Raw genomic sequence first — 57,671 nt, 5'->3', positions numbered from 1 at the left:
GGACAGAACGCCCTTTAACCACATCTTCCTCCCGGATTCCTAGGAGTTCCATGGCACAATCATTAGTGGCAATCATGCGACCTTCTTTATCGGTAGAAATCACCCCATTACTGAGCGATCGCAGAATATCTTTTTGCCGTTGTTCCTGTTCTTTGACTTTTTGGAACAATTTGGCATTTTGTAGGGCAACCCCCGCTTGAATATTAAAAGCCTGCATGAATTCTAAATCATTCGTATTAAAGCTGGCTTTCCATTGTTCCGGTGCTTCTGGCCAATTTTCTGGATCATAGGGAGGGTGTTCTCCTTGTTTTTTCTTATTAATTAATTGAGTCACCCCAATCAGTTGATTATCGGCATTATAGACGGGCGTACATAACATACTGCACGTCCGATATTTGGTTTTTTGATCCGTTTGTTTAGAGGTTTCCGAACGAGGATCGTTATACAGATCAAAAGGAATTAATAAAGGTTCGCCACTTTGGGCCACAACTCCCGCAAATCCTGCCTGTCGAGGAATCCGAATTTCTACTAACTTTTCATTAATCGGAATTTTTGTCCAAAGTTCTCCTTTTTCTTCATCTAATAACCAGAGGGTACTGCGATCGGCATTCATTAATTCTTTTGCCTGATCCATAACATTTTTTAGGGTTTCCTCTAAGTCCAAACTACTCTTACTGAGGGCATTAACCGCATTCATTAACGCGGCCGCCGCCCGTTGTCTGACCGTGGCGGCATAGAAGGAACGAGAGGACTCTAAAATCAGGCGAATTGAAGGAACAAATTCTTCAAATAGTTTTTCATCATTTGCAGTAAATCCGTCAAAATCTATCTTTTCATCTAAGGGTTCATGGGGAGCGGCATTCAGTTTTAATTTATTCAGTAACTGTACCACCGCCACCAAGCCATCTTCATCATTTAAAAGAGGCATAACGACCATCGTATAAGTCCGATAGCCATTTTTCTGATCCATTTTCTTGGCGGCGGCCGAACGCGGATCGTTATAAAAATCGTAGGGAATATTAACCACCGTTCGAGTCGTCGCCACTTCTCCGGCGATTCCGGCGGTGGATGGGATTCTCAATTCTAGGGGTTTACCATCCTGTCCACCCGCGACAATTGACCAAAGTTCGTGTTTTTCTTCATCTACTAGCCAGATCGTTGTCCGATCAGCATTCAAAAGTTCCCCTATTTTAATCGTAATCGACCGCAACATTTCATTGAGGATTTCCTCAAACCCCTGGGCATCGAGCAGATTATTCAGCATCGATAGGGTTTGATTCACGGTTTTTAGTTTTTCCTCAACTTCTTTAACCACAATCACGAAATTGTCTTTGGTTAAAGGAGCTAGAAAAGAGGAGAAATTACCTCCACCTCCACCAGTAGGAACTAAACTCCCATTCATCGAACCAGATGATTTTTGCTGTGGGGTCTCACCCCCCACTTTGCTGATATTCTTTCGATTAGCTGTAGACTCCTCAACGGGCGTTACATCAATTACTTGGGATGAAACCACCGTTGATTCTCCTGATATAGAATTGGTCGGGGATGCAGATTTCATAGGGGTTTAAGACATAGATTGGGGTTCAAACCGTCTTTTAGGGAAAGATTAATATTTTTTTAAGTTTTGAACTATCAAAAGAAAATAGCCCATAGACAATTACTGTTTACCAGTTTACGTTGAATATTGACAAGTTGCTAGATTTAATCCCATTTGGGGTAAGCCCGGTTTGTCAAACCATTGTTCCACTTAGTATAGATTCTCGTCTGTGTTTTGTTCTACCAATTTTGAAAAAATAGGGCAAGAGGTAATGGCGATCACAGATTTAAGAGGATTTCACGAATTTTAATCGGTCAGGACTTAGGTAAGTACGCTATATATGGTGTACTTGCCTAAGTCCTGTGATAGTATAAAAATTGCCTAAAATCATGCCTTAACATTTGCCGATATGCCTCTAAGTTGGAATGAAATTAAGCAAAGGGCGATCGCCTTTTCTAAGGAATGGGAAACTGAAACTTCAGAGAAATCAGAGTCACAATCATTCTGGAATGATTTTTTTAATGTGTTTGGCATTTCACGGCGGCGGGTGGGAAGTTTTGAGCTACCGATTAAAAAGGCAGATAATAAACAAGGCTTTATCGATCTTTTGTGGAAAGGGATGATTTTGGTGGAACATAAGTCTAGGGGCAAAGACTTAGATAAGGCTACACAACAGGCAAAAGATTATTTTCCCAATTTAAAGGAGCATGAATTACCCAAATATATTTTAGTTTCGGATTTCCAAAAATTCCGGCTTTATGATTTAGATACGAACGAAACTACAGAGTTTGATCTAAAGGATTTTGTTAACCATGTGCATCTATTCGGCTTTATGGCGGGATATGAAAAACGGGTTTATAAGGATGAAGATCCGGTTAATATTGCGGCGGCGGAATTGATGGGAGAACTGCACGATCGCCTCAAAGAAATTGGCTATAGTGGGCATGATTTAGAGGTGTATCTGGTGCGGCTATTGTTCTGTATGTTTGCCGATGATACGGGGATTTTTAATAAGGGAATTTTTTGGGAATATATCGATTTGCATACCAAGGAAGATGGCAGTGATTTGGCGATGCACATTGCTTCAATTTTCCATATTTTAAATACCCCCAATCAGAAGCGGTTAAAAAATTTAGATGAAAATTTAGCGCAGTTTCCCTATGTGAATGGGAAGTTATTTGAGGAGACTGTACAACCTGCGGCCTTTGATCAGCAGATGCGTGAAATGTTGTTAAAGGCTTGTGCATTTGATTGGGGTAAGATTTCCCCTGCAATTTTTGGGTCAATGTTTCAGGCGGTAATGAATCAGACGGAACGGCGTAATTTAGGAGCGCATTACACATCTGAAAAGAATATCCAAAAGTTGATTAAGCCACTTTTTTTGGATGATCTTTATATTGAATTTGAGAAGGCTAAGGGTAGTAAGGGTAAACTAGAAGCATTACATAAAAAGATTGCCAATTTATATTTCCTTGATCCTGCCTGTGGTTGTGGTAATTTCTTAATTATTACCTATCGGGAATTGCGAGATTTAGAGATTCTGATTTTATTGGAATTGAATAAAAGTGGGCAGTTAGTGACGGATATTAGCTCAATTATTCAAGTAGATGTGGATCAGTTTGCGGGGATTGAATATGATGAATTTGCGGTGCGGGTGGCTGAGGTGGCGATGTGGTTAATTGATCATCAGATGAATGTGAAGGTGAGTAATGAGTTTGGGCAGTATTTTGTGCGTTTGCCATTGAAGAAATCCGCGAAGATTGTGCATGGTAATTCCTTGCGGATTGATTGGGAGTCGGTCGTTGCAAAAGAGAAGTTAAATTTTATTTTGGGTAATCCTCCATTTGTCGGTAAAAAAGAGCAAAATAAAGAGCAAAAAGTTGATATGGAAAACGTATTAAAAGGCATTAACAGTGCTGGCTTGTTAGATTATGTAACTGCTTGGTATATCAAAGCAGCCCAATTTATTCAAAACACTAATATTTGTTGTGCTTTTGTAAGTACAAATTCAATTTCTCAGGGAGAACAAGTTGGTACTCTTTGGCAAGAGCTTTATAATCGTTACAAAATTAAAATCAATTTTGCTCATCGTACATTTAGTTGGAGTAATGAGGCTAAAGCTAATGCTGCTGTACATTGTGTGATTATTGGTTTTGGATTGCGGGATATTGAAAATAAAAGAATTTTTGATTATATGGATATTAAAGGTGAGCCATCAGAGAAAAAGGTTAAAAATATAAATCCTTATTTAGTGGAGGGAAATAACAACTTTGTTTTATCAAGAAGTAAGCCTATTTGTACTGTTCCTGAAATCATAAAGGGTAGTGAAACGACTGATGATGGTCATTTCCTTTTAACTGAAGATGAAGTTAACGAACTAAAGCAAAACTTTCCAGAATCTAATAGACATCTCCGAAAATCCTCAAATGCCCTCTATCGCTACTTTTTGAGTCTCTAGCACTCCTGTGCCGGTTTCTCCTAAAGTAACGGATTCATAGGCTTTTTCAGTTACATTAATAATAATTAATGAATTTTATTTCTGATATTCAATCATTTTTCAAAAGTATTCTGGGCAATTCTTAGATGATAATACAATCGCTCCTATTCGCCATCTTATTAGTCCACATACTGTCAAGATTACTGCTTCATAATTTTGGCTCTTTAACCGAAATCTTTCTGAAGCAACTCGATAAATTTTTATCAGTCTTATTAAATGTTCGACTACAATCCTTTGTTTGGCTTTTAACCGATTTTCTTCTCGATTTTCAAGGGATATTTCTTGATTCCTCGGTTTCTTATGTGGTGTATTAATTGCTGTTTCCCCTACATAAGCTTTATCCCCCCTGTATTTTTGATGATTCCCCAATTCCTCCCTTCTTTCTCTCCACAATTTCAGATCGCTTGTTGCTCCGGTATAACCCACAGCTACATCCACTATTTCTTTCCCGCTCGGCATGACAATGACTTGATTTTTAAAGGTATGTGTTTTTTTCTTTCCTGAGTAATATTTTTTCTGCTCTTCATTGTCTGTTGGTCTTTGCATGGGCTGTTCATAGCTATCTACTACTAACTCATATTCCAGCAGAATTTTTTCTACCCACTCCCAATCACTCTCGTTTTTTTTTACTTGCTCAAGTAAACTGGCTGGCAGTAATTCTCTCAATATTTTTATCCCGTTATGGAAAATATCATTCGCTGTTGATTCACTCACTTCAAACTGTAACCCTAACATTTGAAATGTGGGCATCTGATGCAGATAAATTAGAGTTAGTAAGATTTGTTCCTCCACAGATAATTTCTGGTGACGACCCCCACCTGCTTTAATCAACCTGATCTTAGCTTTTTCTCGTTCTTGTCGTTTTTCTTGTTCTAATAACTCCGCGGCTTGAATTAGTTCTATCAACTGTTCATATTCCATCCCTAATAGCCTTTTTGTTTGCTGGGGATTCTTGTCCAGATAGCCTCTTAATTTAGTCATCTCTCCTTGGGGTAAAATCAAATTTTACCATCTTGCTATCCCTCCCCATTTTTATTTCGGAGATGTCTAATAGTTTTATTCGGTTATTTGTTGGTGGCGGAGATATTATTCATGGAAAAGTTAGATATGCTCTTTGGTTAAAAAATGTTGAGCCTTCTTTAATCAGAAGAATTCCACTGTTAACTCAAAAAATTGAAAACGTCAAAAAATTTAGAGAAAGTAGTCCTAAACTGCGTACAAGGCAATGGGCAAAATTTCCTACACTTTTTTCTGAAGATAGACAACCGACTACTGATTTTTTAGCACTTCCAAAAGTTTCATCTGAAAGGAGATTTTATATTCCATTTGCATATTTAACATCTGACTACTTAATTAACAACACAGTCTCCTACATACCTAATGCAGATAAGTTTTTGTTTGGAATACTTCAAAGTGAAATGCACATGACTTGGGTAAAATATGTATGTGGAAGGACTAAAAGCGATTATCAATATTCAAACAAGATTGTTTACAACAACTATCCATTCCCTGAAAACGTCAGCGACAAACAAAAGCAAAAAGTAGAAACTGCCGCACAAAAAGTATTAGACACAAGGGCAAAATATCCCGATAGTAGCCTCGCTGATCTTTACGATCCTCTCACCATGCCACCCGACTTAGTAAAAGCCCATCAAGCCCTAGATAAAGCCGTTGATCTTTGCTATCGTCCCCAACCTTTTGTTAGTGAATTAAATCGCATTGAGTATTTATTTAGCCTCTATGAAGCCCTAAGTGCGCCATTGCTGAAAGTTGAGAAGAAAAAGCGAGTTAAGAAAAAAGATAGTTAATAATTTTACCAAATCATCCCCAAATTTAACACAAAACCCTTTAAAATATCTTCCCCTGAAACCGTAGCAGGAGAATCTAAAAACTCAACCTCTTTTCCTGGTCTATAAATCTCTACTTGACGAGATTTACGATTAATTAATATACCCAAACGCACACCATTATCTATATATTCCCTCATCTTTTCCTGTGTAGTCTTCAAACTATCACTAGGAGAAAGTAACTCAATTACAAAATCAGGACAAATAGGAGGAAACTTTTGTTTTTCTTCATCGGTTAAAGCATCCCATCTTTCTAACTTGATCCAAGAAGCATCAGGAGAGCGATCAGCACCATTAGGCAATTTAAAACAAGTCGAAGAATCAAAAACTATACCCTCCTTATTTTGCTCATTCCAAATCCAAACTTGAGCAGTAATACCCGCATTACGATTTCCTGTTTCTCCTCCCGTTGGTGGCATAATTATTAACTCTCCATTGGCATTTCTTTCAAATCTCAATTCCCGGTTGTTTTGACATAGTTGAAAAAACTGCTCATCAGTCATTTCTATTAATGATTTCAAATTGACAGTTAAAGCATTCATAGTCCTATCCTCATTGAATGTTCGGGGAGAAATTTTAACTATCTCATATCCTATTATATATTATATTCCTGTGAGTCGTGATTATTAGGCGATCGCTTTTGCTGTATTTAGATGTACACTTAGATGTACAGATAGATTCAAAAATAATGCTATCCAATATTCCGATTACAGAAGCAAGAAACGAGTTAACCTCATTACCTGAAAAACTTGCCCAGCAAGGCGGTACACTTGCCATTACCCGCAGAGGCAAGCCTGTCCTAGCCGTGATGACCTGGGAACATTACGAAGCAATACTCGAAACCATAGAAATACTTGGTGATGAGAACCTTATGGCTAACTTGCATCAAGGTATTACCGAGGCGAAATCAGCAGAAGGAATAGATTGGGAATTAGCTAAACGAGAATTAGACCTGTAATGTATCGCGTCGTTATTCAACCTACGGCTTTCAAACTATTAAAAGAAATTAGCGATCGCCCTAAAAAGCTATTGAGATTAGGGCTGTTAGACGAGTCAGACGAGGATCAAGATGATGATTAAAATTCAGAATTAAAGCATAGAATTTTGGGTATTCAGAAGTGATAGAAAAAGCGATCGCACTCGGCATCCTGTTACATTCCCACACTTTCTAAATAATCTGCAATAACACCCACTGCTTTATTCGTGTTTCCCTGTTGTGAGCCTTCTAGCGTATGACCAATAACAACAGCCGATTTGGATTTTTGTATCGTTATCGCGCCAAAACCTTTCTTTTTTGCGAAGGCTACCTTACCATCCTCTCTCAAGAATTGATATTTCACACCTTCTAACACGATACCATTGGCCTGCGCTGACGAGAAATCACCTGATTTCATCATTTGAGCAATTTTCTGTCCCTCCGCAGGTGTAAGTTGAATACCATATGGATGATTTGGGCTAGTCCATGATGCTCCACCATCTAGAGAAATAATAGCTGCTTTCCCACAGTGAGCTTTCCCTGTGGAATCATTTGATTGTGCACACAAATTGTCAAGATAACTGTCCCAAGACATATAAACACCTCTTTAATTTAATTAGTTTTTAGTTTAGTTTTTAGTTTACCATATACGTTGAAAATACATGGGGGAATTTTCAAAATTCGCACACAGATTTTTACCCTTGTCAGAAACCAACAAGATCATTCTCATACTAGCATACTGTTGGTAATTGGTAGATGAGCCAATTCTGGTGACAGAATTGTTCTGTGCTTCCCAGCCGTTTGAAGCATAAAACGATTCAAGCCGAGGTTCGCAAAAAAGTAACCCAAGATCAACATCGTTGCATAGGATATAATCCGTCGCTACTTTAACGATTTGTTTGCCATATCCTTTGCCCCGAAATCACGGCAATGTTAATAAATTGGATATCCCACAAACCTTGTACATCTGTTCTAAATACTCTAGATCGACTTGAATAACTTCTGCCCGGCTAATTAGTTCGTCATTTTCCATGATCGAAAAGTGAATTGAAGCCCAACAGCAGACCGCATTCGGTTCAATTTTTACTAGGCGGATTGTTTGTTGACCAATATTTAGTCGAGCATTAGAAACATTTTCTATGAATAATAGTTGGTCCAGATTCGTCATATTCCTGTTTACTAACCCACATTTGTTCAAAAGTAGATGAAGACGCAAAAATTGAGCCACCAAGCCATGTTAAGATTCCACGCTCTGGAACAGCGATAATTTTAATTTTCATGGTGGGCGGAGCTAGGGCAGAAATTTTGTTTTGCATTGTGTTATCGATGCCTGGAACCATGGTACCTTCGCCGGAAAAAATGATATTGGCATACAAATCCTTATGAATATCTACATCACATTTCATTATAGAATTATAAACATCTTCAAAAATACCATTAGATTCTGTATTGCCGTCTGCCCAAACAACAGCAGCATAAGGTAGCGCATGTCCTTCATAGACAGGAACTACATAACTTACGTCGCCTTCGGAATCAAATACTATTCCCGTACTGCGCCCACTGCCACACACAGCCAAAACAGGTCGCATCGCTAAATACATAGCAGGAACATTAAATGTTTCAAATAAAATCTGTGTTAGTTTTTCTCGATTTGTCTTTGGATTCAAAGGCGCTTCCGTTATCAATACGGGATGTTCCTCTGGTGCTACTCTGAGTTCATGATAAAAAGTTTGGTGAAGATTTTTCTCGATGTCATTCCAATTTGTAACCATACCATGTTTCATGGGGGTGTTTGAATATGGACGAACAACAAGCGGACTGCCATCGCCTGCCAAACCAGCTTTAATCATATTCGCCCCTAAGTCAACTACAATTGGCGCATAATCCATATAATCCATATTGTTCTCCTGATTTTTAGTTGTGGTTAACTATCAATTATCTTGTAGGTTACATGATAACCAAGATTCAGCACTTCTCAATATATCTTTTTATTTCTTAACCCACCCAAAGGCATTTTTACGAAAAACCTTCATTTGAGAACTTCATCATAAATGACAAATGGCGTATTTGTTTTGAGTGGACAGAAACAGAAAATCGCCCATTTAATATCGAAATTGTCGATTATCACTAAAGGAGAAAACAACTATGGCAAGACCTGCAATTCACCCTGGCGAAATCTTATCTGATGAACTAAAAGAGCTTGGGATTAGTGCATCAGAATTAGCGCGATCGCTCCATATACCGACAAATCGGATTACGCAAATTCTCAAAGGGCAAAGAGGTATTACTGCTGACACGGCATTACGTCTAGGACGATGGTTTGGCACGGGTGCAGAACTATGGCTTAATTTGCAAAAAGCTTATGAGTTACGCCTAGCCGAAGAGTTAGCTGGAGAAGAAATTCAAAAGACGATTCAACCTCGTTCATCTTTTACACAGTCTTTATCTAAATTATATCGCCATCAAGTTTTCTAAACAATAAGCGATCGCACTAATTTTATTTTCTTAGCCAATTGATTAAAAGATTTTTAATGCGTATTAGTCTTTCTGGTGAGATATTTCCTAAACGTGCATTGATTACAGATGATTCGACACTTGTTAATCGTCCTAGCCGAATTAAAGAAGCCACTTTAAGTCCAGTAGTAATATAGTCAGAATCTGAGGTATTAATAATTTCGTCAAATCCTAGAGTAGCTTGATGGAGACGAGAAGAAATTAAAGCAAGTAATAAATCACGATGGCGACTTGGTGAAATAGCAATAATTAAAGCTGGACGTAGTTTTCCTGATTTCAAGTCTGCTTGAGGAAAACGAATTAGAACAATATCACCTGGTTTCATGGTTGATAAATTTCTTGAGCATCTGCTAGGGAATATTCAATTTCATCTTCTTCTTTGAAAAATTCCTCTAATGAAAATTTTTGCCAGTCTTCATCTTGCCAATTAGTATATTCTAAAATGTTGTTTGGCTCAGTGGCAATTAATCGGGTAAAGTTGGCAATTTTTTCAACAATGTGATCAGGTAATCGGTCAATCTGTTGGTGAAGTTCTTCACGAATTGTAGTAGACATAAGTTAAATTATTTGATTAAGGTGTAAAAATAAATACCTATATAATTTTACCAAATCATCCCCAAATTTAACACAAAACCCTTTAAAACATCTTCCCCTGAAACCGTAGCAGGAGAATCTAAAACCTCAACCTCTTTTCCTGGTCTATAAATCTCTACTTGACGAGATTTCCGATTAATTAATATACCCAAACGCAGACCATTATCTATATATTCCCTCATCTTTTCCTGTGTAGTCTTCAAACTATCACTAGGAGAAAGTAACTCAATTACAAAATCAGGACAAATAGGGGGAAACTTTTGTTTTTCCTCATCCGTTAAAGCATCCCATCTTTCTAACTTGATCCAAGAAGCATCAGGAGAACGATCTGCACCATTAGGCAATTTAAAACAAGTCGAAGAATCAAAAGCAATGCCAGTACCATCAGCATCAGTCCAATTCATGACCTGTTGAGTAATTCTCGCATTTTTGTTTCCGGTTTCTCCTCCCGTTGGTGGCATAATTATTAACTCTCCATTTGCATTTCTTTCAAATCTCAATTCCCGGTTGTTTTGACATAGCTGAAAAAACTGCTCATCAGTCATTTCTATTAAGGATTTTAAATTGACAGTTAAAGCATTCATAGTCCTATCCTCATTCAATGTTCAGGAAGAAATTTTAACTATCTCATATCCCATTATATATTATATTCCCTGCCTCCCCTGCTCCCCCTGCCCCCTACTCCCTAATTCTTCATCAACGCAGCTTGGGTCAAGAGGGACTCAGCAAAAGCGATCGCTTCTTGGGCCGATTCTCCACTGGCCAATTGAGCCAATTCTTCCCGACGTTGGGGGGAAGTTAACTGAGTCACCCGGACGACGGTGCGGGTTTCTGGAGCCTGGGAATTAAGCTCTGAGTCGGTTTGGATGGTTTCCTTGAGCACCCGAAAATGATGATCTCCCATGGCTGCAACTAGGGGCTGGTGGGTGACACAGAGGACTTGATGGCGCTGACTGAGTTGGTGGAGTTTCTGGGCAATGGCGGTGGCCACTCGTCCCGATACCCCGACGTCAATTTCATCAAATACCAAAGTTCCTGACCCGGCAATTTGGGAAAAACAGGCTTTCAAGGCCAAGAGAAACCGACTCATTTCTCCTCCCGATGCGATCGCCCCCAAGGGTTGCAGGGGTTCTCCGGGGTTGGGACTAAAGCAAAATTGGATCTGATCCGCCCCCATAGCGGTTGGGGAAATCGGATGAATTTCTGCTTTAAATTTAACATTATTCATTGCTAAAGGTTTGAGTTCTTTTAGCAAATGGGTTTCCAATTGATGGGCGGCTTTTTGGCGCAGGTCAGTTAGATGTTGACAGGTTTCTTTTAGGGCTTGAAGCGCCTGTTGATAGGTCTGTTCTAAAGATTCAATCGATTGATCTTCATCTTCTAATTCTTTTAATTCGTCTTGAATGCGTTGATAATATTCGATCACTTCTTCTAAAGTTTGTCCATATTTGCGACAAATTTGTTTTAAGTCTCGAATGCGATCTTCTACTTCTTCTAACCGTTGGGGATCGGATTCTAATTGTTCACCATAACTGCCAATTTGTCTTCCGGCTTCGGTAATTTGGGCGACTGCCTCACTGACAATTTCTAAAATCGGTTGGAGTTGGGGATCATATTCCACTAAATCACTGAGTTTATTTTCCGCTTGGCTTAATAAATCCGCCGCAGCTAACCCGGTTTCACTTTGATATAGGGCTTGATAAATTTGATAACTTTGTTGTTGAAGTTCTACAATATGATTCAGTCGTTGATGTTCAATTTGTAATTGTTCTAATTCGTCGGCTGTGGTTAAAGTAGCTGCATCTAATTCTCGAATTTGATATGTTAATAAATCTAATCGCTGTAGGCGTTGCTGTTCAAATTGACGGCGTTTTTCTAAGGCCTGACTACAGGTTTGGGCTTGGGTATAGGTCGATGCTACGGCTTTTCTGGCTTTAATTAAGGGTTGACCTCCATAGAGATCTAACCATTCCTGTTGGAGTTCGGGTTGACCGAGTTGTAAGGTTTGTCCTTGGGCGGTAATTTCAATTAAGCGATCGCGCAGTTGTTCAATTAATTTGCGATTAACTAATACCCCATTAACCCGAGAGCGACTGCGCAGTTTATCCCCGGTAATGACCACTTCTCGACTACAAACAATTAAACTGCCATCGACTAAATCAATTTCTTGTTCTATTAACCAGTTAAACCATTTTTTGTCCATCTCAAATGTGGCTTCTAATAGGGATCGGGTGGCTCCGGTTCTAATGGAACGGCGGTCTACTTTTCCCCCTAAAATCGCATCAACCGCATCTAAAATAATCGATTTTCCGGCTCCGGTTTCTCCGGTAAATACATTTAAACCCGTACCCAAATCTAAATCTAAATGATCAATTAAAGCAAAGTTTTCTATTCTCAGGGAAAGCAACATAATAAACAGTTATCAGTGATCAGTCATCAGTTATCAGTTTTAGGAGCAAGTTCTATATTTATTACCTTAATCTTGAGCAACTTGCCCTTAAAAGTTATTAGTAAATCATTGATCTAGCTTGCCGGAGATAAGGTTAAAATAATCCGAGTTATAATTTGTTGATTTTCTCCTGATTCTATTAGGAATTTTCCTGCCATTTTTTCTAACATTTGTTGACAAATTAAAAGCTGTTGACCTGGGGGAGAAGATAGGGGAGAGGGAGCGAGTAAATCGGGAGAATGACCGATTTTTAACTCAAGAATCAGTTGAGGATTGATTATACCATAATCTGTAATCATCAGTTCTAATTGATGATCATTTAAAGGTTGAGTGATTATCTCAATGATGCCACCCGGTTCCGCCCGGTGACAGGTAGTTAAGAGGATTTCATAAAAAACAAGTTCTAGTTTAATATGATCGCCAATAACATTAAAGTTTTCCTGTTGTTTAACAACTAATTGGATTTGTTTGTTTCTAATAATAGCATTAATTCGTTCTCGCACCCTGCGCAATAAATTCGTAATCGGAATAATATCATTTTGATGATGAAGTCGCCATTGTTCCTGTTTAATTAAGGAACTGGTGGAAGCTAAAGCACTGCCCATTTGACGCAATAATTGTTGATAGCGTAAATGGGAAAGTTGTGTTTTTTGGGGATCGGTTGATTGAAACGGAGATTGATTTAATTCGTTTAATTGTTTCAATCCTCCGCCTACGGTTCGATAGAATTCTTCTAAGCGCCTTTGTTTATACCAATTCAGCCATTGTAATTCTTCATGTTGAGTTTTTAAAACATCTTGAATCCTTAAATACCGACGTGACCAGGAAAATTGGGTGACCAAGGAATTGAGCATCGTTAAAGATAGTCCTGATTCGGTTTGAATTTTTTCGGGATCAGCAATAATTAAAAGACCTGTAGGATTGTGTTCAGAAGCTGTTTTAAGGGTCATAACTAAAATTTTATCGACAGCGCTAGTAAACCATTGTCTAGTGTACGCAGACAACTCATTTACAGGCCAGAAAAACAATTCTTTTGTTAATAAAGCGTGTTGAATTAGAGGATCTTTAGCTATAGAAATTAATCGATCAGAGTTAAGTAATAATTCCGATTGATGAGCAGCATAATTGACTAATTTTGCTCTTTTTTCTCCTTCATTCCATGTTAATAATACAACTAAAGGACTTTTTAAAAATTCCGATATTTTTTCTATAAATTGTTTTTCTAATTGTTGTAATTTATTAGTATTTTTCAAGATTGACCAACAACAATCCAAGGCTTGATTAAATTCTTCCTGAGATTTAATCCGTTGATTTAATTGCCACTGACGTAAACTCACGCTCAATTGTTTACTGACAATTTTAACTAATTCTTGTTCGGCTCGATCCCAAGTTCTAGGAGATTCATGACCAATTAATAATAACTCCTGAGATATTTTTTCCTGTTGATCTTTTTCCGTAGTTAAACAGGAATTAATTGGACAAAGTATTAGCGATTTTACTCCCGCATCCCGAAGTTGATTGCGCCAAGGTTTTAATTTTTCATCTTCATCATAATTTTCAATTAGCAAAAGTTCATTCTCATTTTTTAAAGATTGCCAATCTTGGGAAGTCAGAGAATCTAAGGGCGAAAAAATTGCGTTTCTATTTAAAGGATAATATTGATAAATAATCTCAAATTTTGCCGTTTTAAGATGACGTTTAATTAATAAAAATCGTCCCGTATTTAATCGCTGACACAACAAATTAGCGGTAGTTTTTAAAGAAAGTTGCCAATCTTGATCATCCACAATCGCACGGGTAACTTTAGCCGTCAGGGACTGATCCAGTTCCGCTTGTCGAATTTTAACTTCCATTTCCGCTAAGGGGGCGGTTAAGGAAATTAATTGCCCCACACCTCGCAAAAATTGTTTTTCATTTTCCTGCCAAATCCTGGGATTTTGACCTTCAACCGCAATAAATCCTAACATTTCTTGATTAAAAAGAATCGGAACCGCTAATAGGGAACGGGCGCGAATTTTCTCCATTAATCGTTCCGTTGTATCCGCTCTTAAGGAACTATAAGACTCTCCAATGGACACTAAATGATCGGAAATTAACGCTTGATAAAACTCTCCTAAATCCTGTACTGTTACTCCCGAAGCAGCTTGTTTCATTAAACTGACACTGGGAAGTTTTTGTTGATTACTCGCCCGGCGCCAAAAATAACGCCCTTCTCGATAATACCAATAGACATTAGTGCGGGTGGGTTCAATAAATTCATGGGTGGTTTCCACCGCCACTTCCAAACATCGATCTAAAGTATTTAGGGTTCTAAATTGAGTTAAAAGTTTCAAAAAAGGTTGGTCAGGTCGTTTAGTTTGTTGATACATCCAAGTGGTTTCAATTTGGAATAAAGAAGCCGCTAAGGTTCCTAAAACCATTGAAATTAGTTCTTTTTCCGTCGAACTCGGAGAAATTCCCCACTCCGTTGATCCTAATAAGACGACACCAAAACACCGATCTTTATAGCGCATGGGAAATAAAATTGATCCCTGAATATTGAAGGCTTGGGCAGCTTTTTGCCACTCGCCAGCGCGAGTTTCTGACCGCAGATCGGGGACAACTAAAGGTCGCATTTGAATCACTAACTGTTCGAGTAAATCCCCAGGAGATAAGATAAATCGTTGTTTAATTAACCAATTATCTTCCGTTGGGGTAATTCCCCCTTTGCCAATTAAACGATGATCTAAACGATCATACAAACTAATCCAAATCAAACTATAATTAAACTCGGTTTTCAAATAGTTTAAAATCGTTTCGATTAAAACATCAACATTATCTTCATCTTGTAGGGTCTGGAGAACACGCCCCAAGGTCATGATGGGTTGCTCTAATGCGGTCGATTCCTCAAATTGACCCATAATAAACTCCCAAATCGTATCTTTTAATTAACATTCAAAATTAAAATTTTAATTAAGATTCTAAAGCCGTACACTTTTCTGGTATAGGGTAGGAAAAATACTCTACCCGTTAGTCTGGTTAATGGTTCTATCTTACCCTTAGTATTTCACCCTTTTACTCAAAAATAGACTAAATTAAAAATTTGGGAATCAGGACATGATCAGAGGAGACTATCTTGGATATTTACCGCAGCGCCGTTAAACCCCTTTTATTTTATGGACTCAAGATTGACCCCGAATGGGCGCATCATCGCGCTTTAGAAGTCCTGAGTTGGATTGAGCAAAATCAGTCTCAGTCACCGATGAATTGGCTAGAATCTCAACTTAAACCCTCATTCTGTTTACAGGATATCCGTTTACAGCAACAATTGTGGGGTTTAAATTTTGCTAATCCCGTGGGTTTGGCCGCCGGGTTTGATAAGGATGGGGTGGCGGCCGGAATTTGGCAAAGTTTGGGGTTTGGATTTACGGAATTAGGGACTGTCACCCTCCATCCTCAACCGGGAAATCCCCAACCCAGATTATTTAGATTAGTTGAGGATGAAGCCATTTTAAATCGCATGGGATTTAATAATCAAGGGGCGGAAATCTTGGCGCAACGGTTACGGGAAAAACATCAACAAAAATTTATTATTCCGGTCGGAATTAATTTAGGAAAATCTAAAATTACTCCTTTAGAAGCCGCCGCCGAAGATTATTTAGGCAGTTTTAAACTATTAAAAGACTATGGGGATTATTTTGTTATTAATGTTTCTTCTCCTAATACCCCCGGATTGCGATCGCTCCAAGATGCGGAACAATTAAGTAAAATTATAGCGGTTTTAAAAACTGAAAATACGGATAATAAACCGATTTTAATTAAAATTGCACCGGATTTAGAATGGGATGCGATCGCTGATGTGGTAAATTTAGCCCAAACCTATGAATTAGCCGGAATTATTGCGACTAATACCACCATCAAACGGGAGGGATTAAAAACCCAATGGCTACCCCAAACCGGAAGTTATATCACCCAAGAAGCGGGGGGAATTAGTGGTGCACCCCTGAAAGAAAGGTCAACGGAAGTAATTCGTTTGATTCATCAAAATACCCAAGGAAAACTTCCTATTATTGGGGTTGGGGGAATTTTTACCGCCGATGATGCTTGGGAAAAAATCACCGCCGGAGCTTGTTTAATTCAAGTGTATACAGGTTGGGTTTATGAAGGGCCCGGAATGGTCAAAAGAATCTTAGCAGGACTGTTACAGAAATTAGATCAATATGGTTTAAATTCAATTTCTGAGGCCGTTGGTTTCAAACCTTAATTATTATAAGAATGTGTAGCAAGTCTAAATGAATTGTGAAAAAATCCTGTAGAGGTTTAGTCTCCAAACCCCTACAATAAAATATTACAACCTATTTATGATTGCTATAGATCGCCCATTTCACTGAACCTACGATTGTCAGGCGATCACTATGATACAATCAGATAGCTATTATATACTTGAATTCAGTTTTAATCATGCAAAATTTAACTTTACCTCAACTTGAAACTTTACCTGAAAATTTCCCATTAGAAGGGATAATTAGCATTACCTTAATAGAAGGAATTACTATCTTTCGTGCTTCTGAAAATATTCAAAGTAGAATTGAAACTTTACTTGAGAAACAAAAGCAAGCAGTATTAACTATCGAAGAAGAAAAAGAATTAGATGCTTATGAAGAATTAGATGATTATTTAAGTTTAGTAAATCGGACGATTCGCAATCTTTATTTAACTCAAGTTTAGGGAGAAGTATTGACAGATTTTAAATTATTAAAATATGAATAAAAATACTTCTGAAGAAGTTCGCAAACGAGCCAAATATTTATGTGAATATTGTCATGCTTCCGAAAAATGGCAATATGTTCAATTTACGATTGATCATATTATTCCCATTGAGCAAGGTGGCGCAAACTCTCTTGATAATTTAGCTTTAGCTTGTTTCCATTGTAACCGTAAAAAATCCAATAAAATTAAGGCTATTGATCCAGAATCCAATTCAGAAATTTTTTTATTTAATCCTCGTTTAAATAATTGGAAAGATCACTTTATTTGGTCGAGAGATAAACTTTATATTATTGGCTTAACATCGATAGGGCGTGCTACTGTACAATTATTAGAATTAAATAGAAATAGAATTATTGATATTCGTGCTGCTGATTTAATTGCAGAAAGACATCCACCCAAGGATGATCCAGTTTTAGCTGGTGAAATATCGTTAGAATGATTATTAATTTTAAAATTTTTAGGGTTACATGAATTAGGAATTAATAGAATTTTTTTCTATTGTTCTTAGGTACTCTTGAAAAAGTAAAGACAAATTAAACAAAATTGGATCTTTGATTTTACTAACTAAATACCGTTGCTGTAAAGATTGTAACCCATTAATTAAGTCGATTGAGGAAAAGTCTAAATGTTGTCTTAACTCTCCTCTGGAAAGGGGTTGATCAAATTTGCTCAATTCTACAACAATTTTCTGCTCGACGGGTGAAAGTCTGTTGAATAATTGGTTAAAGTGCGATCGCATTTCTTTAGTAATCACCAAACTATCCTCAGCTAAAAACTCAGCTACATTTCCATCAAAAACATCTTTAATTAAAAGAGCAACATCTTTCAAATACATCGGATTTCCTTGATATTTTTCAATCAATTTCAACCCGCTATCTTGATCTTGTTTTAATCCCATCCCTGACAAAATTTCCCCATCCTCTAAACCCAATAATTTTAAAGATTTAATCGGATATAATTCATCATCTAAACATTCCATTTCTGTACATTGTTCTTGACTCATTAAAATTAGATGACTTTGATGTTCTGTTTCTGTGATCAGTTTAAAAAAGTTTTGATAATCTTGATAAACACTTTGATATTGTCCAGAAAATTCACCCTGGGTAAAAATATTATGAACGTCATCAAGGATAATCAAACATTTTTTATACGTGAAAACATCAAATAATTGTTTTAATTTGTCATCTCTAGTTGCTTTTAATTCTCGCTCACAAGTATTCAATAAATCATCAATAAGTAATTCTAAAAATTTGGGATATTTTAAGCTTTTCCAGATAATCACCTCAAATTTATCTAAATTCAAATCAACCCATCTTTTAACTAAAGTCGTTTTCCCTATTCCAGATAATCCTAAAACTGAAATTAAACGAATATTATTATCTAATATCCAACTAGAAAGGGTTTTAAGTTCAGACTCTCTATTATAAAATTTGATTATTTTGGGAGCTAATTTAAAATCAAAATTAGTTGGTTTTAAGTTATTATTAGTTGAAATTTTAGGATTATCTTGCTTGGAATTATATAGTATTGATGGACTATAATTAAAACTATGATTACTACCACTTACATGACAAATACGCTGATTTTGAGATGAGAAAATATTTAACCTATTAAAAGTAGAACGAAAATTAGTCTTTTCAATATCTTCTCCTAATTCTTCAGATAACAATTGTAATAATTTAGCAGCGATATTTCTAACCCTACTCTCACTACGGTTGCATTCATCAGCAATTTCCTGATAGCTCCGGCCATCCCAAACTCCCTTAATAATTGATTCTTGGAGATCATCTAAGTGTTTTCCTTTCTTGGCAAAAATTAACTGATCAGCAAATTGTAAAATTTCTGTCATAGTCATAAGATCCTCTCATGGTAAGGATTTCATCTATTATACACTTCTTAACAAAGATATTTCAAGATAGTTTAAGATATTAAAGTAAATATTCTGTAATAAAAGACAAGATAAAATAATATACTTTGCACTAGGAAAAATAAATATTTTGATCAATAATACTCATAACAACTCACCTAAATATCCTAATTTTGCTTCTATCTGTATTGTTTAAATGGATTCAAAAATTATGTCTTTTCAATCTGGCAATGATAATATTGATCAAGCTAAAAATAGTATATTTTCTTCTTTCAAAGAAGGATTTATATTACAGTTATCTGATGCGATTAAATGCTTGGGGCAAATAAGCGTTATAGCTATAACAATTTTAATACCATTTTTAATTTTATGGTTTTCCAAAGGAACAAGTGTTGGCGACCATTGTATCATGAATTCCCCAAATGTCCCAATTATAGGAGGAGTAATTACATCAGTAGGACTGCTTTTGATGTTAGGAAACCCTTTCATTGCTATTTTAGCAGGAACCTTTTTAGGAGTAATTCTTAATATTCCTTTTGTTCAGCAGTTATTGTGTTAAGTATATGTAAGTTAATGTACCTTGAGGGAAAAAACATGAATGTAGTACAACTAAAGAATATATCCAAAAGTTTTAATCAATCTCTATTCAAAAGAAAAGAGATATTAACAGAGATTAATCTTAATATTCAAAAAGGTGAGTTTGTTGTTTTAAAAGGAGCAAATGGTTCGGGAAAAACCACTTTACTTAATCTAATTTTAGGACTTTTAGCGCCCACTCAAGGAGAAGTTAAGTTATTTGGGGAAAATCCTAAAAGTTTTCACTCAAAAATCCGCCTTGGTGTAGTTTTACAAAAAGTTTCCCTTCCTAAAAATTTAACAGTTAAAGAATTGGTAAACTTATTGAGAAGTTATTATCCTAATCCTTTATCAACTGAAGAAATTTTAAGCACAGTTAATCTCAAATCAAAAGAGAATAATTGGGCTTCAAAATTGTCTGGTGGTGAAGAACAAAGGTTGTTTTTTGCTTTAGCTTTAGCAGGTAATCCAGAATTATTAATTTTAGATGAACCCACCAGAAATTTAGATGAAGAAGGATTTATTGAATTTTGGGAACAAATCAAGATTTGTCGTGAAAAAAATATCACTATCCTAATGGTGACAAATAACCAAGCAGATTTCACATATTTAGATAACTTAGTTACTAAATATGTAATTTTGAAAGAGGGTAAATTAGAGGAAAATATTATTAAAACAGTTTTGGTAGAGGAAAAGGAATCATCCAAATTCAAGGAAACAAACAGAAAAATTAATTATACTTATCTTTTGTTAAAACAGACTTATGCTGAATTATTACAGCTTGTGAGAACACCATTGTATTTATTGGGGATTTTTCTGCTTCCTTCTCTAATTGTCCTTTTCCCCATGAATCAAAAATCCGCTAAAGTCATGTTAATATTTTTTTGTGGACTAATGTTACTAATATTAGCAATTGAAAGGTTAGGAAAAAGAATTGCTATTGAACGAGTAGAAGGATGGTTAAAGTTATTAAAAGTTACCCCACTTCCTCCTAGTGTATTTTTCAGGGCTAAAATTATTATTACTTTGTTGCTTTCGACGATTATTTTATCATTAATGTTTATTTTTGGAGCATTTAAACTAGGAATTGATGAGTATTTAATAAGTTGGTTGGCGATGTTTTTGTGTTTGCTTTTAGGCATAATTCCTTTTGCTATTTTTGGTTTAGCAATGGGTTATTTGTTTAATCCTAAAAGCCTTGATTCTATCGTTGGTTTATCTGTTCCATTTGCTGTGTTAACTTGTGGTTTGCCAATTTCAAAAGCAAAATGGTTTAGCGATCTAATAGATTTTTCTCCTGTGTATCACTATGGTCAATTAGTTTTGTACAGTGCTAATATAAAAAACGATAATAATATCATATTACATCTTGTATTTTTGGGAATATTTAGTTTGATTTTTTATCTTGTATCTATTTGGGCTTATAAAAAAGATCAATCTTTGAATTAATATAGGAGTAATATTAAACGTCTTTTTAACCTCATTTGTCCCAGAGTTAGATGGGTTTAGTTCAGAATTGTTAGAAATAGTAATGTATTGCATTAATTGTTGGAGTAACCATTGTTTATCCTCAAGGGATAACTGGTTAATTTTTTCAGCAAACTCACGAACTTCTAAAGAGGGCATAGTAACTTACCAAAACTATGAATAAACCCTCTCCATTTTAGCACAATTAGACTTTATTTCTGAGCTAGGATAGCTTTTGCTTGTTGCCAAAGAGCGTCTAATTCCTCTAAACTGTATTCCGATAAGGGGCGATCGCAATATTCCTCAACCTTGGATAACCGTTTAATAAAACGATGATTAGTTTCTTGTAACCCAATATGGGGATCTAAATTATACCAACGGGCTAAATTAATTAAGACAAATAAAATATCTCCTAATTCTGCTTGTTGATGCTCCTGATCCGATCCTTGAATCGCTTCTTTAAATTCGGCGACTTCTTCCTCAAATTTATCCCAAACTCCATCAATATTATCCCATTCAAACCCAATAGAGGCAGCTTTTTGAGAAATTTTCATCCCAGCAATTAATGGGGGTAATTGTCGAGCATAACGGCTTAATTTAGAACTAAAAGTTTTGGTTTCGGGTGTTTCTCCTCTTTCATTTGATTTGATTTCTTCCCAATTTTGCCTCACTTCTTCGACACTATTCACTTCCACTTCCCCGAAGACATGGGGATGGCGACGAATTAATTTTTCCGTAATATTATTGGCAATTTCTTCTAAAGAAAATTGATTTGATTCTCCAGCAATTTGGGCTTGTAAAATCACTTGTAATAGTAAATCCCCTAATTCATCGGCGATCGCCTTTTGATCCCCACTCCGAATTGCATCTACTACCTCATAGGCTTCTTCAATAATATAGGGTACTAAAGTTTCTGGTGTTTGTTCCAAATCCCAAGGACATCCCCCCTCGGGCGATCGCAATTTGGCAACAACATCAATTAAGTTTTGTAGGGCAATTAATGTGGGATTCAGAGCAATATTTTCAGTATGATTCATTTCAAATCCTAGATTTTTTTAATGAAAAGGGTTTATTTCTTTGGGCGACGGGAAGATTTTTTAGCCGTTGTAGGATTAGATTTTTGACGTTTAGGTTTAATTGGGGGAAGCTCCAGTTGGGAAGATGCAGACACTTGACGCTTGGTTTTTTTGGGTTTGGGAGTTTCCGTGATCTCTGTGTGAGTTTTTCCGGTTTTTAGCCATTTTCTAAACTCTTTATATAAAGAGTTAGACCAGTCGCTAAAGGAATGACTCATGGCTCCCATTTCTAATCCTAAATAAATGGCGATACATTCTCTTGGATAATTGGAGAGCGATCGCAAAATAGTCTGAACTATTTCTAAGGGTTCCCTATTTAGTAACTCTAAATATTGTGCCACTATTAACCCTAAAAATCCTAAAATTCCCAGACCGCCGCCTAAATAAAGAATCCTTAACGCCGTCCCAATAAAAGGCCCATGGGATAAAAAGGAGCGATGGCGCAAACTGTTTTGGTAGGGCACCCAAAAACACCGCAACATCCCCCACCGTTGAAACTGTCGGGAGTCGATATCTAAATCGGGGCCAAACATTAGGCCACTAAACAGGAAACTCCCGGTCACCAGAAAGGTCAGATGACTGCTGCGGGTTTGGCTAAAGGTTAAGCCCGCAATAAAGGGTAAGCTCCAAAGGGTGATCTGGTCGTGGGTTTGACCTGATGGCATGGGGTAAAATGATCAATCATGGAAAATAGGGTTGCGATTCTAAAAGTTTATGCTATAATAGCTAAATGTGTTAATCGGGCGGTTAACTCAGCGGTAGAGTGCTTCCCTTACAAGGAAGAGGCCACAAGTTCGAATCTTGTACCGCCCATGATTTTAAATCTTAATAGGGTTCACCAACTCAAATAATAGCGGGGTAATTATGTCCAGATTACGTTATTTTCCCTTATTATTTTTAGGAGTATTAATTGGTTGTCAACAAAATAGCGATCGCACTCCCACAAATTCCTCCATTTCCGTTGCGACCGAAACCCAAAATAATATTATAATAAAACCATTATCCCCCCAACCGATTCGGATTAATTTAGAAGATTTACCGCCACCTTTCCATAGTGAGAGTGCATCGAAACCCCCCCAAGTTATTCCCATTCCTAATCACCCCGTTTTAAATGTTCCCCCGGGATTTAAAGTTAATATCTTTGCCGAAAATTTAGATAATCCTCGGTGGTTAGCGTTAACTCCCGATGGTGATGTATTAGTGACAGAAACGAAACAAAACCGCATTCGGTTATTAAAAGATACCAACCAAGATGGGGTAGCTGATCAAATTACAACCTTTGCAGACAGCAAAAATGGCTTAAATATTCCCTTTGGAATGGCATTTTCACCCGGTTATTTTTTCTTGGGAAATACAAATGAAGTTAGACGTTATTCCTATAATAATCAACAGCAACTCACGGGAACAGGCGAAAAAATAGCGGAGTTACCTGGAGGTGGATATAACCAACATTGGACACGAAATGTTATCGTTTCTCCTGATAATCAAAAACTCTATGTTTCCATCGGTTCAAAAACAAATGTCAGTCAAGAAAATCCTCCCCGGGCATCGGTTCAAGTCATGAATTTAGACGGGTCTAATCAACAAACCTTTGCTTATGGATTAAGAAATCCTGTGGGGTTAGATTTTCATCCAGAAACCAAAGAACTTTATACAACCGTTAATGAACGGGATGGGTTAGGGGATGACTTAGTTCCTGATTATTTTACCCGTATTCGTCCAGGAGAATTCTATGGCTGGCCCTATAGTTATTTTACACCTAATAATTTAGATCCGCGTCATGTTCAAAATGGTCAAAGTGTCCGCCCGGATTTAGTTGAAAAAACCTTAAAACCTGATGTTTTATTTCAAGCCCATTCGGCGGCTTTAGGATTACAATTTTATGATGGGAATACCTTCCCAAAACCCTACAAAAATGGCGGTTTTGTGGCGTTTAGAGGCAGTTGGAATCGCAATTCTGGTACGGGATATAAATTAGTTTTTATTCCTTTTAATCAAGGTCGTCCCCAGGGATATTACGAGGATTTTTTAACCGGATTTTTAGTCAATCCTGCTATTCCTGAAACTTGGGGTCGTCCGGTGGGTTTGTTAGTATTACCCGATGGCAGTTTGATTTTTACTGAAGAAAGTAATGGTCGGATTTATCGGGTTCAATATTCCCCCTAGGTTGGGTTGAGAATAACTGATTAAGAATTTTTCAGGATTTAAACCATATATAGCAATCCTTGTCGGATTTGTGATAAAAACCTGTAGGGGTTGGGTCTCCCAACCCTCTTTGCGCTAAATTCATGTTCAGGTAAGTTTTACAGAACGGTAATTCCCTAAATGCCCCTTTTGTGGCAATCTATTAATCAATAGGAAAAAAAATTCCGATCGCTATATTGACAAAAATCAATTATTAACTATGCAAACTTTACCTATTCCTACCCAAACCCCTGCTAGTCAAACTTCGGTGGATACGATGATTCACCGCCGTCAAACCCGTCCTGTCCAGGTAGGGACGGTTACCATTGGGGGCGGCCATCCCGTGGTTGTCCAATCAATGATTAATGAGGATACGATGGACATTGAGGGGGCAACGGCGGCGGTGCGTCGTCTGCATGAAATTGGCTGTGAAATTGTGCGGGTGACGGTTCCCAGTGTAGGTCATGCCACCGCCGTAGGAAAAATTAAACAGAAATTAGCCCAAACCTATCAACCTGTTCCTCTGGTGGCGGACGTTCATCATAATGGGATGAAAATTGCCCTGGAAGTGGCGAAATATGTGGATAAGGTGCGAATTAATCCCGGGTTATATGTGTTTGAAAAACCGAAAAGCGATCGCACGGAATACACCCCAACTGAATTTAATGAAATTGGCGATAAAATTAGACAAACCTTAGAACCTTTAGTGGTATCTTTGCGCGATCAAGGTAAGGCAATGCGCATCGGGGTAAATCATGGTTCCTTAGCAGAAAGAATGTTATTTACCTATGGTGATACCCCGGAAGGCATGGTGGAATCGGCGTTAGAATTTATTAAAATTTGTGAATCTTTGGATTTTCAAAATATTGTTATTTCCCTGAAAGCTTCCCGAGTTCCGGTGATGGTGGCGGCTAACCGTTTGATGGTCAAACGGATGGATGAATTAGGCATGGATTATCCCTTACATTTAGGGGTGACAGAAGCCGGAGATGGAGAATATGGCCGAATTAAATCAACGGCCGGAATCGGAACTTTATTAGCAGCAGGAATTGGTGATACGATTCGGGTTTCTTTAACCGAAGCTCCCGAAAAAGAAATCCCGGTTTGTTATAGTATTCTGCAAGCTTTGGGACTGCGGAAAACCATGGTGGAATATGTGGCTTGTCCCTCCTGCGGTCGAACTTTATTTAATTTAGAAGAAGTCTTACATCAAGTTCGTGAAGCCACAAAACATTTAACCGGTTTAGATATTGCGGTGATGGGATGTATTGTGAATGGCCCTGGGGAAATGGCTGACGCTGACTATGGTTATGTTGGTAAACAACCGGGTTTTATTTCCCTATATCGGGGTAGAGAGGAGATTAAAAAAGTTCCTGAAACCCAAGGGGTTGAGGAATTAATTAATTTGATTAAAGCTGATGGTCGTTGGGTTGATCCCTAGATAGGGGCGGGGGAGTAGGGGAGGTAGGGGAGGTGGGGGAGTAGAGTGGGGGGAAAATTGTTTCTGACTGCTTCTGAAAACCTGAAAGCTGAAACCTATGCTACATTGGGCATATTGATATTGAAATTTCTATTTTCTAGTTCAGCAAACCGATGATTATTTCAAGAAGTGGGCTAGTTCTTGGGGCGACGGCAATAATGTTAACGGCTGTAACCGTTGCCGGAGCGGGAATTCATCTTTCTAGTCAGGCATCCCTTCGGGAAAGCCCAAAGGAGTTGATTGATGAAGTTTGGCAGGTGATCCAAAAAAACTATGTGGATGGCACCTTTAATCAAGTGGACTGGGTGGCAACCCGCACGGAGTATTTAAACCGAAACTATACCGACGACGAACAGGCTTATAAAGCCATTCGGGAAATGTTGAAGAAGCTAGATGACCCCTATACTCGCTTCATGAACCCCGAAGAATTCAAAAATATGCAAATTGACACCTCCGGGGAGTTGACGGGGGTAGGGATTCAATTAACCCAGGATGAAAAAACGAAAAAGTTAGTGGTGATTTCACCGATTGAGGATTCCCCCGCCTTTAGTGCCGGGGTTCAATCCCAGGATATTATTACTGAAATTGATGGTCGCAGCACCGAGGGCATGGATATTAATGAAGCGGTGAGTTTAATTCGGGGCCCGGTGGGGACGAAAGTTAATATTAAAATCCTGCGGGGGGATAAACCTTTGGATTTTAAAATTACTCGCGATCGCATTGAAATCCATCCGGTTCGTGCTTCTAAAAATCCCAGTTCTATGGGAGATATTGGTTATATTCGGTTAAATACTTTTAGCGCCAACGCCGCTGAAGAAATGCGAGAAGCAATTAATGATTTAGAAAAACAAAATGTTTCGGGTTATGTCCTAGATTTACGCTCAAATCCTGGAGGTTTACTGTATTCTAGCGTTGAAATTGCGCGGATGTGGTTAAGTAAAGGAGATATTGTTTCTACGGTGGATCGCCAAGGCGAAACCGACCGTCAAAAGGCAAATAATCGAGCTTTAACAACTAAGCCATTAGTGGTTTTAGTAGATGGCGGATCAGCCAGTGCCAGCGAAATTTTATCCGGTGCATTACAGGATAATAAGCGGGCACTTTTAGTCGGAACCAAAACCTTTGGCAAAGGGTTAGTTCAGTCGGTCAGAGGCGTGGGAAAAGGTTCGGGTTTAGCAGTAACTATTGCTAAATATTTTACCCCCAGTGGTCGAGATATTAACCATGAAGGCATTCAACCGGATGTTAAAATTGAACTCACTGAAAAACAACGAGATGAGTTAAGAAAAGATCGGACTAAAGTGGGGACAATTGATGATCCTCAATATGTGAAGGGGTTAGAAATTCTCGGTGGTGAAATTTCTAAAACTAAACAAGGGACTCAAGCCCAATCTAAATAATCAAAAGTTGTTGGGTTTGTTGTTGGGCTTTAGCCCCATCTTTCCGGGCTTTATCCCAACAACAAAGGATTATTTTATAATAGAATCTTGTTCAAATAACCAAACATTATCCTGATGATATTTTAATTGAAAATCAGGGTGATTTTTTAATCGGTTTATTAATCCGGTGACTAATTCGGGAGAACTCGGCCATCCGGGGTGACGTTGGTTTAATAAAATATATTGAAAGGGTTTTAAATCGGTCTGTTCTCGTCCTTGGATAGCTAATTGTAGGATAGGGCGGTGGGTGAGGTGGGGGGCAATTTTATCCGTGGTTAAAACCGGATTTTGGGTTTGAATATAGGTTAGAGCTTCCCGTGTAGCTTGCCAATTATCTAGGGTTTGGAGATATCTGGAGGTAAAATAACCATATTTTGCCAGGGCGAAAAAGCAAATTAAAGACCATAAAATTATCCATTTTTTTTGTTTAATCCATCCTCCCCCCGTTGATAAATTGGCAATAATAGCTAATAAAAGAAAAGGCAAAATCCCTAGGGAATATTGTTGCGTTAAGTTCTTCATTTGGGGATTTTCGGCTAAGAGATTTAAAAATAAAATCGGTGCCGCCCCAATTAAAGGGGTTAAATGTCGCCAAGAAAGTCCCCAAATTAAGGGAATTAAGAGTAAAATCAAATATTCTAAATTAGCCCATGTAAAGATTTTACTCAATACTAATCCAGGTTTTAATAGAATATTTAAGCTGATTTCAAATAGAGAATTTCCCAGGAAACTATAGACTCCAACGGCGATGGGTGGGGCTTGGGAAAAGTGGGGGATAATCCATTCGGTAGAGAGGAAAAACCAGCCTAGTCCTGAAAGAATTGCGATCGCAGCACAACGACGTTTTTTCTCAAATAGCCATAACCATATCCCCATTACTATTAATACTAAAGATAAAACTTCTTTACAACCTAAAATAATTAAAATTGAAACAGTAAATCCTAAAATATTATTATTTCTAGCTGCTAAAATAGCATATAAAATCGCAGGTAAGGCGATCACTTCGGGGTGAAAATCAAATAAATTAACATTAAAAATTAAAGGATATAATAGATAGACAAATCCTAGGGTTTGAGCTTGAGTTTCTTTTAATCCTGCTTGTAAAGATAGCTGATAGGTGGGTAATGCACCAAGGGAAAGGGAAATCGCTTGAATAGCAAATAACCAATGAATATCGGGGTAAAGTTTATAAAATAGGGCAATAATATACAGAATATAGGCGGCATGATCTCCTAAAATATGTAATCCTCGAAAATAAACAAAGGGTTCTTTTCCTTGACTAATTAAGTAAATTCCATTATCAAAAATCCCTAAATCATAGGCATTAGATTGAAATAAAAAATGACGTAAACTACTACAAGCAAATAAAATCAAACTACTGACAATAACTGCTGTTAATACTGGATTAACTTTAATTTTTTTTTCGGAAAAAAATATCATTTTTTATCTTGTTTATTAAAAATTTTATATTTTCCTCTATTGCCTTTTTTCTATTAACTCACCCAAAGATGTTGGGCAAAGCGAACTGAAAAACTAATTAGTAAGAGGGCAAAAAATCCCAAGGTTAGATAACCCCAACGGCGATGATGGGATAACATCACTCCTAACGCTAAACTAATAGAAATAATACCATAGGTTAAACGACTTAGAGAAATAGTTCCCCCAGAGGCTAATAATAAACCCAAGGCAAAAAAGCCATAATTAACCGCTACTAAACTAAGTTCATGGCGTAAATACCAGAGTAAATAACCTCCGCCTAAAATAATAGCTGTGTTCAGGAAAGGATCACCAGCAATTAGCCATAAAATGGTGATTAATAAAAATAAACTATAATCAAATTTCGCCTTTCCTAATTGATGCCGATAACGCCAAATACAATACCCTATTATAGCAATTATGATAACTAAAAGTGGATGCCAAGGGTCAACTATTGTGCCTTGTTTCCAATTTTGAGAACCGATCAAAATTTGCATAATCATTTTTAACCATCCCTGACTATCAAATCCAGTTTGGCGTTGCCATTGGGTATGTTGGACGGTAATAAAAGCAATGGGATTATTAAATTTTATCCAACAATATAAGCTATAAAATAATAAACCACAGCCACTTAATAAACCGGATAAATAGGCAACTTTAGGCCTTCGTTTTTGCCAGGATGTAATTAAAAAAGCCGGAATTAAAGCCAGTCCAGTAATGCGGGTTGCTGTGGCTAAACTTCCCCACAAAATCACTTGAGGATATTTTTTTAAATCAAATGCTCGTAGGGCGGCGGTACTCAGAAATAAAAACAAACCTTCGGTATAAATAACACTACCAAAAATGGATAGAGGACACCAAGCTAAAACAGCCGTTGCCCAGCGAGCAGCTTGAGAATTATTGGTGGTTTCAACCCATTTATAGAGTAAAATTAAAGCTCCAAAAAAAGCAAGATTACTAATTAAAGTTCCTGCCACTTCAAAGGGTAAACCTAAATTCATTAACCCGCGAATTAATAAAGGAAATAGGGGAAAAAACGCCACATTCCCACCGGGTTCAGTCTGATTAATTACTTCATATCCAGAGGTGGCAATACCCTGATATAAGGGACTATCCCAAGCCGAAAATATTTGCCAACCCCAGGCAATTTTTACCGTTTCTATTTCTGAGGAAACTTGATGCAATTGGGCTGTTATAAAAAAAGCCAATAAAATAAGACTGCGACTAAGTACCCCCATTGTGATTGCAAAAATCACGCCTTGGGATTGACAAAATTGGCTAACTTGGATTAAAAAATACTTTAATTTTGCTAGAATTAGAGTTAGACTATTAATTAAATTCATTGGTTAAGTTTTCTGCCCCGGACACGGGGGAATAATTATTGGTTTCAGTTTATAATTAAAGTAATTGTATCAAGAATGAGGCAATTATAAATCGGTTGTAATCATTAAAAGCTATTGTCCCTATTACCCATTACCCATCACGGATTTAAGCAGATTACGCAGATTAACCCTGCCCTCGACTTGATTGGGGGACAGATTAAAATCCGTGAAATCCGTGAAATCATCTTAAATCCGTGATCCAATTCCCTGTTTCCTGTTATGCCAAAATAGGGTAGACTACTGTAGGTTTTTAGGTTTCGATTCTTCCCATGAGCAATTCTGTTTTTTCGCCTTTACAAAATCGGTTACTGACTTGTTTACTTATTTTAGTAGTGGGTTGGTTAAGTTTTCAGTTATTAGGCTATGTTGGAGAATTAATTAGTTTATTAGTTACCTCGGGATTAATTGCCTTTTTACTTAACTATGCAGTGGCAAAATTAGAGCGCTTTATTCCTAGGGGACTGGCGGCGGCTTTAGTCTATTTAGTTGCTATTTTAACCTTTGTAATTATTGGGTTAACCATTGTCCCTCCGGTCTTTAATCAAGGACGACAATTGATCACACGCTTACCCGAATTAATTGAATCAGGACGACAACAGTTAGCTGAATTTCAAGTCTGGAGTGTTGACCGCAATTTACCCTTTGATGTGGGGATTTTACAACAACAACTGTTATCTAAAATTCAGGGAACTATTGAACCTATTTTTACCGGAAGTTTAGGGATAGTTTTAGGAACCTTTAATTGGTTTTTTGACTTAATTTTCATCTTGGTAATTGCCTTTTATATGTTATTAGATGGGGAGCGCTTATGGAAAAATTTAATCACCATTCTGTCCCCACAAATTCGAGAAGTGATCACGATTTCCTTAAAACGAAATTTGAAAAAATTTGTCCTAGGACAAACCTTGCAAGGGATATTTATGGCATCCATTTTAACCGTTGCCTTTTTTGTGCTTAAGGTTCCCTATTTCCTATTATTTGCAGTTGTAATTGGATTACTGGAAATTATTCCCTTTGTGGGGGCAACATTAGGCATTGGAGGTGTCACTGTCATTGTAGCTTTTATTGACTGGTGGATGGCTTTACAGGTGTTAGCAGTTGCCGTAGCAATTCAACAGGTGAAGGATAATATTGTTGCCCCTCGAATTATGGGGGATTTAACCGGATTAAGCCCCGTTGTTATTTTCAGTGCTTTATTATTAGGAGGAAAAATTGGGGGACTATTAGGATTTATTCTGGCAATTCCCATGGCAGGAGTAATTAAAAGTATCGTCGAGGTGGTTTTTGATCCGACTTTACCCCCTCAAACGGGTTCATTTTTTTATAATCCCTTAAACCCACAGGATGAGGTATAACGGGGAATAGGGAATAGGGAATAAGAAACTGGGAAAAATATTTCCAAAAATAGAGATCAATTTTAGTATTCTGAGAGTGAAAAAGCTGAACTATGAAATGGTGGCAACGACTGAAAACGAATCCTTTAGCTCAATTTGGAGCCGGGATTTTATTGTTATTTTATCTGGTGGTAATTGCGGCGAATTTTGTTGCGCCTTATAGCCCCTATGAATCTCAAATCAACGCTTCTTTATTACCCCCAACCCAAATTTATTGGTATGATCAACAGGGGCAATGGATCGGCCCCCATGTTTATCCCACAACTCAGGGCCCAGTTGATATTGAAACCGGAAAACGAGAAATTAATGTTGATCGAAGTCAGCCAAGTCCCGTGCGATTTTTTGTGCCGGGAGAACCCTATAAACTGCTAGGAATCATTCCTTTTGAACGTCATTTATTCGGGACTGTTGGGCCAGGAAAAATTAACTTACTCGGCACAGATGAACAGGCTAGAGATCAGTTTAGCCGCCTGGTTCATGGAGGGCGGGTTAGTCTGAGTATTGGATTAGTAGGAATTATAATTTCTTTCCCACTAGGAATGATTTTTGGGGGAATTTCTGGCTATTTTGGGGGATGGTTAGATAGCTTAATTATGCGAATGGTTGAAGTTTTAATGACAATTCCAGGGTTGTATTTATTGGTGGCATTAGCAGCCGTGTTACCTCCACAAATTAGCAGTACCCAGCGTTTTTTGTTAATCGTAGTGATTATTTCTTTTATTAGTTGGGCAGGTTTAGCGCGGGTGATCCGAGGGCAAGTTTTATCGATTAAGGAACAACAATTTGTGCAAGCATCAAGGGCAATTGGGGCTAGTCCGTTGTATATTATTACCCGTCATGTTCTACCCCAAACGGCTACTTATTTGATTATTTCGGCTACCTTATCGATTCCTAGTTTTATTATTTCAGAATCGGTTTTAAGTTTCATTGGATTAGGGATTCAACCCCCTGATCCCTCCTGGGGAAATTTACTTTCTTCTGCTACCAATGCTTCGATTTTAGTCCTACAACCTTGGTTGATTTGGCCCCCGGCGATTTTGATTGTTTTTACAGTTTTAGCTTTTAATTTATTAGGAGATGGGTTAAGGGATGCCCTTGATCCTCGCAGTATTCAACGATGATATCTTAGGCTAATTCCATGACCACATCAATACTATGTCCCAATACTTCATACACTCTCCGTTGTTTAAATAATTCTAAACAATCGGCATTAATGGTATTTTTAGAGGCTTCTTGTTGTAGAATTTTCAAAGCGGTAACGGTGGGTAATCCGCTTTTATAAGGACGATCGCCAGCCGTTAAAGCATCATAAATATCGGCGATCGTAATAATTTGAGCTTGAATCGGAATATCGGGGGTTGTTAATCCCAGGGGATACCCAGTACCATTTAGTTTTTCATGATGGCGATAGGCAATCATCGGCACATTTTTTAAATCATTTGTCCAAGGAATTTGTTTTAAAAATGCGTAGGTATAACTGACATGGGATTCAATACTTTCTCGTTCTTCTGGGGTTAAAGTCCCTTGATGAACTAGTAGTTGATCGATTTCTTCTGGAGTTAATAAAGGTTTCATTTCTCCATCTAAGTCACGGTAGGTTATTTGTGCGACTTCTTTCAGTTGATTTAAGGGAATTTCCGCTAAGACTTTAGGTTCATTAGCTTCTAATAAAATCGTCCAATATTTGCTTAATTTATTAATAGATTGCGATAATTTTGTATCTGATTCTTGCAGAGATTCACAAAATACACATTCTTCTTCTTGGAGTAGCTTTTGGGCGGAATGCTGCAATAAATGATCATATTTTATCTGAATCGATTCTGCTTCTAAGGTACGTTGAGCTAAGGCAAATCGATTACGGATTACTTCCAATTGGAGAGGATAGAGTTTTTTGGGTTTGGTTAAAATGGCTTCGGGAACCCCCACCTTTCCAAAATCATGTAGTAGGGCTGCATAACGTAATTCTTGTAATTGACGCTCACTAAAGGTGATTTTAGAAAGGGAACCAAAGTTAGCTTGATTGATTTCTTCACTTAAACGCACAGCTAATTCTGCGACTCTTTCTGAGTGACCACAGGTGCAGGGATCTCGGGCTTCAATCACTTCTACCGATGCTTTAACAAATCCCTCAAACAAATTTTCAATACTGTCTTGTAAATGATTTCTTTCAATAGAAATAGCTGCTTGGGAAGCCAACGATCGCAATATTCGCTCCTCCCATTTAGAATAGGATTGTGTAACTTCTACCGCATTTTCTGGCGTAATCTTGACATCATGGTTAACCTTACGATTAATTAATTGTAAGACCCCAATCACTTCCCCTTTGCGGTTTTGCATCGGAACCACTAAAACGGAACGGGTACGATAACTAATATTTTCATCAAAACTCCGATCCAGTTGATAGGGTTCATGTATGGGTAAATCATAAGCATCGGGAATATTTAAGGAAACGGAATTTAAAGCCACATATCCCGCTAAACTCCTAGGGGTTAAGGGAATAGCAAATTCTTTAAAGGATAAGTTAGGTAAAGACGCATTTTGGGCAATTTTAAACAGTAATTTTGAGGTGTTATCACTGTGATCCAGAAGATAGACACTTCCCGCATCACTGGAGGTAATTTCACGACTTTTGGTTAAAATTAAATTGAGCAGGGAGCTTAAATCTTCAGTTCCAGATAAGGCAGTACCAATATCGAGCAGTTTCTCAATCAGTTCCGCTTGTTCATCAAATTCAGGCAAGAACTTGGGGTTATTAAAAATCATCTTTCTTCCACACAGCTAAAGCTGCGAATTCAAATGGGGAATTAGCAAAGGATTATGCCGTATTCTATCATAAAAAAATCAGCAGTATTTTTAGGATTAAACCAGTGCGGAAATTTGTTGCGCTAGGGCAAAATCTTTTTTTGTTAAACCCCCGGCATCATGACTGGTTAAGCTAATTGTCACTTTATTATAGGAAATTTCTAAATCGGGGTGATGTCCAGCCGTTTCAGAAGGTTCAACAAGTTTATTCACAAATTCAATCGCTTGAATAAAATCTTTAAAGGTTTTGACTATTTTTAAATGCTTTCCTTCCACTTTCCACTCGGGAACTTGACTAGAAAGTTCTTGAATTTGGCTAGAATTGAGTAGTGCAACCATGGGATTATTTAGGATAAAAATAAAATAAAAAAATACTATCCGCCCTCACCCAGCCCTGGTTTTAGCCGTTGCCATTCCAGATCGGACGAGAGCGGTAAGCGCGGGTCTCTTGAATCGGAACCTGACTGCCGGAAGATCACTCTAATAAGTCCGGTTATCTAGGTCAACAAGTGTCCTAACAGAACAAAGACTTGGTACTAGAGGACAGCCCCGGCGCACAGCCGGCATTTTCCAATCAAGTGACCCATGGGTTTACTACCTTCAATCATGGGCATCACCTCCTTGATTCCCTAAACGGTTTAATTCGTTCAGTGTCTACGCTTTTCAAGATAACACAATATTTCAGAATTGCACGCCTCAATGGGTAAAAAAATCAAATACTTTCCTGGGGTAAAATTAAGATTTTGCAATCTATCGGGGAATAGGGAACACGGATTTAAGAGGATTTCACGGATTTCACGGATTTTAATTTATGTTAATCTGCATAATCCTGCTTGGCTAAATTCAAGTTTTCATAACATTCAAAGGGTTGATGAATCCAAGGATTATCCGCTAGATAATCTATATAATAATCCGGTGCGATCGCCGAACAACTTTTGTACCACAAAACGGCGGTTTTCATCTCTTGAATCTGGGGATAACGGAATTTTAACCAACCGATAGACTCTTGTAAACTAACCCCAGAATCAACTAAATCATCCACTAATAAAACCTGACTTCCTAAAGTGTCTGTTGTCATTGTTAGGTGTTCAGCGAGTTTAATTCCTCCTCGAACTTTTCCCCCGGCTCCAGAATAGGATGATGTGGATAAAATTGCCAGGGGTTGATCAAAAATCCGAGATAAAATATCCCCAACTCGCAACCCTCCCCGTGCCAAACAGACAATTTGATTAAATTGCCACTGGGAGTGATAAATTTTTTGGGCTAAGGTTTCAATTTTTTGATGGTATTCTGTCCAAGAAATATACAGATCGCTCATAATAGGTAATATTAAACACGCAAAGGATGTTCTAAATCCTATCAAATTATTAAGACATTTTCGATAAACATCGTTCTAAATAAATTTGAGCCACTTGATCCTGGGGATTGCGATCAAGACATTCTTGGAACAATTTCGCCGCCTCTGGGTAACGTTCTAAATAATACTGCATTAATCCATACTCAAAGGTAGTTTTGGTAACTAATTTCCCCGCTTTAATCCCAGGTAAATCCGCATCAAACACTTCATAGACGGTAACAGCATCGGATTTTCCTTTGACTTTTACCCGATCAATAATTCTAATCGCGTATTGATTGGCGTCTTCTAAAGCCATAAAAGTCCAATGGGTAATTAATAAAGAAACTCCATAATTTTTAGTTAAATTTTCAATCCGAGAAGCCACATTCACCGAATCACTAATCACCGTACTATCCAGACGATTTTTACCCCCCACAATTCCCAACATTAATCCCCCGGTATTAATCCCAATGCCAATTTTAATTGGGGGACGTCCGGGGCGTTGGCGGGTTTCATTATAGTCATTGAGTCGGGTAATCATTTCAACTCCCGCCCGCACAGAATCATCGGCAGAGCCACCAAATAATGCCATAATTTCGTCCCCAATATATTTATCAATAAACCCATAATTATCAACAATTGCCGGCTCCATGCGACTTAAAAAAGCATTAATAAATTTAAAATTATCTTCGGGGGTCATATCTTCAGACAAGCTAGTAAAATCCCGAATATCAGCAAATAAAATCGACATTTCTTTTTGAACCGCCGCCCCCAACTGCACCTCTACAATACTTTCATAGCCTAAAAAAGAAAGAAATTCATGGGGAACAAATCGCGCCGCTGCGTCAGTTAATTCAAATTCAGAATCTAGGGCCTCATCTAAATGAAGATTTAATTCTGAGAGTCTTTGCATAAATTGAATTCGTTCTTCTTCGGCTTGTTTTCGTTCAGTAATATCAACCACAAAACCTTCATAATAGAGTAATTGATTTTGTTCATTAAATACAGCCCGGGCATTTTCTGAAATCCAGATAATACTGCCATCTTTGCGGTAGGCTTTGAATTCAAATCCTGATACCTCTCCCTGCTGATCAATTAATCGTTTAAAATCCTGGCGGCGTTCATAATCAACATAAATTTCTTCTTGAACATTGGTAATCATCGACATTAAATCCCAGGGAGAATCATAACCTAAAATTCTGGCTAGGGCGGGATTTGCACTAATATAACGTCCGGTGGGTGTGGTTTGAAATAAGCCTTCACTGGCATTTTCAAAAATACTGCGATATTTTTCTTCAGCTTGTCTTAAAGCTCGTTCAGTTTGCTGACGTTTGGTAATATCTTGAAAGGCGAGAATTGCATAGGCTAAATCCCCCTGTTCGTCATAGGTTGGTGTCACCCAATTTTCAATCAAAATGGTTTCATCCCCTTGATTGACTTCTAAAATAAAGGTGGTATCTCGTGTAGAGTTAGAGAAATGATAATCGGGAATAGGGGAATAGGATTTAGGGTTCTCTGATCCGTTCAAATAGGCTTGATAAATATTAGATAAGGCATCACAAACCACCCCGGGAATCACTTTAGTTTTGAGCAACTCCTGGGCTTTTTGATTAGTATAATAGGGCTTGCCTGTGGGATCTAAAACAGCAACACCCACGGGAATTCCTTCTAAAAATTGTGTCATCTGTCGTTCATTATTTCTAACTTGAGAATACAGTTTAGCATTATCAATGGAAATTGCAGCCTGAGAAAATAGGATTTTCAGAACTTCTAATCTTTCTGGGGTAAACACTGCGGTTGTTAAGTTATTTTCAAGATACAGAATTCCAATCAATTTCCCTCTATTTTGAATCGGAGTCATTAAAATAGATTTAGATTGATGTTGTTCTAAATAGGGATCATGACGATATCGCGGTTCTTGACGAGCATCGGCTAAAATCACAAATTCTTGGGTTTGAATTACGGTATTGAGAATTAAAAGCGGTAGGTTTTCACTCTCCTCTATGGGTAGAGATTGTAACAGAGAATTAATTTCAATTGATTCTCCATTTAAAGGATTTAAACGGGCGATCGCTTCAATCACTAAGTTTCCCGATTTAGACAAAACAATACAACATTTTTGTGCTCCGGCATTTTGAATCACAACTTGAATTAATCGTTTCAAAAGCTGCTCTAAATCAATTTCTTGAGATAGGGCTTGAGAGGCTTTTGTCACCGTCGCTAAATCAAGAGCCGCCGAACCTCCATTACTACTTGATATAATTGTTTCTTCGGTATTTGTACTGATTGTAACTCCAGTTTTCGGGACAATAATTTGTTCCAAAATGGCATCTAAAAGTTGAGGATAACGAGATTCTAAATCCTTGACTTTAGCAAAAGCACCCCAATGGGCATAACCATAATAGGCATCAATTAGGTATACCCGAGCAATTTTTTCTTTTCCCCAATCTAAATAAAATTGAGCCGCTAATTCATAACCGAGGGCTTCTTCCTGAATAAATTGATGGGTTTTAGCCCAATCAATCGCTTGTTCAAAGGCTTCCATTACTTTAACATAATTCCTTGAGATCCGGTTATATTCGGCTTCTACTAAATAAAAATAATGGGAAAAATTCACCGGGGTCAAGGTTGAATAGATTTTTAGTTTTTTGAGATTTAAGGAAACTTTCTCTAAAATCTGGGACTGTTGCTCCGCAGAAGATTCAGAATATATGTTCAGATGAATTAAAGATTGATAGCAATAAAAAATCGGCAGGAAAACGAAATAGGTTTGTCTATCTAAATATAATTCTGCCTGTTGACACCACTCCCGCGCCTGTTGAAATTTCCCTAATCTATAGGTCAAAATCATAAAATTTAAAGCCAATTGAAACGGTATTTCCTGGGGAGAATGTCCAATTTCACTCATTTTTTGAATTTGGGTTTCAGCATGAATAGAAAACTTAAGTAGGGTTTGGAGCTCTAATTTCCCATTTAAAATTTGTAACTTTTGATCATACCGGGTCATGACCATAAGTTCTGATGGAGACTTAAAATCTCGAAACTGATTTAATAAATGCTCAATTTCCGACTCTAATTCCGATATATTTTTACCAATAATATTCGCTATTTCAATATAGGATTGAGCCAGACAATACCCCTGTTCAATATTCCCAAGTTCTCGATATTGGAATGGGTAAAGTTCCAGGGGTGATAACAGATTTTTTAAGGGATATTTATAGGGTTTGATCAGGGTATAAACTAAATTCTTGACATTGATTTTTAACTCATAATTTCCTAATTTGGCGGATAATTCTAAAGCCAATTCTCCCATTTGATTTCCCAATTCAATTTCCCCTTGGGTACAAAGCACAAATCCGAAAGCTGCATAGACTAAACTAGATAAAGCGGTATTTCCCCGTTGACAGGATAAATTTACTAATTTGATCACCCATAAGGGAAATTGTTCAGGGAGGGTAAGGTAAGCTGAAGGAAAAGTGGCGGTTAAAATAGTGAATAAACTCGCTAAATTAGGATCGGATAATTCGGGCAAATCCAATAATTCTAAAGGCGATCTTCCCGCTAAATAATTGATAAAATTTTGCTTTAATTCTTGCCAAGATTCCAAAGGAGAATCATCTCCCAAACTTACACCCAGTTGTTGACAAACAGCTAAAGCAAGATTCACCGCATTTTGATCTTGATGTTGACTTCTATACCCTTGAATCAATAACTCATAAATTCTCACTTGATCCGATAGGGTTTTAGCCCGTTCTAATACAGTCTTACCCCAGTCATTCAAAGATTCAAAATCTTGACTTAGAGCCGCAACTTCTGCGGCTTCTGTATACAATTCTAAAGTTAATTGATAGTCGGTTTCCCAACTATTGGCGGTCAATAATCCCATGCCGATCGCTAAATGTCCAACGGCCGTTGGATAGGCGGTAGTTATCTTTGCTTTGCGTCCTGCTATTAAGTTAAATAAAGCTAACTGATGACGCTCTTTTTGATCTTTAATTAAACCCACCCCTAAATTGAACTGATTAATAATATTGAGTAATTTTTCTGGTAAAAGTTCAGTTAAAATTGTTTCTATGGGTTGATCAAACTGTTTTTGAATTTGATTTAATAATAACTGTCCTATTTTTAAATGAGTGGCTTGTCGTTGAGAACTAGGAATTAAAAGATAGGCAGCTTGTTGAATTCGATCATGAATAAATTTATATTGATCAACTCCCGATTGTAATAGGGGTAAAGTTTCATCGGGATCAAATGCTGAACCCAAACCTACACCCATTTCTAGGGAATAAAAGGGATAAATTTCTTTAACACTAACAATTAATTGCACCTGAGCAGCAACTTCTAAGGCTTGTAAGATTTCTAAATAGGATATTTCTGTCACCGTTGCTAAATCAAAAGCATTAAATTGATGACCCAAACAGGCAGCGAATCTTAAAATTTCCTGGGTTGCTTCTGGTAATTGTTGTAATTTATAAATAATTAAATCTAAAATATTAGGATTGACAAAACGAGTTTTTATTTCTGTTAAATCACATTGCCAACCTCCCAGTAAATCTTGATTACCAAATGAAGATTGAGGGGGATGAAACCAGATTAGTTTTTCTGTATATAAAGACTGAAGAAATTGACGCACAAAAAGAGGATTTCCCTGGGTTTGTTGGCTGACTAATTCCGTTAGAGGTTGAGCGAATTCTAAGGAACAAACCAAGGTTTCTGCTATCATTTGATTAATCGCAAATTCTTCTAAAGGATTTAAAACAATCTGTTCAATCGGAGTTCCTAAGTTTTCCAAGGTTTGTAAAGTTTCCCTTAAAGGATGGGTTTCTCCAATTTCTTGATCCCGATAGGCTAAAATTAAAACGAGGGATTGGGATGAATTTTCAGGACTCATTAACACCTGAATTAATCTTAAAGATTCTATATCAGCCCATTGTAAATCATCCAAAAAAATAATTAAGGGATGGGGTGGTTGAGCAAAGACTTGGATTAACTTGAGAATTAAATGATTAAACTGATTTTGATCAAGATTTGCTTCTAATTCAGGCGTTAAAACTTGCTGGTTTAATAAAGATTTAAGTTCGGGAATAACATCTACGAGAACCTGGTTTTTTTCTCCTAATGCTTCTATCAGTTTGCTTTTCCAATCCTCAACTTTTGCCGGAGTTTCTGTTAAGATTTGTTGAATTAACTGTTTAATTCCTTGTACCCATCCCCCGAAGGGGGTATTATTTCTAAATTGATCAAATTTACCCGATATAAAATAACCTTGATTTCGGATAATTTTTTGATAAAACTCTTGAACTAGGGAAGATTTTCCAATACCAGATTGACCCGTAATTAAAATAATTTTGGATTGAATTTCTGGAAAAATTGAACTTAAACGAGCAAGTTCTGGTTGCCGTCCATAAAATTTATCAGGAATAATAAAACGATCATTTAAGTCCATTGTAGCTAGGGGAAATAGGGGAATATCCCCAATGGTTTCCCACTGTTCCAAACAAAATTCTAAATCATTTAACAGTCCTAATGGGGTTTGATAGCGTTCCTCTGGATTTTTAGCCATCAATTTTAAAATAATATTATTTAACATCAAAGGTAAAGAAGGCTTAATTTCAATTAAAGGTAACGGTAAGAGGGCTAAATGGGCATGAATTAACTCTAAAGGTTCAGAAGATTGGAAGGGAAGTTTGCGCGTGAATAATTGATAAAGGGTAACACCCAAAGAATATAAATCCGTACGATAATCAATGCCTCGATTGGTTCTTCCCGTTTGTTCAGGGGACATATATGCTAAGGTTCCTTCTAACCCTTGAGGATTGAAAGTTTCCTGATTTTGGTGGTCAAGTTGGGTAGAAATACTAAAATCGATCAGTTGAATTTTCAGGGTTTCGGGATGCACTAAAATATTTTGTAGCTTCACATCTTTGTGAATAATTTGATGTCGATATAACTGTTCTAAAATTCGAGTAATTTCAATGGAAATTCTCAATAATTCACCCAAGATTAATTCTCGACTCGCCCAATAATCTGCCAAGGAAATATAACCCTGATCCTCCATAATCAAGGCAAACCCATTGGCATAGGGTTCCAAATCCAGAATTGGAACAATTCCCGCTATATTTAGGTTTTTAGTAATCCGATATTGATTCCTAAATTCGATCAGGGATGCTACGGTTGGGTATTCACTGCGTAATAATTTAATCACCACAGGGCGCTGGTCGGACAAACGAATTCCACGATAAACGAGTGTTCTCGATCCGTTATAAATAGGGTTAAGAATCTGATAGCCAGGTAAAGTAATCATAACGGGATTCTCGCTTATCGAAACCGGAAAGGGGGTGTGGGTTAATTAACAGTTACCAGTTCAATTGTTATCGGTTAGGAAAGGCAAGTTACGAAGTGATTGGGGGTTAACGGCTGATGGTTGACCAAAAACGGACATCCCAAACTCTTTTAATCATAGTTGATCAGCGAGGGTTGTTCAGGGCTTGGCTCAAATATCCGACCATCGGGTAATATTGCCCCATTCAAAATTGCCTCTGTGCAGTTTACCCCAGGTCGAACAGTACCCTGGAGATTAGCATGGGAAAGGTTAGCCTGAGCTAGATTAGCCCCACTTAAATTAGCATCTTTTAAATTAGCACCCATCAGTTGTGCTTGACTGAGATCGGCATCCCTGAGATCTGCTCGCCTCAAATCGCAAAAATTCAATTGGGTTTGTTGTAAATTGGCACTAACTAACTTGACTCGCTGTAAGTTAGCACCGGTCATTTCCGTTTGGCTTAAATTCGCTACTACTAATTTAGCCTGCTTTAAGTTGGCTTGGGTCAGATTGGCATTTTGGAGATTAGCTCCAATTAAATTAGCATAACTTAAATTGACTCCAGTCAAATCCAAACCCGATAGGTTGATGCCTTGAAAATTGCGATCGCCATTTTTATATCTTCGCATCAGTTCCCCCCTCGTGCTAATACTAATATCCCGTTGAGGTGAAAATAACTGGGGAAACGTGAAAGTATTGCCACTTTTGATCACCTGTGAAACTTCTTCATAGAGCGGATAGGAACCTAAACCACTTAATCGTAACCAACCTCGAGAACGAGTCATGGCGACAAATAATTGATTGCGAAAATTGAGATTATTTTCAGCGATCGCAACTTGCTCTAAACCGACAAGATAAACCATATCGGCTTCATTTCCCTTAGCTTGATGAATCCGAGAAATGGTCACCCCGCCCTCACACCAAAATTGATTCCCATGGGTATAACTGGGTTTTAGAATATTACAATCTGCTGTTCCAGGGATAAAAATATCAATCCCTTGCTGAATTAAAAAGTTAGCAATATAGGTTTGCAATTGTATCGCTTCCCCACCGATTCCTAAAACAATGATTAAAATTTCTCGACTGGGGCGCAACCCATCAATTTTTAAGTTATAAACCAGGCGATCGCTTAAATCCATTAATTCCTCTGAACGAGAATGATAGGCTTCAAATTCAATCAAAGGTTTTTTCCATAACTGAGCCGTGGGATTCAGGGAATTTTCTTTAGAACGTTTTAAAGTAATCGTTTCTCCGGTTTTAACAGAAGCATTAACAAGAGATTTTTCCTTTGTTTTTGAAGCAGGTGAAATCACTTCATAACCCAGCATTTCCCAGTCTTTCGCCCAAACAGTTCCAGTTAATAATCCTTGGGGACGTAATAATCCCAAACCTAGGCCATGAGCCGCCGTTAAAATTTCCCCTGGAACTCGATAACATCGAGACATAATCTCTGTTTTTTGAATGCCATTGCCATATTCCCCTGTAACTAATTGTCCCAATTCATCCCCAAATAATTCACTCGCCGTGGGAATCTTTAAACTGTTTAAACTTTGGATTTCATCATAGGCCCAAATTAATCGTTTTTGCGGAATTTCAGCACTATGACCCTCGGAAACCGTCACCGGACGTAACGCTTGATAGGCCATCCAATAAAAAGGCTGTTTTCCCTCAAATTTCAGGTCATCATCCACCATAAAATCCTGACCTTCATCAATTAAAACCGCATCAAAAATAGCTGGAATTGTAGCTGATTTTAATAAATGTAAACAAGCTTCTGCTAAAGATTCATTTGCTTTTAAACGGGTAGTTTGTTGTAAACTTTGGCTCCAAATCCCCGCCGCCTGACAAATAGTGCGATAAAAACCCTGTTGGTCTTTTGCTCCCCAAGCATGGAGAACTTTTAATTTAGAATTCTGAGGGTCATAGCCAATTTGATTACAACTAAATCGCCTTAACCATTGATCCACCTGTTGTAAAATTATCTCATATAAACTGCGACTAAAAAATACTAATGCAATATCCCAGTCTGGGTATTTCAGGTGCATTTGTACCGCTTTTTGACATAATAAAACGGTTTTTCCTGAACCGGCAACTCCGCGAATTCGTTGTGGCCCTGGGGGAATCACCTTAGCAATTTGTTCCTGTTGTAAATCCAATTCAGAAATACGTTGTCTGACCGTCTCTAATACCGCACTGCGGGTTAAAGAGGGTTCTAAATAATCCTTGGGACTCAAAAAAAATCGACGGGTTGGTGTCCTCAACAACGGCGTCCCACTAATCACCGCCTTTAACGCCTGCCATTGTTCCGTGGACAGTTCCCCGCCTTTGGCGACCAACGGTGCTGTTTTGATCCGTGCGATTAAACCCAACCTCTCCCCAGTTTCCCCCGATTCTGTGATTAAATCTTCTTGAAATAAAATTGGAGGACAACTCGGGAGCAGGTCAAATCCCCGATGCTGCCATTGAGATTCCAGAATCCGAGGTAGGGCGACCAATACACGACCCGCAACGGCTCGACGGAGGATGGATTCTAAATGACAATATTCTAATAAGGCATATAATTGATGCTCAGCCTGTTGATAAGGGTTGGCTTGGGTGGTATAAAATTCTTGTAGTTCCCAGCAATGACCTCTAATCCCAAGAATTTGCTCAATTGTTATTGATTTTACCTCAATAATAATTAATCCCCATTCTGCATCTACGATTAAAATATCAGGTTCCTTACGAAACCGTCCCAGTTTCGAGAAAATCGGATAGCGCCAATAGGCAATACAATCTCGTTGGACAAAGCTTTGACAAATGCTAGTCCAGACCTGATATTCCGCCTGTTCTCCCGCTAAAAATAGAGGTTCAGTGGCAATGAATTTGCGTTCTTGGGATTTGCTATCTCCGATCATTTTTATCAGGTTTCTTGCGGGTACAGGTTAAACTAACAAAACGATTGATTCCCTTAATATCCACCCTAGCCGATCACAAATTTATTGAGTCTTATGGCTCCTTTTTATCGCCTGACCCTATTTCTATTGGTCTATATTGCCTCCTGGGGTGGAACTTCCTGCTTCAGTAGTCGGACTCTGGCTGCGGTTGACAACAAAACCCCAGCCCTGACAAACACAAGTGATCGCTTCACCACTCTACCTTTAGGGGGTTCCGATTTATCCTGGCAACTCGCCCAAACTAACCCCGAAAAACCCCCGACCCCAGACGCCAAAACACCCCCACCTGCCAAACAATCAGGTTTCCGTCTCCCCTCAAAAGCATTAATTCTTGGGGTAGGGGCTTTAATTGTCACGGTCGGGGCTATTTTAATCTTAATTCGGCTGATCAGTCCCTCCGAGCCCGAAGAAGGCAAAGTTATTGATATTCAGGCGCAAACCCTCCCCAAATCTGACCCCAGCCCAGCCCCATCGGTCAAGGAACCTCCCCAAACGGCTCCCACCGTGATCCAACCCTCTTTGTTCTCAGAACAGAATAGTCATCGGGAGGCGGCATTACAAATTGCTAAAACCGATACCCCACCGTCACCACACCCGGCGAGTTCCTCATTAACATCAGACCCTGCCCATGCTCCTAAACTCGATCCCCAGGAACAATGGATTAATGATTTAAAACAGACTAACCCCAATATTAGGAATAATGCCATTTGGGAACTGGCTCAAGCCGGAGATTCTCGGGCCATTCAAGCGTTATTAGAATTATTAATTAATTCTGACTCCAATCAACGCAGTTTAGTTTTAGCCGCTCTTTCAGAAATTGGCACTCGCACCCTAAAACCCCTAAACCGAGCGTTAAGTTTGTCCCTTCAAGATGAAAATGCAGAAGTCAGAAAAAATGCCATTCGAGATTTAACCCGAATTTATGATTTAGCCACCCAAATGAGTCAAATTTTACAACGAGCCATGGATGATCCCGATCCTGAAGTTCAAGAAATGGCAAAATGGGCAACGGAGCGATTAAGCCGCCTTCGTGCCGTTGACCGTCGTGATGAACCTTTAGGGTAATTATGAATTACGAATTACGAAATTCATAATTCCCTGTTGACTATTTTGTTTTAAATAAGAATTCATATTAATTTCAGTTCTTTCATTTGGGATAATAACCAACTGGCCATGGTTGCCCGTCGAGTATCCCGAGGGTTAAATTCTCCGATTTTATAACCCTTAAAACCCAATTCTTCCTTGAGCAATTGTTTATTCTCTGCGGGAATAGAACGAGTTAATTTTACCGTTGCGGGACGACTTTCGATAAAATCAGGAGGTGCGGGATATTCAGTTGTCCAATGGGGATCGGCATTTGTCCCATCCCATTGATCGGTTTCAGGATCATATCGATATCCTAGATAATACCAAACCAATTGATTCACGGTTGCATCATCAATATCTTGATTGATAATTGCCCAAATTGTATCGGTATTCAGGGGGGGAAGTTCCAGGGAATGGGTCATAGTCAAAAATTGAATCTTTCAGCTATTCCCTATTTAATCATAATTTTGCTTTTGAGGCGATCGCATTTCCTCGTTTAACTCAATTTTAACCAACTAAAAATCATCTCTGCTGTTAATTCTAAAATAATATATAGCAATCCTATTTGAGTTATGTTCAAAATTCCTGATCAAAAGGGAACAGGGAACGCCGGATCTGGGAACAGGGGTAATACTTCTGACTGTTTCATATCAGTATTGAAATGTTACAACCTATTTGGGATTGCTATAATTATATTTGATCAGTCGAAAAACTAGGTTTCAGCAAGCCATCTTGAGAAACCTAGTTTCGGAGAATTATTATGGATTAAAAAACTCACACCGACGTTTTAATAAGCTAAGGTTTCCAAAGTTTCCCGTAAGTACAAACTCACTAATTTATCTAAATTAGTAGTGGGTTCAATTAGGTTTAAATCCCGTTCTAATTCCCAGCGTTGAAAACCGGAACTAGATGCGATCGCCACTTTCAAACTTTGCCAGATTTGAGAATCTTCACCCCACTGATTTGAAGCGGAAGCGGCGTTATTCTCAAGGGTTGAATTTGCCATAGTTCTGTACCTCTTTAACAACAGTATCGACTTGATGGATCGAAAAATTCTGTCACCCGTGATACAGATTATCATTTAAACTGAGACAACTCAGTTGGATGAGGAATCAGAATGCACCGAAGACAGGAATTAATGTAACACTACTTAATAATACACAATTTTTGTCGATTTGGGTCAAGAAATGCTGATATTAAAACTATATAGCCGTTTTTGTAGCTATCTTTACAAGGATTAAGCTTAATTTAACCACAAAGACACGAAGACACAAAGAAGTTGTCAACACTAAAATTAATTGCTATAACATTTTTTCTAAAAACTGCTTTGCGCGTTCAGATTCAGGATTTTTAAAAAACTGTTCTGGGGGAGAATCTTCGGCCAGTAAGCCACTATCTAGGAATAAAATCCGGTTAGAAACTTCCCTGGCAAATCCCATTTCATGGGTAACAATTGCCATGGTAATTCCGGTTTTTGCTAAGGATTTCATCACCTCTAAAACTTCTTTAACCATTTCTGGATCAAGGGCGGAGGTGGGTTCATCCATTAATAAAATATCCGGTTCCATGGCCATGGTTCGAGCGATCGCTACCCGTTGTTTTTGGCCTCCTGAAAGTCGGGAAGGATAGACGTCTGCTTTCTCCGCCAAGCCCACTTTTTGTAATAACTCCATTCCCAAATCTTTCGCCGCAGATTCGGAGATTTTCTTAACTTTTATCGGAGCATAAATCACATTTTTTAAGACACTTAAATGGGGAAATAAATTAAAGTTTTGAAAGACCATTCCCACGGACTGGCGAATTTTATAAATTTCGGCTTTCGGATCAGTAATTTCCATGCCATCAATAAAAATACGCCCGGAGGTCGGGGTTTCCAGAAGATTCAGACAGCGTAAAAAGGTGGATTTCCCACAGCCTGAAGGGCCGATAATTGAAACAACCTGCCCTTTTTGAATGTCGGTTGTAATCCCTTTTAATACTTTTAAATCCCCAAAGGATTTATATAAGCGATCCACTATAACCGCCGAATCAACTGTTACTTTTGAGTTTGCGTTCAAGTCCATTTGCCCCCCAAGTTAAGGTAATAATCATGATATAATAAATAATAGCGACAAAAATCAAAGGTTCAAAGTAAATATACTTTTCTGCCCCGACAATTTGCGCCCGACGTAACATATCTTCCACCCCAATAACAGATACTAAGGTTGAATCTTTTAATAGGTTAATACTTTCATTCACTAAAGCAGGAAGAATGTTTCTGAGGGCTTGGGGTAAAATAATATCGACCATCATCAGTTGATATTGAATTCCCAAGGCTTCACAGGCTTCTTTTTGCCCTTTGTCAACGGCTTGAATTCCCGCCCGAATGGTTTCGGAAATATAAGCCCCAGAATTTAAAGAAAAGGCTAATATCCCGGCTTGAAAGGCGGTAATATCATATCCGGTGAGTTGGGGAGTGGCAAAATAAATTAAGGTTAATTGTACCAGTAGAGGTGTACCTCTAAAAATGGATGTATACGCTTGGGAAAAAATATTTAGGGGTTTAAGTGTGGAAATTTTAAAGAGGGCGAGAATTGTTCCCCAAATAAACCCAAAGAAAGCCGAAACTAAACTAAATTGTAAGGTAATAAAAATTCCGGCTAAGATATAGGGAATATTGGGCGCAATTTTATTAAAATCAAGTTTTAATCCCTTTCCCTGGGGAACTTCAGCAGTTTCTAAGCTGACTGGACGATCAAACCATTTCTTAGCCAGTTCCTCAATTTTACCACTGGCTTGCATCTGTTGAATCACCTGATTAAAGGGTTCGACTAAGGGTGAGTCTTTGGGAAAGGCGATCGCCGATCCTGCTGCTTCGGTATTGGGAACTTCGTGATAAACTAACCCTGGGTTCGCCGCGATATAGCCCCTAACAATAGTATTTTCTAAAACCCCCGCATCCAGCCGTTTTGATTTTAACTCCTGAATAATATCACTAGTTTTATTTAAAGGAATAGCCGTTACCCCCGACCAATTTTTAACCGCTTCCTGCTGAATTGAACCCAGTTGTACTCCGACTTTTTTGCCTTTTAATTGTTCGGGATTGGTATAATTTTGGGTATCGAGACTAACAATAGTATTTTTAGCTTCAAAATAGATATCCGAAAAAGCTACATTTTTTTTTCGCTCAGGAGTAGGGGTCATTCCTGCCATGACAAAATCCGCCCGTTTAGCGGTTAAAGCCGGAATTAAACCATTAAAATCTATACCATTAATTTTCAGATCGTAGCCTAATTGCTGAGTAATATATTTGGCAATATCTACATCAAAACCCACAATTTTATCGCCACTGGTAGCCGTATCTTTAAATTGATAGGGGGGATAATCTGGGGAAGTTGCCATGACTAGGGTTTTAGTTGTCCCCGAGGGTTTTTCCTGGGCAGAAATGGGGGGATGATGGCTAGTGATAATCCCCCAAATGACTAAGGTTGTCAGAAATAAAAATAGTAAATATTTAAAGGGTTTTTTCAAAATCATGTTGGGTTGATGTTTTTGCTCTAAAGATATGCGCTTAAGCGCAACAACAAATTATAAGATCAAACTACAGTGTTCAAAGAAATTCTGTCAAATTTGATAGTTTTCTCTACTTCTGATGCAACCCATAACAAACAAGGGAATACAAATTAAGGTTTAAATGTCAAGTCTAGCCAACCGAGAATTAATATTTTAGTTGACTCGCGCTGCAATCTCGACTTACGATAATCTATTGGAGATCTGAACGAATAAAACGGGAGAAAAAACCTGAATGCAGCATCGAGGTGTAACAGTATGGTTTACGGGTTTGAGTGGTGCGGGAAAAACCACCATTAGCCAAGCGGTTGCTCAAATATTCCAAGAAAAGGGATGTAACCTAGAGATTTTAGATGGGGATATAGTTCGGGAAAATCTCACCAAAGGTTTAGGATTTAGTAAACCGGATCGGGATGAAAATATCCGTCGGATTGGATTTGTTGCCCATCTCCTAACCCGAAATGGCGTAATTGTCCTCGTTTCTGCTATCTCTCCCTATCGAGAAATTCGGGAAGAAGTGCGGGAGAAAATTGGGGATTTTGTGGAAGTGTATGTGAATGCGCCCTTAACGGTTTGTGAAGGTCGAGATGTTAAAGGATTGTATAAACGGGCTAGAGCAGGGGAAATTAAAGGCTTTACAGGTATTGATGATCCCTACGAAGCCCCAACAAATCCAGACGTTGAATGTAATACCGATCACGAAGATTTATCCGAAAGTGTTGCTAAGGTCTTAAAAAAATTAGCGGATTTAGGTTATATCTCAAACGATTAGGAAAGGAGTTGACGATTAACTGTTAGGATCAAAAAAAAATCGATGGGAACCCAGGATTATGAACATCTCTAGGATAGGACAACAGCTTTATCGTCAATCAAGGTTATGGATCACAATAGTTTTGATCGTTGGTGTGACGTTGATGAGTTGTTCAGAATCCGCCCAGTCTGATCAAACCGTTAAAGTTAATCCTCAACTGGAACAGCAAATCCTGCAAGTGATTCGACAGCATCCAGAAGTGATTTTAGAGTCCGTTCAAGCCTATCAACAGCAACAGGACAGCCAACTACAACAGGCGCGACAAACTTTCTTGGATCAAATCAAAACTAATCCGAAAGCGGTGATTGGGACTTCCCCCTTTACGGGTTCAGAGGCTAAAAATATAGTCCTGGTGGAGTTTTCTGATTTTCAGTGTCCCTTCTGCGCCCGCGCCCACGACACTATTGGCCAGTTTATGAAGACTCACCAAGATCAGGTGACTCTGGTTTACAAGCATTTTCCCCTGACTCGCATTCACCCAGAGGCTCTACCCGCGGCCCAAGCCTCCTGGGCAGCCCAACAACAGGGCAAATTCTGGGAATACCAAAACGCTTTATTTACACAGCAGAATCAGTTGGGAGAGGCGTTATATCCGGCGATCGCTAAACAGTTAAATCTGGACGTAGAAAAATTTAATCGCGATCGCCAAAGCCCAGAAGCCAAGGCGGCCATTGATAAGGATATCCAATTAGGGGAAAGTTTGGGGATTTCGGGAACACCATTTTTTGTGATGAATGGTGAAACCTTCTCCGGTGCGGTGGAACTCTCTAAAATCGAAGAAGTTTTAGCCACGGTTAAAGCATCCCAAGGCCAGAAAAAGTAACCCCTAAACCCAGACTGTTCAACCCGAACTATTCAACCAAGCGCGTGAATCAAGAACTTGCACCTTTTGTGAGAAGCCGTGAACCCCTTTCTAGTTTGATTCTGTATCACTTGTTCAAGTGGTCGGTGGTCAGCCCGATGTTACACCTGTACTTTCAAGGTCGGATTTATGGTGCGGATCGGGTTCCCTTGGCGGGGCCATTAGTGATTGTGAGTAACCATGCAAGTGATTTTGATCCTGTCCTACTGGCGAGTTGTATGGGGCGTCCAGTTTCCTATATGGCCAAAGAGGAATTATTTGAAGTACCCATCTTGAAACAGGCGATTTCCCTGTATGGAGCCTATCCGGTCAAACGGGGTTCCCCCGATCGCAGTGCCATCCGGGCGGCGTTACAACAATTAGAAAATGGTTGGGCTACGGGGGTTTTTCTCCAGGGAACTCGCACCCCCGATAGTCGAATTACGGAGCCCAAATTGGGGGCGGCATTAATTGCGGCCAAGGCAAAAGTTCCCTTATTACCCGTGTGTTTATGGGGAACAAATGCCATTGTGAATCGGGGTTCCTATCTGCCTCGATCGGTTCCGGTTACGGTACGAGTGGGTAATTTAATTCCTCCTCCCGATTCTACCGACCGGGATGAATTATTGGAATTAACCCAACACTGTGCCGATGAAATCAATGCCCTGCATGATCTCGGACGTTAAGTTTTCAGCCTGATGAATTTTACCCCTCAATTTTTTATGGAAACTGAATCTTTAAGATCCCAACTTACAGAAAATCTCGATGAAGCGGAATGGGATTGGTTAACGCCCCACCTGGAACGGGAGATTGTAATTATTGTGGAATCCCAATTGGATTTATTAACTGTAGGAGAAGCGATCGCCCAGGATAACGCCCTTTGCGTCCAACATTGGATTAGTGAAGCGTTAATTCATAAACCCTCCCCGGAGCAAATTTTCCAATGGAATGATCAGCCAAAAAAACGATTTCAAGCCCTAATTGTGCAACCTTTTGTTTTAATTCAAGAGTTGTAATTTTGGGGTCAGTTGTTGCAAAATCGCCAGACTTTTTAAACCACTTCTCATCAGTTTTAATCCCGGAATTGGATGTTGTAATAACACTTTAATTAAGGGAAATATTTTTAATGTTCCACCATTATCAATCGCCGGGGTTAAATCGGGTAAGTCTTGAGAGAAATCATCACTTACAACCCTGACCATTGCCGCCTTAATTCCGGCTTTTGTTAGGAATTCTAAGAGAATTAATCCTTCCATATCCACTACTTCCACGGGATAAAGTTGGCTGAGTTTTTGTTTTTCGGTGGCGGTGGTAATCACTCGGTCAGTGGTTAACCCCCTGACTAAATGGGAGGAAATTAATTTCTGGTGTAGGAATAAAGCCAAGTCATAATCCCAGGGAAATGCAATATCCTTGGTATCTTCACCGGAATCTCTGGACATTAAAGGTAAACAATTTTGATAAATCACAACGTCCCCCACCTTCAGATGGGGAGATAAACTCCCACATAATCCCAGAACTAAAACCTGTAAAGAACGATTTTTAATAGCTTCCGAATTGAGCCATTTTTTTAAATAAACGGTCAGATATTGAGAACCCATCGGAATTGGTAAAATCTGAACATTTGATGATTCTACGAGTTGTAATCCTTTTAAAACTGCTTGATATTCTTGACCTTGAGGAACAAGAATAAAATTAAATGGTTCCATCCCCTACCCCGATCACCGGACTAGCTAGGAACAGAAAACCCTCAGAGCCCAGGGTATTAATTCTGTTAAATCTAGCCAAGAATTAACCTATTATCCTATCATTCCTTTTAGGCTAGGGCTAATTCTTTAATTCTTCTTTCTAAGGATACGGTATAGTTAAGCCTCAAGGATTGGGTTGAACTCAAGTCGGGCATTTCTTGCCAACAGTGGCGACATCTCCAAACCAGATGACCTTTACGAACGTGTTGGAGCATTGGCGATGCACAGCAGGGACAGGTAGGCATATAAGTTGATTAAACCTCGTATGAATTAGCAACTTTCGATGAGCTTCTGGGATAGGGAGCAGACTCTATCGGTAACACTGAGATAATGATTTGAGAATAAAAAACAAATTTGAAGAAGTTTTGAAGATTAAAATAATTCCGAAAACTGTAATAAATCTATACATTAAGAATAGGAAACGGACTTAAGCAGAGTGATCAAAATTGGTGCCAAAAACACAGACTCGGTTTCTGCCTTCTTCTTTAGCTTGGTATAAAGCCGTGTCTGCTGCCCGCACAACCGACTCCCCTGTTAAACCTTGACTGGGGAACATGGAAATGCCTAAAGAGAGGGTAATTTGACCTAAATCTTGATCCCGGTGTTTGGGCTTTAATTGTTGCACTTCAACTCGAATTTGTTCTGCCCTTTCTTTCACAAGTTCCAGAGAAATTTCTGGTAAAATCAGGGTAAATTCTTCACCCCCATAACGACAAGCAATATCTGACCCCCGGACATTTTTTTGTAATATATTTCCCAGTTGTTGCAAGACAATATCTCCGGCATCATGACCAAAGGTATCGTTATACTGTTTAAAATGATCAATATCAATCATAATAATCCCTAAGCTAAACTTTTGACGTTGGGCGCGGTTAATTTCTCGTTCTAGGGATTCTTCTAAATAGCGACGATTATATAACCCGGTCAAACCATCTCGGATACTTTGATATTCTAAGGCTTCTCGTAATTTCAAGTTAGCTAAGGCTAAAGCAATATGTTCCGCCACGGCCGTTGCTAACCGTTGTTGGTCTCCCGAAATTTGTCCCGATTCTTCGGAGGCTAAACACAATAATCCTAGGGCATCTCCTTGGGCAATCATGGGTACACAAAGATGTTCAACCATCACGGGATAAGGACTGGGAGGTTCGGTTTTTGTCGAGGAGTTAAGAATGATTTTACTAGAACTATTGGAATTTAATTGATATTGACGATAATTTTTTTGATGGATATGTTTACATAATAAATTACTCGTAGAAGCCGGAACAAAATGGGATCTTCCTCGCCGTAATGCCCAACAATCTTGAGGGGAAAAAACCGCCTCACTAATGCCATTTAAATCTCCCCAAATTGCCACCATTTCTACTAGATTTTTAGAATTTCTCGCCACAAATAACCCCCCCGAAATATGGGGGAAGAAGGGTTTAAGTAAATCATTAATTACTTGATAGGCTTCTTCGGTGGAATTACAAGCCTGTAAAAATTCACTCATTTGACCTAATAGCAAGGTTTCACGGTTGCGTTGTTCCAAATCATTTACCCAGCGTGTGAGGTTTTTATTGGCTTGTTGGGCGGCTTCTTCAGTTTGCTTGCGTTCGGTAATATCACGACAAGTGATGGCAATCCCATCGGACAGAGGAACCACTTGCATTTGTACCCATTTCGCTTTAATATTGGGGTGGGAAATTTCTAATTCTTCCTCAAAGCCTTTACGGGTTCTAAAGGCTCGCAAACATCGCTCAAAATAGGTTAAATTTTCCTCTCTGAGAAAAACTTCATTTAGTCCTTTCCCTAACAAATTATCTTTGTTTTGTGAAAGTAGTTCTTCGGCTTTAGAATTCATATCTACCAAAACAAAATTTGTTAATTTTTCCTCGGCATCTCGATAGCTTTGTAATAGAAAAAACGCATCTAAACTACCATCAATAGCCGCTCGAAATCGGGCTTCTGATTCCTGTAGGGCTAGGGTGGTTTTTTGGCGTTCAATGGCTTCTTGTTTGAGGTCATCAATGGCTTTAGCTAATTCATTTGTGCGTTGTTTTACCCGTTGTTCAAGTTCTTCATTGATTTCATGGAGTTGATTTTCTAAAAGTTTACGCTCGGCAATTTCTCGGATTAATTCATCATTGGAAGTTGCCAGTTGCATTGTCCGTTCTTGAACTTTAATTTCCAGGTCTTCTTGGGCTTTTTGAATAGCAATTTCAACCCGTTTGCGATCGCTAATATCTCGCATAAAAACCGTTAAAATTTTTCCGGCTTCTAAGGATAATTGAGAGATAGAAACCTCAGCCGGAAATTCCGTTCCATCTTTACGGCGACCCGTCACTTCCTGATATTCTCCAATGTGTTTAATTAGACAGTGGTCAGGTAATAATTCTGGACTATATTGACAATCGTTGTGAAATAAAAATTCAGAAATTAATAAGTTAAAAGGCTGTTTCAAAATTTCATTTGCCGTATAACCAAATATTTTTTCTGCCCCTTGATTGAATAGAGTAATTTCCTGTTGCTCATTAATCGAAATAATCGCATCCTGAGCCATATCTAAAATCCCAGCCAAGCGTAAACCCGAATCGATAATAGCTTGTTCGGCTTGTTTAGCTTTGGTAATATCTCGATTAATTTTTAGAATGGCAATCGGATCTCCTTGGCTATCTTTCTTGAGTGACCAACTACTATGAATAATAACCGTATTTCCCTCTCGATCAATTTGAATTAATTCCCCTTCCCAGTTCCCTTTTTTTAGCACTTCCTGTTTAATTTTTTCTAAGGATTCAGGAGATTGAATTTTGAGCAATTTAACTAAATTTTTTCCTAAGACTTCTGATTTAGAATAGCCATATAGTTTTTCTGCACCCTGATTCCAATAGTTGATATGATCATTCAAATCAATAGCAATAATGCCATCATTAGCTAAGTCTAAAAGTTGAGCTTGATCCTGTAAAATCTGTTGAGTTCGGGCTTGTTCTGCTAATTCCTGTTTTAACCGACTATTTAAAGATTCTAACTCAGCCGTCCGCTCAGAAACCTTGATTTCTAGTTCTTCATTAATTTTTTTTAAGGATTCCTCTGACCATTTTCGCTCCGTAATATTGGTGAGAATCACCACACAGCCTTTAAAAACACTATGGGGAGTGGACAAAGGACTCGCACTCAATAAAAAGTTGATTTTTTCTCCATCTTTGCGAATAAACAGAACTTCCCGTCCTTTATAGGGATGACCATTAATCACAGATGCAATGGAAAAAATAGAATTAGAACTTTTCTCCTTTTTTCGCAAGGCGGGACTACCATTTTGTGGCGGTAAAAGTTCAAGTTTAATTAGGTCATCGAAATCGGAAAGCAGTAAATTTGCCCCTAAAATTCTCTGAGCTTCCTGACTGGCGCGAATAATTTTTCCCTGATAGTCACAAACAATAATAGACTCGGCTGCTTGTTCTAAGAGTAATCGAGTTAACCGTTCTTGAGCAACAATATCTTCATCTCGTTTTTGTTCTGATAAATCGGTGATAATTAAACATCCGACCTCCACTCCTTTTTGGTTCAGGATATTAATAGAAAGATAAACCGGAACTTCCGTTCCATCCCGAGCAATTAAGGTTAATTCAGCCTTTCCCGAACCCAAACTTGCCTTCTGACAGAGGGCTTGAAATAAGGTTAAATCCGAGGGAGAAATAAATTCCTTAAAATCCGTCCCAATTAAATTTTTTAATGGGGTTTTAACTAGAGACGCTAATCGTTTATTACAATAGAGCAGTAATGTACTATCGGTGGTAATGGTGGCGGCACCCTCTTTCATTTCTTCCACCAACATTCGATAGGAAGAATCAGCCCCTTGCAGGGTATAAACCTGTTCTCCCTCTAACCCGGCAATTACTAAAGCATCAACTTCCCCATTGCCAATCGCTCGTAGTGTTTCTTTGGCAATTTCTAATTGGTAACGAAGATCTTCAACTTCCTGTTCTAATTGTTCTTCTGATTGCTCTAAGTTAACCATGGTTAACCGTTCGTTGACAAAATAACATTTTTTCAAAAAGATAAATTCAAAGCCATCAGGATTTTATCAGTTTGAGATAAATCCCCGATAATTCTCTGTAACGGTAAGGGGAGAATCCGAATTAAGGTGGGGACAGCGACGATTTTTTGTCCTTCCGTGAGTTCGGGTTGTTGGTACACGTCAATTACTTCTAAATTGTAATTGCCTTTTAAGTAGGTTTCACAAATGTACTTGATGGTTTTCAACGCTAGAATTGATTTAAGATTGGTTCCAGCGATGTACAGACGGAAACAATAATAACCTTCCTTCGCCGTCGACTGCAAGTCCTCTTTGGGGGCCGGGAAATAAGATTTCATAAAACAACTTCTCCTCTTGTTTTAAATCAGGGATTTTTCCAACCCTCTCCTTTCCACAATTCTAGCCCCACCAGAATTCTTTCGGGATTGGACAAGTCCCCAATAATTTGTTTTAGGGGGCGGGGAATTTTACGAACCAAGGTGGGAAGGGCGAAAATGTGATCTTGCTCGGCGAGTCGGGGGTCATTTAACAAATCAATGACTTCAATCTGATATTGACCCTGAAGATACTGTTCACAAACTTTTTTCAAGTTTATAAATGCTGTGATAGCTTTAGGGGTTTGTCCAGCAACATACAAACGCAATTCCCAAAGTTTAGGTTCACCGGGTTTCAAGTCCTTTTGATTATCCATGGTCGTGGCAACTTTTCTGGGTTCAAGACATTA

At 38.3% G+C, this 57,671-nt stretch carries 49 protein-coding genes and 1 tRNA gene (1 of these 50 running past the window's edge); 21 read left to right on the top strand and 29 right to left on the bottom strand.

Going from position 1 to position 57,671, the window contains the following annotated elements; genetic code table 11:
- Window positions 1-1,558, bottom strand: partial view of an adenylate/guanylate cyclase domain-containing protein gene (locus PL11201_RS21130; RefSeq protein WP_079680824.1) — the 5' portion only. It extends 1,538 nt beyond the left edge of the window; the window shows 1,558 of its 3,096 coding nt (coding positions 1-1,558); it begins with the start codon at window positions 1,556-1,558; its stop codon lies beyond the left edge, outside the window.
- A gap of 388 nt (window positions 1,559-1,946) precedes the next feature.
- Here PL11201_RS21130 and PL11201_RS21125 point away from each other — a divergent pair, with 388 nt between their 5' ends.
- Window positions 1,947-3,995, top strand: a complete 2,049-nt coding sequence (locus tag PL11201_RS21125) for a DNA methyltransferase (protein WP_200816828.1) — start codon at window positions 1,947-1,949, stop codon at window positions 3,993-3,995.
- Between the two features lie 99 nt (window positions 3,996-4,094).
- Here the strand turns inward: PL11201_RS21125 and PL11201_RS21120 are convergent, their stop codons facing one another.
- Window positions 4,095-5,015, bottom strand: coding sequence for a transposase family protein (locus PL11201_RS21120; protein ID WP_079676644.1), 921 nt, complete (start codon window positions 5,013-5,015; stop codon window positions 4,095-4,097).
- Between the two features lie 62 nt (window positions 5,016-5,077).
- On the opposite strand from PL11201_RS21120, the gene PL11201_RS21115 reads away from it, so the two are divergent.
- The gene (locus PL11201_RS21115; RefSeq protein WP_079680823.1) at window positions 5,078-5,842 is read left to right on the top strand and encodes a type IIL restriction-modification enzyme MmeI; all 765 of its coding nucleotides are present in this window, start codon (window positions 5,078-5,080) and stop codon (window positions 5,840-5,842) included.
- A gap of 5 nt (window positions 5,843-5,847) precedes the next feature.
- Here the strand turns inward: PL11201_RS21115 and PL11201_RS21110 are convergent, their stop codons facing one another.
- On the bottom strand, window positions 5,848-6,423 hold the full coding sequence (locus PL11201_RS21110) for a Uma2 family endonuclease (RefSeq protein ID WP_079680822.1): 576 nt from the start codon (window positions 6,421-6,423) through the stop codon (window positions 5,848-5,850).
- Window positions 6,424-6,521: 98 nt separating this feature from the next.
- Between PL11201_RS21110 and PL11201_RS21105 the strand changes: the two genes are divergently transcribed.
- A complete protein-coding gene (locus tag PL11201_RS21105) occupies window positions 6,522-6,839 on the top strand; it encodes a type II toxin-antitoxin system Phd/YefM family antitoxin (RefSeq protein WP_200816827.1) in 318 nt (105 codons plus the stop codon).
- Window positions 6,839-6,961, top strand: a complete 123-nt coding sequence (locus PL11201_RS27375) for a hypothetical protein (protein ID WP_255377737.1) — start codon at window positions 6,839-6,841, stop codon at window positions 6,959-6,961. Before PL11201_RS21105 ends, PL11201_RS27375 begins: the two co-directional genes overlap by 1 nt.
- 71 nt (window positions 6,962-7,032) lie before the next feature.
- On the opposite strand, the gene PL11201_RS21100 is transcribed toward PL11201_RS27375, so the two are convergent.
- Together PL11201_RS21100 and PL11201_RS21090 are read right to left on the bottom strand one after the other, a co-directional pair.
- Window positions 7,033-7,452 (bottom strand): profilin, encoded by a 420-nt coding sequence (locus PL11201_RS21100; RefSeq protein WP_027249559.1) that lies wholly within the window; start codon window positions 7,450-7,452, stop codon window positions 7,033-7,035.
- Window positions 7,453-7,981: 529 nt separating this feature from the next.
- Window positions 7,982-8,755 (bottom strand): acetate and sugar kinases/Hsc70/actin family protein, encoded by a 774-nt coding sequence (locus PL11201_RS21090; RefSeq protein ID WP_026793455.1) that lies wholly within the window; start codon window positions 8,753-8,755, stop codon window positions 7,982-7,984.
- A gap of 247 nt (window positions 8,756-9,002) precedes the next feature.
- Between PL11201_RS21090 and PL11201_RS21080 the strand changes: the two genes are divergently transcribed.
- Entirely contained in the window at window positions 9,003-9,332 is a 330-nt protein-coding gene (locus tag PL11201_RS21080) for a HigA family addiction module antitoxin (protein WP_079680819.1), read from the top strand.
- A 22-nt stretch (window positions 9,333-9,354) separates the two neighbouring features.
- Here PL11201_RS21080 and PL11201_RS21075 read toward each other — a convergent pair whose 3' ends face one another.
- The 5 genes from PL11201_RS21075 to PL11201_RS21055 form a co-directional block, all read right to left on the bottom strand.
- Window positions 9,355-9,696: a type II toxin-antitoxin system PemK/MazF family toxin gene (locus PL11201_RS21075; protein ID WP_004159877.1), complete on the bottom strand. Its 342-nt coding sequence runs from the start codon at window positions 9,694-9,696 to the stop codon at window positions 9,355-9,357.
- Window positions 9,693-9,926 (bottom strand): hypothetical protein, encoded by a 234-nt coding sequence (locus PL11201_RS21070; RefSeq protein ID WP_079680818.1) that lies wholly within the window; start codon window positions 9,924-9,926, stop codon window positions 9,693-9,695. Before PL11201_RS21070 ends, PL11201_RS21075 begins: the two co-directional genes overlap by 4 nt.
- Window positions 9,927-9,973: 47 nt before the next feature.
- Window positions 9,974-10,549 carry a Uma2 family endonuclease gene (locus PL11201_RS21065; protein ID WP_079680817.1) on the bottom strand — a complete coding sequence of 192 codons (576 nt, stop codon included), beginning with the start codon at window positions 10,547-10,549 and terminating at the stop codon, window positions 9,974-9,976.
- A 101-nt stretch (window positions 10,550-10,650) separates the two neighbouring features.
- A complete protein-coding gene (recN, locus tag PL11201_RS21060) occupies window positions 10,651-12,375 on the bottom strand; it encodes a DNA repair protein RecN (protein WP_079680816.1) in 1,725 nt (574 codons plus the stop codon).
- A 113-nt stretch (window positions 12,376-12,488) separates the two neighbouring features.
- Entirely contained in the window at window positions 12,489-15,314 is a 2,826-nt protein-coding gene (locus PL11201_RS21055) for a GAF domain-containing protein (protein WP_079680815.1), read from the bottom strand.
- Between the two features lie 215 nt (window positions 15,315-15,529).
- Between PL11201_RS21055 and PL11201_RS21050 the strand changes: the two genes are divergently transcribed.
- The 3 genes from PL11201_RS21050 (at window position 15,530) to PL11201_RS21040 (ending at window position 17,602) form a co-directional block, all read left to right on the top strand.
- Window positions 15,530-16,657 (top strand): quinone-dependent dihydroorotate dehydrogenase, encoded by a 1,128-nt coding sequence (locus PL11201_RS21050; protein ID WP_079680814.1) that lies wholly within the window; start codon window positions 15,530-15,532, stop codon window positions 16,655-16,657.
- A gap of 197 nt (window positions 16,658-16,854) precedes the next feature.
- Window positions 16,855-17,121, top strand: coding sequence for a hypothetical protein (locus PL11201_RS21045; RefSeq protein ID WP_079680813.1), 267 nt, complete (start codon window positions 16,855-16,857; stop codon window positions 17,119-17,121).
- 34 nt (window positions 17,122-17,155) lie between these two features.
- On the top strand, window positions 17,156-17,602 hold the full coding sequence (locus PL11201_RS21040; RefSeq protein WP_079680812.1) for an HNH endonuclease: 447 nt from the start codon (window positions 17,156-17,158) through the stop codon (window positions 17,600-17,602).
- 33 nt (window positions 17,603-17,635) lie between these two features.
- Here the strand turns inward: PL11201_RS21040 and PL11201_RS21035 are convergent, their stop codons facing one another.
- Entirely contained in the window at window positions 17,636-19,018 is a 1,383-nt protein-coding gene (locus tag PL11201_RS21035; RefSeq protein ID WP_079680811.1) for an NB-ARC domain-containing protein, read from the bottom strand.
- 223 nt (window positions 19,019-19,241) lie between these two features.
- Here PL11201_RS21035 and PL11201_RS21030 point away from each other — a divergent pair, with 223 nt between their 5' ends.
- The gene (locus PL11201_RS21030; RefSeq protein WP_079680810.1) at window positions 19,242-19,589 is read left to right on the top strand and encodes a hypothetical protein; all 348 of its coding nucleotides are present in this window, start codon (window positions 19,242-19,244) and stop codon (window positions 19,587-19,589) included.
- Window positions 19,590-19,624: 35 nt separating this feature from the next.
- Entirely contained in the window at window positions 19,625-21,055 is a 1,431-nt protein-coding gene (locus PL11201_RS21025; protein WP_159451566.1) for an ABC transporter ATP-binding protein/permease, read from the top strand.
- Window positions 21,056-21,285: 230 nt separating this feature from the next.
- On the opposite strand, the gene mazG is transcribed toward PL11201_RS21025, so the two are convergent.
- Complete coding sequence (gene mazG / locus PL11201_RS21020; protein WP_079680808.1) at window positions 21,286-22,110, bottom strand: nucleoside triphosphate pyrophosphohydrolase; 825 nt, start codon at window positions 22,108-22,110, stop codon at window positions 21,286-21,288.
- A gap of 32 nt (window positions 22,111-22,142) precedes the next feature.
- Window positions 22,143-22,814 (bottom strand): metal-binding protein, encoded by a 672-nt coding sequence (locus tag PL11201_RS21015; protein ID WP_079680807.1) that lies wholly within the window; start codon window positions 22,812-22,814, stop codon window positions 22,143-22,145.
- Between the two features lie 76 nt (window positions 22,815-22,890).
- On the opposite strand from PL11201_RS21015, the gene PL11201_RS21010 reads away from it, so the two are divergent.
- From PL11201_RS21010 to ctpC, 4 genes are all read left to right on the top strand, one after another.
- A tRNA-Val gene (locus PL11201_RS21010) sits at window positions 22,891-22,962 on the top strand.
- A 51-nt stretch (window positions 22,963-23,013) separates the two neighbouring features.
- Window positions 23,014-24,315: a PQQ-dependent sugar dehydrogenase gene (locus PL11201_RS21005; RefSeq protein WP_079680806.1), complete on the top strand. Its 1,302-nt coding sequence runs from the start codon at window positions 23,014-23,016 to the stop codon at window positions 24,313-24,315.
- Window positions 24,316-24,553: 238 nt separating this feature from the next.
- Window positions 24,554-25,774, top strand: coding sequence for a (E)-4-hydroxy-3-methylbut-2-enyl-diphosphate synthase (ispG, locus tag PL11201_RS21000; protein ID WP_079680805.1), 1,221 nt, complete (start codon window positions 24,554-24,556; stop codon window positions 25,772-25,774).
- 152 nt (window positions 25,775-25,926) lie between these two features.
- On the top strand, window positions 25,927-27,213 hold the full coding sequence (gene ctpC / locus PL11201_RS20995; RefSeq protein WP_200816826.1) for a carboxyl-terminal processing protease CtpC: 1,287 nt from the start codon (window positions 25,927-25,929) through the stop codon (window positions 27,211-27,213).
- A gap of 69 nt (window positions 27,214-27,282) precedes the next feature.
- On the opposite strand, the gene PL11201_RS20990 is transcribed toward ctpC, so the two are convergent.
- Both PL11201_RS20990 and PL11201_RS20985 read right to left on the bottom strand, forming a co-directional pair.
- Window positions 27,283-28,692 carry a DUF2079 domain-containing protein gene (locus PL11201_RS20990; protein ID WP_079680803.1) on the bottom strand — a complete coding sequence of 470 codons (1,410 nt, stop codon included), beginning with the start codon at window positions 28,690-28,692 and terminating at the stop codon, window positions 27,283-27,285.
- A 53-nt stretch (window positions 28,693-28,745) separates the two neighbouring features.
- Window positions 28,746-30,071 (bottom strand): mannosyltransferase family protein, encoded by a 1,326-nt coding sequence (locus PL11201_RS20985; RefSeq protein WP_144017841.1) that lies wholly within the window; start codon window positions 30,069-30,071, stop codon window positions 28,746-28,748.
- A gap of 308 nt (window positions 30,072-30,379) precedes the next feature.
- On the opposite strand from PL11201_RS20985, the gene PL11201_RS20980 reads away from it, so the two are divergent.
- Window positions 30,380-31,465 carry an AI-2E family transporter gene (locus PL11201_RS20980; protein WP_079680802.1) on the top strand — a complete coding sequence of 362 codons (1,086 nt, stop codon included), beginning with the start codon at window positions 30,380-30,382 and terminating at the stop codon, window positions 31,463-31,465.
- 92 nt (window positions 31,466-31,557) lie between these two features.
- On the top strand, window positions 31,558-32,625 hold the full coding sequence (locus PL11201_RS20975; RefSeq protein WP_079680801.1) for an ABC transporter permease: 1,068 nt from the start codon (window positions 31,558-31,560) through the stop codon (window positions 32,623-32,625).
- 4 nt (window positions 32,626-32,629) lie between these two features.
- Here PL11201_RS20975 and PL11201_RS20970 read toward each other — a convergent pair whose 3' ends face one another.
- From PL11201_RS20970 to PL11201_RS20950, 5 genes are all read right to left on the bottom strand, one after another.
- Window positions 32,630-34,267, bottom strand: coding sequence for an HD family phosphohydrolase (locus PL11201_RS20970; RefSeq protein ID WP_079680800.1), 1,638 nt, complete (start codon window positions 34,265-34,267; stop codon window positions 32,630-32,632).
- A 96-nt stretch (window positions 34,268-34,363) separates the two neighbouring features.
- Complete coding sequence (locus tag PL11201_RS20965) at window positions 34,364-34,645, bottom strand: 4a-hydroxytetrahydrobiopterin dehydratase (protein WP_079680799.1); 282 nt, start codon at window positions 34,643-34,645, stop codon at window positions 34,364-34,366.
- 475 nt (window positions 34,646-35,120) lie between these two features.
- Window positions 35,121-35,624 carry a phosphoribosyltransferase gene (locus PL11201_RS20960; protein WP_079680798.1) on the bottom strand — a complete coding sequence of 168 codons (504 nt, stop codon included), beginning with the start codon at window positions 35,622-35,624 and terminating at the stop codon, window positions 35,121-35,123.
- Window positions 35,625-35,673: 49 nt separating this feature from the next.
- Window positions 35,674-41,946: an AAA family ATPase gene (locus PL11201_RS20955; RefSeq protein WP_079680797.1), complete on the bottom strand. Its 6,273-nt coding sequence runs from the start codon at window positions 41,944-41,946 to the stop codon at window positions 35,674-35,676.
- 149 nt (window positions 41,947-42,095) lie between these two features.
- Entirely contained in the window at window positions 42,096-44,861 is a 2,766-nt protein-coding gene (locus PL11201_RS20950; RefSeq protein WP_079680796.1) for a pentapeptide repeat-containing protein, read from the bottom strand.
- Between the two features lie 93 nt (window positions 44,862-44,954).
- Between PL11201_RS20950 and PL11201_RS20945 the strand changes: the two genes are divergently transcribed.
- Entirely contained in the window at window positions 44,955-45,965 is a 1,011-nt protein-coding gene (locus PL11201_RS20945) for a HEAT repeat domain-containing protein (RefSeq protein WP_079680795.1), read from the top strand.
- Between the two features lie 62 nt (window positions 45,966-46,027).
- Here the strand turns inward: PL11201_RS20945 and PL11201_RS20940 are convergent, their stop codons facing one another.
- The 4 genes from PL11201_RS20940 to PL11201_RS20925 all read right to left on the bottom strand — a co-directional run bounded on the left by PL11201_RS20940 (window position 46,028) and on the right by PL11201_RS20925 (window position 49,502).
- Window positions 46,028-46,408, bottom strand: a complete 381-nt coding sequence (locus PL11201_RS20940; RefSeq protein ID WP_079680794.1) for a DUF1823 family protein — start codon at window positions 46,406-46,408, stop codon at window positions 46,028-46,030.
- A gap of 365 nt (window positions 46,409-46,773) precedes the next feature.
- Window positions 46,774-46,992, bottom strand: coding sequence for a hypothetical protein (locus PL11201_RS20935; protein WP_079680793.1), 219 nt, complete (start codon window positions 46,990-46,992; stop codon window positions 46,774-46,776).
- Window positions 46,993-47,287: 295 nt separating this feature from the next.
- Entirely contained in the window at window positions 47,288-48,049 is a 762-nt protein-coding gene (locus tag PL11201_RS20930; protein ID WP_079680792.1) for an amino acid ABC transporter ATP-binding protein, read from the bottom strand.
- Window positions 48,015-49,502 (bottom strand): ABC transporter substrate-binding protein/permease, encoded by a 1,488-nt coding sequence (locus PL11201_RS20925; RefSeq protein WP_079680791.1) that lies wholly within the window; start codon window positions 49,500-49,502, stop codon window positions 48,015-48,017. Before PL11201_RS20925 ends, PL11201_RS20930 begins: the two co-directional genes overlap by 35 nt.
- 268 nt (window positions 49,503-49,770) lie before the next feature.
- Between PL11201_RS20925 and cysC the strand changes: the two genes are divergently transcribed.
- From cysC to PL11201_RS20905, 4 genes are all read left to right on the top strand, one after another.
- Window positions 49,771-50,307, top strand: a complete 537-nt coding sequence (gene cysC / locus PL11201_RS20920) for an adenylyl-sulfate kinase (protein ID WP_079680790.1) — start codon at window positions 49,771-49,773, stop codon at window positions 50,305-50,307.
- A 58-nt stretch (window positions 50,308-50,365) separates the two neighbouring features.
- Complete coding sequence (locus tag PL11201_RS20915; protein WP_079680789.1) at window positions 50,366-51,169, top strand: DsbA family protein; 804 nt, start codon at window positions 50,366-50,368, stop codon at window positions 51,167-51,169.
- A gap of 137 nt (window positions 51,170-51,306) precedes the next feature.
- Entirely contained in the window at window positions 51,307-51,873 is a 567-nt protein-coding gene (locus tag PL11201_RS20910) for a lysophospholipid acyltransferase family protein (RefSeq protein ID WP_079680788.1), read from the top strand.
- A gap of 36 nt (window positions 51,874-51,909) precedes the next feature.
- Window positions 51,910-52,203, top strand: a complete 294-nt coding sequence (locus PL11201_RS20905) for a DUF2288 domain-containing protein (protein ID WP_079681054.1) — start codon at window positions 51,910-51,912, stop codon at window positions 52,201-52,203.
- Here the strand turns inward: PL11201_RS20905 and PL11201_RS20900 are convergent.
- From PL11201_RS20900 to PL11201_RS20885, 5 genes are all read right to left on the bottom strand, one after another.
- Entirely contained in the window at window positions 52,186-52,896 is a 711-nt protein-coding gene (locus PL11201_RS20900; RefSeq protein WP_079680787.1) for a phosphorylase family protein, read from the bottom strand. The two genes, PL11201_RS20905 and PL11201_RS20900, sit on opposite strands and share 18 nt — an antisense overlap.
- Before the next feature lie 107 nt (window positions 52,897-53,003).
- Window positions 53,004-53,150, bottom strand: coding sequence for a hypothetical protein (locus tag PL11201_RS26550; protein ID WP_159451565.1), 147 nt, complete (start codon window positions 53,148-53,150; stop codon window positions 53,004-53,006).
- Window positions 53,151-53,362: 212 nt separating this feature from the next.
- The gene (locus PL11201_RS20895; protein WP_144017840.1) at window positions 53,363-56,929 is read right to left on the bottom strand and encodes a PAS domain S-box protein; all 3,567 of its coding nucleotides are present in this window, start codon (window positions 56,927-56,929) and stop codon (window positions 53,363-53,365) included.
- Window positions 56,930-56,961: 32 nt separating this feature from the next.
- Window positions 56,962-57,285, bottom strand: a complete 324-nt coding sequence (locus PL11201_RS20890) for a circadian clock KaiB family protein (protein ID WP_079680785.1) — start codon at window positions 57,283-57,285, stop codon at window positions 56,962-56,964.
- 26 nt (window positions 57,286-57,311) lie between these two features.
- Window positions 57,312-57,638 carry a circadian clock KaiB family protein gene (locus PL11201_RS20885; protein WP_079680784.1) on the bottom strand — a complete coding sequence of 109 codons (327 nt, stop codon included), beginning with the start codon at window positions 57,636-57,638 and terminating at the stop codon, window positions 57,312-57,314.
- Between the last annotated feature and the right edge of the window lie 33 nt (window positions 57,639-57,671).

This window comes from Planktothrix sp. PCC 11201, from assembly GCF_900009135.1.
Classification (GTDB): domain Bacteria; phylum Cyanobacteriota; class Cyanobacteriia; order Cyanobacteriales; family Microcoleaceae; genus Planktothrix.
This window is presented reverse-complemented; position numbering and strand designations above follow the sequence as displayed.

What these genes read in the sequence shown, in the direction of transcription:
- PL11201_RS21125 (WP_200816828.1), top strand. Translation starts at nt 1,947, where the DNA reads ATGCCTCTAAGTTGGAATGAAATTAAGCAAAGGGCGATCGCCTTTTCT.
- PL11201_RS21120 (WP_079676644.1), bottom strand. Translation starts at nt 5,015, where the DNA reads ATGACTAAATTAAGAGGCTATCTGGACAAGAATCCCCAGCAAACAAAA.
- PL11201_RS21115 (WP_079680823.1), top strand. Translation starts at nt 5,078, where the DNA reads ATGTCTAATAGTTTTATTCGGTTATTTGTTGGTGGCGGAGATATTATT.
- PL11201_RS21110 (WP_079680822.1), bottom strand. Translation starts at nt 6,423, where the DNA reads ATGAATGCTTTAACTGTCAATTTGAAATCATTAATAGAAATGACTGAT.
- PL11201_RS27375 (WP_255377737.1), top strand. Translation starts at nt 6,839, where the DNA reads ATGTATCGCGTCGTTATTCAACCTACGGCTTTCAAACTATTAAAAGAA.
- PL11201_RS21100 (WP_027249559.1), bottom strand. Translation starts at nt 7,452, where the DNA reads ATGTCTTGGGACAGTTATCTTGACAATTTGTGTGCACAATCAAATGAT.
- PL11201_RS21090 (WP_026793455.1), bottom strand. Translation starts at nt 8,755, where the DNA reads ATGGATTATATGGATTATGCGCCAATTGTAGTTGACTTAGGGGCGAAT.
- PL11201_RS21080 (WP_079680819.1), top strand. Translation starts at nt 9,003, where the DNA reads ATGGCAAGACCTGCAATTCACCCTGGCGAAATCTTATCTGATGAACTA.
- PL11201_RS21075 (WP_004159877.1), bottom strand. Translation starts at nt 9,696, where the DNA reads ATGAAACCAGGTGATATTGTTCTAATTCGTTTTCCTCAAGCAGACTTG.
- PL11201_RS21070 (WP_079680818.1), bottom strand. Translation starts at nt 9,926, where the DNA reads ATGTCTACTACAATTCGTGAAGAACTTCACCAACAGATTGACCGATTA.
- PL11201_RS21065 (WP_079680817.1), bottom strand. Translation starts at nt 10,549, where the DNA reads ATGAATGCTTTAACTGTCAATTTAAAATCCTTAATAGAAATGACTGAT.
- recN (WP_079680816.1), bottom strand. Translation starts at nt 12,375, where the DNA reads ATGTTGCTTTCCCTGAGAATAGAAAACTTTGCTTTAATTGATCATTTA.
- PL11201_RS21055 (WP_079680815.1), bottom strand. Translation starts at nt 15,314, where the DNA reads ATGGGTCAATTTGAGGAATCGACCGCATTAGAGCAACCCATCATGACC.
- PL11201_RS21045 (WP_079680813.1), top strand. Translation starts at nt 16,855, where the DNA reads ATGCAAAATTTAACTTTACCTCAACTTGAAACTTTACCTGAAAATTTC.
- PL11201_RS21040 (WP_079680812.1), top strand. Translation starts at nt 17,156, where the DNA reads ATGAATAAAAATACTTCTGAAGAAGTTCGCAAACGAGCCAAATATTTA.
- PL11201_RS21035 (WP_079680811.1), bottom strand. Translation starts at nt 19,018, where the DNA reads ATGACTATGACAGAAATTTTACAATTTGCTGATCAGTTAATTTTTGCC.
- PL11201_RS21030 (WP_079680810.1), top strand. Translation starts at nt 19,242, where the DNA reads ATGTCTTTTCAATCTGGCAATGATAATATTGATCAAGCTAAAAATAGT.
- PL11201_RS21025 (WP_159451566.1), top strand. Translation starts at nt 19,625, where the DNA reads ATGAATGTAGTACAACTAAAGAATATATCCAAAAGTTTTAATCAATCT.
- mazG (WP_079680808.1), bottom strand. Translation starts at nt 22,110, where the DNA reads ATGAATCATACTGAAAATATTGCTCTGAATCCCACATTAATTGCCCTA.
- PL11201_RS21015 (WP_079680807.1), bottom strand. Translation starts at nt 22,814, where the DNA reads ATGCCATCAGGTCAAACCCACGACCAGATCACCCTTTGGAGCTTACCC.
- PL11201_RS21005 (WP_079680806.1), top strand. Translation starts at nt 23,014, where the DNA reads ATGTCCAGATTACGTTATTTTCCCTTATTATTTTTAGGAGTATTAATT.
- ispG (WP_079680805.1), top strand. Translation starts at nt 24,554, where the DNA reads ATGCAAACTTTACCTATTCCTACCCAAACCCCTGCTAGTCAAACTTCG.
- ctpC (WP_200816826.1), top strand. Translation starts at nt 25,927, where the DNA reads ATGATTATTTCAAGAAGTGGGCTAGTTCTTGGGGCGACGGCAATAATG.
- PL11201_RS20990 (WP_079680803.1), bottom strand. Translation starts at nt 28,692, where the DNA reads ATGATATTTTTTTCCGAAAAAAAAATTAAAGTTAATCCAGTATTAACA.
- PL11201_RS20985 (WP_144017841.1), bottom strand. Translation starts at nt 30,071, where the DNA reads ATGAATTTAATTAATAGTCTAACTCTAATTCTAGCAAAATTAAAGTAT.
- PL11201_RS20980 (WP_079680802.1), top strand. Translation starts at nt 30,380, where the DNA reads ATGAGCAATTCTGTTTTTTCGCCTTTACAAAATCGGTTACTGACTTGT.
- PL11201_RS20975 (WP_079680801.1), top strand. Translation starts at nt 31,558, where the DNA reads ATGAAATGGTGGCAACGACTGAAAACGAATCCTTTAGCTCAATTTGGA.
- PL11201_RS20970 (WP_079680800.1), bottom strand. Translation starts at nt 34,267, where the DNA reads ATGATTTTTAATAACCCCAAGTTCTTGCCTGAATTTGATGAACAAGCG.
- PL11201_RS20965 (WP_079680799.1), bottom strand. Translation starts at nt 34,645, where the DNA reads ATGGTTGCACTACTCAATTCTAGCCAAATTCAAGAACTTTCTAGTCAA.
- PL11201_RS20960 (WP_079680798.1), bottom strand. Translation starts at nt 35,624, where the DNA reads ATGAGCGATCTGTATATTTCTTGGACAGAATACCATCAAAAAATTGAA.
- PL11201_RS20955 (WP_079680797.1), bottom strand. Translation starts at nt 41,946, where the DNA reads ATGATTACTTTACCTGGCTATCAGATTCTTAACCCTATTTATAACGGA.
- PL11201_RS20950 (WP_079680796.1), bottom strand. Translation starts at nt 44,861, where the DNA reads ATGATCGGAGATAGCAAATCCCAAGAACGCAAATTCATTGCCACTGAA.
- PL11201_RS20945 (WP_079680795.1), top strand. Translation starts at nt 44,955, where the DNA reads ATGGCTCCTTTTTATCGCCTGACCCTATTTCTATTGGTCTATATTGCC.
- PL11201_RS20940 (WP_079680794.1), bottom strand. Translation starts at nt 46,408, where the DNA reads ATGACCCATTCCCTGGAACTTCCCCCCCTGAATACCGATACAATTTGG.
- PL11201_RS20935 (WP_079680793.1), bottom strand. Translation starts at nt 46,992, where the DNA reads ATGGCAAATTCAACCCTTGAGAATAACGCCGCTTCCGCTTCAAATCAG.
- PL11201_RS20930 (WP_079680792.1), bottom strand. Translation starts at nt 48,049, where the DNA reads ATGGACTTGAACGCAAACTCAAAAGTAACAGTTGATTCGGCGGTTATA.
- PL11201_RS20925 (WP_079680791.1), bottom strand. Translation starts at nt 49,502, where the DNA reads ATGATTTTGAAAAAACCCTTTAAATATTTACTATTTTTATTTCTGACA.
- cysC (WP_079680790.1), top strand. Translation starts at nt 49,771, where the DNA reads ATGCAGCATCGAGGTGTAACAGTATGGTTTACGGGTTTGAGTGGTGCG.
- PL11201_RS20915 (WP_079680789.1), top strand. Translation starts at nt 50,366, where the DNA reads ATGAACATCTCTAGGATAGGACAACAGCTTTATCGTCAATCAAGGTTA.
- PL11201_RS20910 (WP_079680788.1), top strand. Translation starts at nt 51,307, where the DNA reads ATGTTACACCTGTACTTTCAAGGTCGGATTTATGGTGCGGATCGGGTT.
- PL11201_RS20905 (WP_079681054.1), top strand. Translation starts at nt 51,910, where the DNA reads ATGGAAACTGAATCTTTAAGATCCCAACTTACAGAAAATCTCGATGAA.
- PL11201_RS20900 (WP_079680787.1), bottom strand. Translation starts at nt 52,896, where the DNA reads ATGGAACCATTTAATTTTATTCTTGTTCCTCAAGGTCAAGAATATCAA.
- PL11201_RS26550 (WP_159451565.1), bottom strand. Translation starts at nt 53,150, where the DNA reads ATGCTCCAACACGTTCGTAAAGGTCATCTGGTTTGGAGATGTCGCCAC.
- PL11201_RS20895 (WP_144017840.1), bottom strand. Translation starts at nt 56,929, where the DNA reads ATGGTTAACTTAGAGCAATCAGAAGAACAATTAGAACAGGAAGTTGAA.
- PL11201_RS20890 (WP_079680785.1), bottom strand. Translation starts at nt 57,285, where the DNA reads ATGAAATCTTATTTCCCGGCCCCCAAAGAGGACTTGCAGTCGACGGCG.
- PL11201_RS20885 (WP_079680784.1), bottom strand. Translation starts at nt 57,638, where the DNA reads ATGGATAATCAAAAGGACTTGAAACCCGGTGAACCTAAACTTTGGGAA.